Source organism: Neisseria sp. HMSC075C10 (assembly GCF_001815615.1).
GTDB classification, from domain to species: domain Bacteria; phylum Pseudomonadota; class Gammaproteobacteria; order Burkholderiales; family Neisseriaceae; genus Neisseria; species Neisseria subflava_A.
Map to the genome: position 1 here is coordinate 1 of NZ_KV821269.1, position 57,671 is coordinate 57,671.

The 57,671-nt window shown below is 50.8% G+C and carries 52 protein-coding genes, 2 tRNA genes and 1 riboswitch (1 of these 55 running past the window's edge); of the genes, 26 read left to right on the plus strand and 28 right to left on the minus strand.

The window, feature by feature from the left end; all coding sequences use genetic code 11:
- Nucleotides 1-108: 108 nt before the first annotated feature.
- From HMPREF3047_RS08865 to nqrM, 16 genes are all read left to right on the plus strand, one after another.
- Entirely contained in the window at nt 109-405 is a 297-nt protein-coding gene (locus HMPREF3047_RS08865; RefSeq protein ID WP_003680870.1) for a helix-turn-helix domain-containing protein, read from the plus strand.
- A gap of 19 nt (nt 406-424) precedes the next feature.
- Entirely contained in the window at nt 425-2,983 is a 2,559-nt protein-coding gene (glnD, locus tag HMPREF3047_RS08870) for a [protein-PII] uridylyltransferase (protein ID WP_070713479.1), read from the plus strand.
- 790 nt (nt 2,984-3,773) lie between these two features.
- Nucleotides 3,774-4,205, plus strand: coding sequence for a pilin (locus HMPREF3047_RS08875; protein WP_070713483.1), 432 nt, complete (start codon nt 3,774-3,776; stop codon nt 4,203-4,205).
- A gap of 93 nt (nt 4,206-4,298) precedes the next feature.
- Complete coding sequence (locus HMPREF3047_RS08880; protein ID WP_070713485.1) at nt 4,299-4,772, plus strand: pilin; 474 nt, start codon at nt 4,299-4,301, stop codon at nt 4,770-4,772.
- A 401-nt stretch (nt 4,773-5,173) separates the two neighbouring features.
- Complete coding sequence (locus tag HMPREF3047_RS08885; protein WP_003684427.1) at nt 5,174-5,656, plus strand: Lrp/AsnC family transcriptional regulator; 483 nt, start codon at nt 5,174-5,176, stop codon at nt 5,654-5,656.
- Between the two features lie 117 nt (nt 5,657-5,773).
- Nucleotides 5,774-6,370, plus strand: coding sequence for a DUF1415 domain-containing protein (locus HMPREF3047_RS08890; RefSeq protein WP_070713493.1), 597 nt, complete (start codon nt 5,774-5,776; stop codon nt 6,368-6,370).
- A 14-nt stretch (nt 6,371-6,384) separates the two neighbouring features.
- Entirely contained in the window at nt 6,385-6,744 is a 360-nt protein-coding gene (locus tag HMPREF3047_RS08895) for a YbaN family protein (protein WP_070632654.1), read from the plus strand.
- Between the two features lie 443 nt (nt 6,745-7,187).
- Nucleotides 7,188-8,606, plus strand: a complete 1,419-nt coding sequence (locus HMPREF3047_RS08900; protein WP_070713495.1) for a sodium:proton antiporter — start codon at nt 7,188-7,190, stop codon at nt 8,604-8,606.
- Between the two features lie 337 nt (nt 8,607-8,943).
- Nucleotides 8,944-10,287 carry a Na(+)-translocating NADH-quinone reductase subunit A gene (locus HMPREF3047_RS08905; protein WP_070615826.1) on the plus strand — a complete coding sequence of 448 codons (1,344 nt, stop codon included), beginning with the start codon at nt 8,944-8,946 and terminating at the stop codon, nt 10,285-10,287.
- Nucleotides 10,288-10,289: 2 nt separating this feature from the next.
- The gene (locus HMPREF3047_RS08910) at nt 10,290-11,522 is read left to right on the plus strand and encodes an NADH:ubiquinone reductase (Na(+)-transporting) subunit B (protein ID WP_070713498.1); all 1,233 of its coding nucleotides are present in this window, start codon (nt 10,290-10,292) and stop codon (nt 11,520-11,522) included.
- Complete coding sequence (locus tag HMPREF3047_RS08915) at nt 11,515-12,291, plus strand: Na(+)-translocating NADH-quinone reductase subunit C (RefSeq protein ID WP_070713499.1); 777 nt, start codon at nt 11,515-11,517, stop codon at nt 12,289-12,291. Before HMPREF3047_RS08910 ends, HMPREF3047_RS08915 begins: the two co-directional genes overlap by 8 nt.
- A complete protein-coding gene (locus HMPREF3047_RS08920; protein ID WP_070713501.1) occupies nt 12,291-12,917 on the plus strand; it encodes an NADH:ubiquinone reductase (Na(+)-transporting) subunit D in 627 nt (208 codons plus the stop codon). The genes HMPREF3047_RS08915 and HMPREF3047_RS08920 overlap by 1 nt, the downstream gene beginning before the upstream one ends.
- 3 nt (nt 12,918-12,920) lie before the next feature.
- A complete protein-coding gene (nqrE, locus tag HMPREF3047_RS08925; RefSeq protein WP_003684365.1) occupies nt 12,921-13,514 on the plus strand; it encodes an NADH:ubiquinone reductase (Na(+)-transporting) subunit E in 594 nt (197 codons plus the stop codon).
- Nucleotides 13,515-13,527: 13 nt separating this feature from the next.
- Nucleotides 13,528-14,745: an NADH:ubiquinone reductase (Na(+)-transporting) subunit F gene (gene nqrF / locus HMPREF3047_RS08930; RefSeq protein ID WP_004519569.1), complete on the plus strand. Its 1,218-nt coding sequence runs from the start codon at nt 13,528-13,530 to the stop codon at nt 14,743-14,745.
- A 132-nt stretch (nt 14,746-14,877) separates the two neighbouring features.
- Nucleotides 14,878-15,945 (plus strand): FAD:protein FMN transferase, encoded by a 1,068-nt coding sequence (locus tag HMPREF3047_RS08935; RefSeq protein WP_083297198.1) that lies wholly within the window; start codon nt 14,878-14,880, stop codon nt 15,943-15,945.
- A 17-nt stretch (nt 15,946-15,962) separates the two neighbouring features.
- The gene (nqrM, locus tag HMPREF3047_RS08940; RefSeq protein ID WP_003680888.1) at nt 15,963-16,184 is read left to right on the plus strand and encodes a (Na+)-NQR maturation NqrM; all 222 of its coding nucleotides are present in this window, start codon (nt 15,963-15,965) and stop codon (nt 16,182-16,184) included.
- Nucleotides 16,185-16,408: 224 nt separating this feature from the next.
- Here the strand turns inward: nqrM and rpmG are convergent, their stop codons facing one another.
- The 6 genes from rpmG to HMPREF3047_RS08975 all read right to left on the minus strand — a co-directional run bounded on the left by rpmG (nt 16,409) and on the right by HMPREF3047_RS08975 (nt 20,655).
- Nucleotides 16,409-16,564, minus strand: a complete 156-nt coding sequence (gene rpmG, locus HMPREF3047_RS08945; RefSeq protein WP_003684373.1) for a 50S ribosomal protein L33 — start codon at nt 16,562-16,564, stop codon at nt 16,409-16,411.
- A gap of 30 nt (nt 16,565-16,594) precedes the next feature.
- Nucleotides 16,595-16,828: a 50S ribosomal protein L28 gene (gene rpmB / locus HMPREF3047_RS08950; protein WP_002216391.1), complete on the minus strand. Its 234-nt coding sequence runs from the start codon at nt 16,826-16,828 to the stop codon at nt 16,595-16,597.
- A 250-nt stretch (nt 16,829-17,078) separates the two neighbouring features.
- The gene (gene brnQ / locus HMPREF3047_RS08960) at nt 17,079-18,407 is read right to left on the minus strand and encodes a branched-chain amino acid transport system II carrier protein (RefSeq protein WP_070713505.1); all 1,329 of its coding nucleotides are present in this window, start codon (nt 18,405-18,407) and stop codon (nt 17,079-17,081) included.
- A 1-nt stretch (nt 18,408) separates the two neighbouring features.
- The gene (locus HMPREF3047_RS08965; protein WP_070713506.1) at nt 18,409-19,305 is read right to left on the minus strand and encodes a segregation and condensation protein A; all 897 of its coding nucleotides are present in this window, start codon (nt 19,303-19,305) and stop codon (nt 18,409-18,411) included.
- 92 nt (nt 19,306-19,397) lie between these two features.
- Nucleotides 19,398-19,865, minus strand: a complete 468-nt coding sequence (locus tag HMPREF3047_RS08970; protein ID WP_070713509.1) for a hypothetical protein — start codon at nt 19,863-19,865, stop codon at nt 19,398-19,400.
- Between the two features lie 13 nt (nt 19,866-19,878).
- Entirely contained in the window at nt 19,879-20,655 is a 777-nt protein-coding gene (locus HMPREF3047_RS08975; protein ID WP_070713512.1) for a tRNA threonylcarbamoyladenosine dehydratase, read from the minus strand.
- A 186-nt stretch (nt 20,656-20,841) separates the two neighbouring features.
- Here HMPREF3047_RS08975 and HMPREF3047_RS08980 point away from each other — a divergent pair, with 186 nt between their 5' ends.
- Nucleotides 20,842-21,306 carry a universal stress protein gene (locus tag HMPREF3047_RS08980; RefSeq protein WP_003680896.1) on the plus strand — a complete coding sequence of 155 codons (465 nt, stop codon included), beginning with the start codon at nt 20,842-20,844 and terminating at the stop codon, nt 21,304-21,306.
- Between the two features lie 77 nt (nt 21,307-21,383).
- Here HMPREF3047_RS08980 and hemL read toward each other — a convergent pair whose 3' ends face one another.
- Nucleotides 21,384-22,667, minus strand: coding sequence for a glutamate-1-semialdehyde 2,1-aminomutase (gene hemL, locus HMPREF3047_RS08985; RefSeq protein ID WP_070713517.1), 1,284 nt, complete (start codon nt 22,665-22,667; stop codon nt 21,384-21,386).
- Between the two features lie 198 nt (nt 22,668-22,865).
- Here hemL and HMPREF3047_RS08990 point away from each other — a divergent pair, with 198 nt between their 5' ends.
- The 3 genes from HMPREF3047_RS08990 to HMPREF3047_RS09000 all read left to right on the plus strand — a co-directional run bounded on the left by HMPREF3047_RS08990 (nt 22,866) and on the right by HMPREF3047_RS09000 (nt 26,192).
- Complete coding sequence (locus tag HMPREF3047_RS08990) at nt 22,866-23,261, plus strand: hypothetical protein (protein ID WP_004519559.1); 396 nt, start codon at nt 22,866-22,868, stop codon at nt 23,259-23,261.
- 71 nt (nt 23,262-23,332) lie between these two features.
- On the plus strand, nt 23,333-24,655 hold the full coding sequence (gene miaB / locus HMPREF3047_RS08995; RefSeq protein WP_049333914.1) for a tRNA (N6-isopentenyl adenosine(37)-C2)-methylthiotransferase MiaB: 1,323 nt from the start codon (nt 23,333-23,335) through the stop codon (nt 24,653-24,655).
- A 226-nt stretch (nt 24,656-24,881) separates the two neighbouring features.
- On the plus strand, nt 24,882-26,192 hold the full coding sequence (locus HMPREF3047_RS09000; protein ID WP_070713519.1) for an NCS2 family permease: 1,311 nt from the start codon (nt 24,882-24,884) through the stop codon (nt 26,190-26,192).
- A gap of 83 nt (nt 26,193-26,275) precedes the next feature.
- Here the strand turns inward: HMPREF3047_RS09000 and HMPREF3047_RS09005 are convergent, their stop codons facing one another.
- The 15 genes from HMPREF3047_RS09005 to gcvT all read right to left on the minus strand — a co-directional run bounded on the left by HMPREF3047_RS09005 (nt 26,276) and on the right by gcvT (nt 41,810).
- Nucleotides 26,276-26,833: a hypothetical protein gene (locus HMPREF3047_RS09005; RefSeq protein ID WP_070713883.1), complete on the minus strand. Its 558-nt coding sequence runs from the start codon at nt 26,831-26,833 to the stop codon at nt 26,276-26,278.
- 393 nt (nt 26,834-27,226) lie between these two features.
- A tRNA-Glu gene (locus tag HMPREF3047_RS09010) sits at nt 27,227-27,301 on the minus strand.
- A gap of 12 nt (nt 27,302-27,313) precedes the next feature.
- Nucleotides 27,314-27,390 (minus strand) — tRNA-Arg (locus tag HMPREF3047_RS09015).
- A gap of 132 nt (nt 27,391-27,522) precedes the next feature.
- Entirely contained in the window at nt 27,523-28,881 is a 1,359-nt protein-coding gene (locus HMPREF3047_RS09020; RefSeq protein WP_070713522.1) for a deoxyguanosinetriphosphate triphosphohydrolase, read from the minus strand.
- Between the two features lie 56 nt (nt 28,882-28,937).
- Entirely contained in the window at nt 28,938-30,197 is a 1,260-nt protein-coding gene (rho, locus tag HMPREF3047_RS09025) for a transcription termination factor Rho (RefSeq protein ID WP_003748836.1), read from the minus strand.
- Between the two features lie 244 nt (nt 30,198-30,441).
- Nucleotides 30,442-31,344 carry a DMT family transporter gene (locus HMPREF3047_RS09030; protein ID WP_070713526.1) on the minus strand — a complete coding sequence of 301 codons (903 nt, stop codon included), beginning with the start codon at nt 31,342-31,344 and terminating at the stop codon, nt 30,442-30,444.
- A gap of 82 nt (nt 31,345-31,426) precedes the next feature.
- A complete protein-coding gene (locus HMPREF3047_RS09035; protein WP_070713528.1) occupies nt 31,427-33,115 on the minus strand; it encodes a glutamine--tRNA ligase/YqeY domain fusion protein in 1,689 nt (562 codons plus the stop codon).
- A 105-nt stretch (nt 33,116-33,220) separates the two neighbouring features.
- The gene (locus HMPREF3047_RS09040) at nt 33,221-34,000 is read right to left on the minus strand and encodes a DeoR/GlpR family DNA-binding transcription regulator (protein ID WP_004519551.1); all 780 of its coding nucleotides are present in this window, start codon (nt 33,998-34,000) and stop codon (nt 33,221-33,223) included.
- 72 nt (nt 34,001-34,072) lie between these two features.
- Nucleotides 34,073-34,786, minus strand: coding sequence for a GntR family transcriptional regulator (locus HMPREF3047_RS09045; protein ID WP_049348122.1), 714 nt, complete (start codon nt 34,784-34,786; stop codon nt 34,073-34,075).
- Between the two features lie 259 nt (nt 34,787-35,045).
- Nucleotides 35,046-35,465: an OsmC family protein gene (locus HMPREF3047_RS09050; protein ID WP_003679886.1), complete on the minus strand. Its 420-nt coding sequence runs from the start codon at nt 35,463-35,465 to the stop codon at nt 35,046-35,048.
- A 111-nt stretch (nt 35,466-35,576) separates the two neighbouring features.
- A complete protein-coding gene (thiD, locus tag HMPREF3047_RS09055; protein ID WP_070584798.1) occupies nt 35,577-36,386 on the minus strand; it encodes a bifunctional hydroxymethylpyrimidine kinase/phosphomethylpyrimidine kinase in 810 nt (269 codons plus the stop codon).
- A 224-nt stretch (nt 36,387-36,610) separates the two neighbouring features.
- Entirely contained in the window at nt 36,611-39,463 is a 2,853-nt protein-coding gene (gene gcvP / locus HMPREF3047_RS09060) for an aminomethyl-transferring glycine dehydrogenase (RefSeq protein WP_070713530.1), read from the minus strand.
- A gap of 55 nt (nt 39,464-39,518) precedes the next feature.
- On the minus strand, nt 39,519-40,070 hold the full coding sequence (locus tag HMPREF3047_RS09065; protein ID WP_070713533.1) for a DNA-3-methyladenine glycosylase I: 552 nt from the start codon (nt 40,068-40,070) through the stop codon (nt 39,519-39,521).
- 107 nt (nt 40,071-40,177) lie between these two features.
- Nucleotides 40,178-40,576: a glycine cleavage system protein GcvH gene (gcvH, locus tag HMPREF3047_RS09070; protein WP_070713536.1), complete on the minus strand. Its 399-nt coding sequence runs from the start codon at nt 40,574-40,576 to the stop codon at nt 40,178-40,180.
- Between the two features lie 133 nt (nt 40,577-40,709).
- Nucleotides 40,710-41,810, minus strand: a complete 1,101-nt coding sequence (gene gcvT / locus HMPREF3047_RS09075; RefSeq protein WP_070713541.1) for a glycine cleavage system aminomethyltransferase GcvT — start codon at nt 41,808-41,810, stop codon at nt 40,710-40,712.
- Nucleotides 41,811-42,020: 210 nt separating this feature from the next.
- Nucleotides 42,021-42,118, minus strand: a riboswitch (glycine riboswitch).
- Nucleotides 42,119-42,324: 206 nt separating this feature from the next.
- On the opposite strand from gcvT, the gene ubiB reads away from it, so the two are divergent.
- Nucleotides 42,325-43,836 (plus strand): ubiquinone biosynthesis regulatory protein kinase UbiB, encoded by a 1,512-nt coding sequence (gene ubiB, locus HMPREF3047_RS09080; protein WP_070713545.1) that lies wholly within the window; start codon nt 42,325-42,327, stop codon nt 43,834-43,836.
- A gap of 74 nt (nt 43,837-43,910) precedes the next feature.
- On the opposite strand, the gene HMPREF3047_RS09085 is transcribed toward ubiB, so the two are convergent.
- From HMPREF3047_RS09085 to HMPREF3047_RS09110, 6 genes are all read right to left on the minus strand, one after another.
- Entirely contained in the window at nt 43,911-45,281 is a 1,371-nt protein-coding gene (locus HMPREF3047_RS09085; protein ID WP_070713547.1) for a chloride channel protein, read from the minus strand.
- A 77-nt stretch (nt 45,282-45,358) separates the two neighbouring features.
- Nucleotides 45,359-46,579, minus strand: coding sequence for a bifunctional glutamate N-acetyltransferase/amino-acid acetyltransferase ArgJ (gene argJ / locus HMPREF3047_RS09090; RefSeq protein ID WP_070713552.1), 1,221 nt, complete (start codon nt 46,577-46,579; stop codon nt 45,359-45,361).
- A gap of 43 nt (nt 46,580-46,622) precedes the next feature.
- Entirely contained in the window at nt 46,623-47,315 is a 693-nt protein-coding gene (locus tag HMPREF3047_RS09095) for an LrgB family protein (RefSeq protein WP_141756572.1), read from the minus strand.
- Between the two features lie 5 nt (nt 47,316-47,320).
- Nucleotides 47,321-47,665, minus strand: a complete 345-nt coding sequence (locus tag HMPREF3047_RS09100; RefSeq protein WP_070713557.1) for a CidA/LrgA family protein — start codon at nt 47,663-47,665, stop codon at nt 47,321-47,323.
- 183 nt (nt 47,666-47,848) lie between these two features.
- Complete coding sequence (locus HMPREF3047_RS09105; RefSeq protein WP_210399764.1) at nt 47,849-48,595, minus strand: HesA/MoeB/ThiF family protein; 747 nt, start codon at nt 48,593-48,595, stop codon at nt 47,849-47,851.
- A gap of 49 nt (nt 48,596-48,644) precedes the next feature.
- On the minus strand, nt 48,645-49,109 hold the full coding sequence (locus tag HMPREF3047_RS09110; protein WP_070646624.1) for a cyclic pyranopterin monophosphate synthase MoaC: 465 nt from the start codon (nt 49,107-49,109) through the stop codon (nt 48,645-48,647).
- Between the two features lie 187 nt (nt 49,110-49,296).
- Between HMPREF3047_RS09110 and ppc the strand changes: the two genes are divergently transcribed.
- The 5 genes from ppc to tyrS form a co-directional block, all read left to right on the plus strand.
- The gene (gene ppc / locus HMPREF3047_RS09115) at nt 49,297-51,999 is read left to right on the plus strand and encodes a phosphoenolpyruvate carboxylase (RefSeq protein ID WP_070713564.1); all 2,703 of its coding nucleotides are present in this window, start codon (nt 49,297-49,299) and stop codon (nt 51,997-51,999) included.
- A gap of 353 nt (nt 52,000-52,352) precedes the next feature.
- On the plus strand, nt 52,353-52,742 hold the full coding sequence (locus HMPREF3047_RS09120) for a hypothetical protein (RefSeq protein ID WP_070713569.1): 390 nt from the start codon (nt 52,353-52,355) through the stop codon (nt 52,740-52,742).
- A gap of 124 nt (nt 52,743-52,866) precedes the next feature.
- A complete protein-coding gene (ychF, locus tag HMPREF3047_RS09125; RefSeq protein WP_049330669.1) occupies nt 52,867-53,958 on the plus strand; it encodes a redox-regulated ATPase YchF in 1,092 nt (363 codons plus the stop codon).
- 484 nt (nt 53,959-54,442) lie between these two features.
- The gene (locus HMPREF3047_RS09130; protein ID WP_070713572.1) at nt 54,443-56,302 is read left to right on the plus strand and encodes an acyltransferase family protein; all 1,860 of its coding nucleotides are present in this window, start codon (nt 54,443-54,445) and stop codon (nt 56,300-56,302) included.
- Between the two features lie 75 nt (nt 56,303-56,377).
- Nucleotides 56,378-57,671, plus strand: the 5' portion of a protein-coding gene (gene tyrS / locus HMPREF3047_RS09135; RefSeq protein WP_070713573.1) for a tyrosine--tRNA ligase. 2 nt of this gene lie beyond the right edge of the window; only the first 1,294 of its 1,296 coding nucleotides appear in the window; its start codon is at nt 56,378-56,380; the stop codon is cut by the window's right edge — 1 of its three bases falls inside, at nt 57,671.

Sequence of the window (57,671 nt, forward strand, 5' to 3'; positions counted from 1 at the left end):
TTTTGCAAAGGTCTCAGGCCGTCTGAAAACTTTCAGACGGCCTTTCCTTTCCCCTCACAAAAATAGTATAAAATCTCCTTATCGTTCAAACCACAAACTCAAAATACCATGGTCAACAAACTCACTCCCCCTCCAAGCCTGCCCGATCCGCAAGACCTCCGTGCCGTTATCGCTTACAACATGCGCCTCTACCGCGTTAATCACGGCTGGTCGCAAGAAGAACTGGCGCGCCAATGCGGACTTGACCGCACCTACGTCTCCGCCGTCGAGCGCAAACGCTGGAACATCGCCCTTTCCAACATCGAAAAAATCGCATCCGCACTCAAAATCGCCCCTTACAAACTCCTTCTTCCGCCGCAAGAGATGCTCCGCCAAATGACCGAGCCTGCCGACACCCAAGCCTAGTTCACAGCCAGATATCATTATGACCGCCGCCCAACAAGCCATCCAAACCTACCAGCAGCAAAAAGCAGCAGCAGAAACCGCCTACCGCCAAAACAACCGCCCTACCGTTTACTTCCGCGACCATATCGCCGCTGCCGAAACCCTGCTGCAAACCCTCTGGCAAATCCACTTTCCCGACAGCGACGACATCAGTCTCATTGCCATCGGCGGCTTCGGGCGTTGCGAACTCTACCCCCATTCTGACTGGGACTTAGCGATTATTTCCTCGGCCCCATTTTCAGACGGCCTGCAACAACAAACCGCCCAATTTATCCAAACCCTTTGGGACGCACGCCTCAATCCCGCCATCAAAAGCGGCAGCATAGAAGAAATACTCCAAAGTACCCAAAACGACATTACCGGCGAAACCGCCTTTCTTGAAGCACGCCACCTACAAGGCAATGCCGACCTTACCGCCCAACTTCTAAACAAACTCAACACACGTCGCGACACAGCCGCCTTTATCGAAGCCAAACTCCTCGAAATGGAGCAACGCCATACCAAATCCCAAGGCACAGGCGCACAACTCGAACCCAACATCAAAACCTGCCCCGGCGGCCTGCGCGACATCCATACCCTTATCTGGACAGCCAAAGCACAAGGCATAGACAGCAACCCCACTGCCCTCGTTACCGCAGGCGTCCTCACACGCACTGAAGCCGGCATGCTGGCTCATGGCTACCGCCGTCTCGCCAACATCCGCATTCACCTCCACCTTACCGCCGACCGCCCCGAAGACAGACTGCTTTTCGACTACCAGTCCCAAGTCGCCGAAAGCTTAGGCTATCCCCAACCCGACATCCGCGGCAGAAGCGAAGCCCTGATGCACACCTTCTACCGAGCCACCAAAGCCATCAAACAACTCAACGGCATCCTTATTCCGGTTCTCAAAAACCATCAAACCTCCAGCCATCCCCAACATATCCACCCCATCGACAGCCACTACAAACGCATCGGCCACCAAATTGCCACCAACGACCTTGCCCTGTTCGAACAAAATCCCGAACACATCTTCACCATTATTCAAACCATGCAGGAGCAAAACATCACCACCATCGAGCCGCAAACCCTGCGCGCATGGTGGGCGGCCACACGAAAAATCAACACCCGTTTTACCCAAAATCCAGAAAACCGCCGCCGCTTTATCCAATTCTTCAAACACGGCACCGGCCTTACCCAAACCCTCCGTTTTCTCAACCTCTACGGCGTACTTGGCCGCTATCTCCCCGCATGGGAAAAAATCACCGGCCTGCTCCAACACGACCTCTTCCATATTTACCCCGTAGACGACCACATCCTGACCGTCGTCCGCAATATGCGCCGTCTCGCCATCGAAACCCATAGCCACGAAATGCCCGAGGCCAGCGCCATCATGCAGGCCTACCCACGACCACATGTCCTCTACACCGCCGCCCTGTTGCACGACATCGCCAAAGGCCGTGGCGGCGATCACGCCAAAGAAGGCATCAAAGACGCACAACAATTCGCCGCCAACCACTACTACACCGAAGAAGAAAGCCACCTCCTCGCATGGCTGGTTGAAAACCACCTGCTCATGTCCACCGTTGCCCAAAAAGAAGACATCCAAGATCCCCATGTCCTCCAAGCCTTCTGCCGCCGTATTCCTACACGCGAATACCTCGACGCACTCTACCTGCTTACCATTGCCGACATCCGCGGCACCAACCCCAAACTTTGGAACACATGGCGCGCCAGCCTGCTCCAAACCCTCTACCACAGCACCGCCGCCGTTTTAAACAGCAAACACCACGATCCCGAACGCCTCCCCAACCGACGCGAACAAGCCTCGACCGATCAGCTCACGCATGCGGCCGTTCCCCTCAAAAACCAACAAAAACTCCGCCGCATCCTCGGCAGCGCATACTACGTCCGCCATCAAACGCGGGAAATCCTCTGGCACACCGCAAACCTCGCCTACGACACCCAAAGTCCGGCCGTCCGCAGCCGCATCCTTCCCCAAAGCAACAGCCTTCAAGTCATGGTGTTCATGCCCAATGGCGACCGCCTCTTCGCACGCCTCTGCCGCATTTTCAGCAGCCACCGCTTCGACATCCAAGCCGCCCGTGCCTTTATTACCGAGCACGACTACATCCTTGACACCTTTATTCTCCAACTTCCCGACAATCTCCCGCCCGAAGAATATCCCGACCGCCAAAGCGCACTCGAAGCCGAACTCAACAGCTTCATCCACGGCAATACCACCGTCCAAAAACAAAGCGGCCGCCCGCACATCAGCCGCCGCATCCGCCACATCCCCATTCCACCTACCGTAATCATCACCCCCGAAGAAGATTATCCCGGCTGGCACACCATAGACATCACCGCCGTCAACCGCCCCCACCTCCTCGCCGACATCGCCGAGACCTTCTTCGCACACAACATCAGCCTGCGCTACGCCAAAATCACCACCTTGGATCAGCGTATTGAGGATAGCTTCATCACCTACAGCCCATCCCTACAAGACCCGCAAATCCAAAACACCCTAAAGCAGGCATTGGTCGAAGTCTTAACCCCATAAAGGCCGTCTGAACATCTTAAAAACATAGGGTGAGCATTTTTTGCTCACCCTAATCACACCCAAAAATATAAACATCCTGAATATACTCTTTTAAAACACTCAAGAAATCCAAAACTTTAAAATTCAAAACAGACCATTGCTCTGACATAAAACTACATTCTAAAATCATAATCCAAATGAATATAATTCTAATAACAAATTTTCATCCACCTATTATACCAAACCCTCGTTAAAAATCCTTCCTTCCAAATCTTTTCCTCATCCATATTCAAACAAAATACGTATACAAAATAAAACCTATAAAAAACAAAAAAATAAAATCACAAAATATTAAACCTACCGATTAATCCAAAAAATCACCGCCCATCTAAACCAATTAACATATTATTGAACAAGCTTAATTTCTGACAAAAAACGTCACACACCCAAACTTGCCTCCTTTCCCTGTCACAAAAAACACAAAACTGACAAAAAACGTCAACCACCCAAATTCCCTAAAATCCTGAAACTTTCAAACAAAACCTCATAAAACTTAAAAATTAAAAAATAAACCAAATAAAAACAATGAATAAAAAATAAAAAATAAAATTTTTAATCAATTTTGCGCACTTGGCACACAGACTGCTTGTAACAACACATCCGATAAGGCCCAAGCCTCAAAGCAGCAAGCCCGACGGAAGCTGTATATTCCTTCTTACTTATGGTTTACTCATAATACATAGTGCCAAGCACATTACGGACTTTTTACTTAAACACAATTATTCACACTTTCAAACTGGAGTTTTAAACAATGAAAGCAATCCAAAAAGGTTTTACCCTGATCGAATTGATGATCGTCATCGCCATCTTGGGCATCTTGGCCGTAATCGCTCTGCCTGCATACCAAGACTACACCATCCGCGCCAAAGTATCTGAAGGCTTGAGCTTAGCCGAGCCTGCAAAATTGGCTGTAGCAGAAACTGCTTCTGCTTTGGGTGGCCTGAAAGCAATTACTGCCACCAATACTGGTTACACTTTCCCACAAAAAGGTACTAGCTATGTTAAGAGCATTGCTATTACACCAGGCTCTGGCATAATCACAGTTACTACTCAAAATACAGGTGCGACTAAACAGCCTGTACTGACTCTGACTCCTGCTCAAGCAAACTCTGAGTCTCCAATTACTTGGACATGTAAATTTAAAGACAGCGAAGCTAAACACGTTCCTGCTAACTGCCGCTAATATTGGTATTGCAGCCTGAATAAAAGCAAATCCCATAACGCGGTTATGGGATTTGCTTTATAAAAATAAAAAACTTAAAAACGATACGCTCAAATGAATACCCCATTTCAAGCCCAAAAAGGTTTTACCCTGATTGAGCTGATGATAGTTATCGCCATCCTCGGTATTCTGGTTGTTGTCGCCATACCCACTTATCAAAACTATACCGGTAGGGCGCAAGCCTCCGAAGCACTATACCTTGCCGATGACCTGAAAACCGAAATCAGCATCGCTTCTGCAGTAAATAACCGCCTGCCAAATGCAGAGGATGTCAGCAAACAAGGCACAATCGGTGTTACCGCTCAACGCATCGGCGGCACATACATCCAAAACGGTGGTGTAACGGTAGAAGCAGATACAGGCAAAATCAGTATTCCTTTCGATAAAGGGCAAAACAAAGGAAAAGTCCTGACCCTGACCCCTTATCGAAATAATAACGATTCGACTTGGTTGCTCAACTGGCAATGCGGCGGAACGCTGGATCCGATGATGGTTCCCGCCATGTGCCGTGACAACTCACACGGATAAGAACCAAGCATATACCCTAAGAAAAACACAAAAATACATTGCAAAGAAAACACCCAAACAAAGCCAAATACAAACGCGGAAAGCGAACAAACCAAAAGAACAAAACTCTCCAAAACAAGGTCCTTAAGAGCCTGAATGATCACATTACGAAAATAAATGCCGTCTGAAATCGTTTTCAGACGGCCTCTTTATATCCAATCCTAATATGACATAAAACTTTGATCTTGATTAGTTTCAGACGGCCTTCATCTTTTCACAACTACATAAAACAAATTCGCAACACCCCTGATAAGACAATTTGTCGCACATCTGAACTCAATATATAATTTAACCATGCAAGTCTTTATTTTTAAGCATTTTTCATTTTCAAAACATACATTATCTACGCTGGGAGAACCATCATGCCTCATCTAAACTTGGACAAAACGGATTTAAAGATTCTGCAGGTTTTGCAGGAAAATGGGCGGTTGAGCAATGTTGAGCTTTCTGAAAAGGTGGCGCTCTCCCCTTCTCCCTGCCTGCGCCGTCTCAAACAGCTTGAAGATGCGGGCATTATTCAAAAATACGCCGCCCAGCTTTCTCCCGTATCTTTGGGCTTGGGTTTGCAGGCTTTTATCCGTGTATCGATTAGCAAGGCAAAAGATGCACGCGAGGATTTTTCCGAATCTGTCCGCGCTTGGCCGGAAGTATTGAGCTGCTTTGCTTTAACAGGCGAAACCGACTATCTGCTCCATGCCTTTTTTACCGATATGAACGCGTTTTCCCATTTTGTTTTGGACACGCTGCTTTCGCACCACGGCGTGCAAGATGCGCAATCAAGTTTTGTGTTGAAAGAAATTAAAAACACGACTGCTCTGCCTTTGGTTCATTTGGTTCAGGATTGATGATTTGAAACTGATAAAGGCCGTCTGTTGTTCAGACGGCCTTTTAAATTCCAATGGTTTGCTTTCACGTCCATACACTTGTATACTTTTTAAGAATAATTCACATAAGCTTTTACTATGACAGACACCACCCATCTCGATATCGATACTGTTTCAGAACATACCAAACAATGGCTGGAAAAAGCCGTTATCGGGCTGAATCTCTGCCCGTTTGCCAAAGCGCCGCACGTTAAAAACCTGGTTCGCATCGTTGTCAGCGAAGCCCATCATTTGGACGGTTTCCTTGAAGACTTAGATCGTGAATTGCAGCTTCTGGGCAATACGCCCGCTTCGGAATTGGAAACCACTTTACTGGTTCATCCAACGCTGTTCCCTGATTTTGAAACCTTCAACCAAATGCTGGAAATTGCGGATGATGCGGTTGTAGAAAACGAATTGGAAGGTATTATCCAAATTGCGCCGTTCCATCCCGATTTTCAATTTGAAGGCACGGAAGCCGACGACATCAGCAACTACACCAACCGCTCGCCCTATCCGACCTTACATCTTATTCGTGAAGACAGTATTGCCAAAGCGGCTGAAGCATTTCCCAATGCCTCGGCAATTTTCGACCGCAATATCGCGCTGCTGGAAAAAATGGGACATGAGGGCTGGGATAAATTAGACATTCCGCGTTGTCCATTTCCGCATCACAAGCCGTCTGAAAACAAATAATTGGTGACGGGAATATGGTTCGCTATTTATTGATTTTTTGCGGCGCATTGTCTCTTGTCTTGGGCATTATCGGCATTTTCCTGCCATTACTGCCGACTACGCCTTTCATTTTATTGACCGCCGCCTGCTGGGCAAAGGCTTCGCCGCGCTTTCACAATTGGCTGTATCATCACCGCCATTTCGGCCCCATCATACAAAACTGGGAAAACAACGGCGCCGTGCCACGCAAGGCAAAGTTCTTCGCTATCGGCATGATGGCCCTTTCTTGCCTGTTTATGTTTTGGCAATTTCCAGAACGCTGGTGGATTGGTGCCGTATCATCAGTCTTCTGTAGCTGCGTGGCGGTGTGGATGTGGTTACGGCCGGAAGCATAAAATAAAACAGGTGGGCATTTTCGCTTACCTGTTTCTTTATTTTCATACCCAATTTATCCATCAAAACAATCAGTAAGAACCCAAACACCCTATTCGACCCTCATTTTTCAGACGGCCTCCATTTATTTAATCAAATGTAAATTTTAGCTAAAATTAATTCAAAGCATTTTTTCGATAGTATTATTTTCGATATTTTAAATTACTGTTTAAAAAACATTTTTTTACTACTTCCAACTACGCTCATCGCTTTTATTTCTTTATTTGCATCAACATTTCTTTTGATTCCAACATTCTAAACCATCCCTTAACACTTGCTTTGCGTTATACTTTCCCCTGACACCACCGCGCAGTTCGTCTGGATATTTTCAGACGGCCTGAATATTTCACCGCCGTGCTTTCTCAACGAAGTTCCTCACGGCGCAACAGAATAAAAAGGAAATACTATGCGCTCTCTCTCATTTTTACTGCTTCTTGCCGCCTTTCCTGCTGCGGCATCCGATTTTGACGGCTCATCCGCAAGCCTGCTTTGGGGTCTGCCGTTTGCACTGATTCTCTTGTCCATTGCACTCGGACCTCTGTTCTTCTCCCATACTTGGCACCACCACTTCGGCAAAATTACGGCGTTTTGGACGCTGCTGTTTTTAACGCCGTTTATCGTAACCTTTGGTTTCGGAGCAGGCGTGCATACCGTTGCCCATGCGTTGGTTGAAGAATATATCCCCTTTATCCTGCTGCTTTTGGCGCTCTATACCATTTCAGGCGGTATTTTTGTCAGCGGCGACTTGCATGGTTCGCCTAAATTGAACACAACCCTGTTGGCAGTCGGCACGGCTTTGTCGTCCATCATGGGGACGACAGGCGCGGCGATGTTGATGATTCGTCCGCTTTTGAAAGCCAACCATAAACGCCACTACCGCGTTCACATCGTGATTTTCTTCATTTTCTTGGTGGCGAATATCGGCGGCGGTCTGACTCCTTTAGGCGATCCTCCGCTGTTCTTAGGATTCCTGAAAGGCGTAGATTTCATGTGGACGGTCAAACACATGCTGATGCCTGTATTGATCAGTTCTGTGGTTTTGCTGGCTGTTTTCTACATCATCGACAGCCGACACTTCAAGCGTGAACAAAGCGAACACCTTGCTCCTGCTCCTTCCGATAAAGAAGAAAAAGTCAAAATTTACGGCAAATGGAATTTCCTGTTGCTGGCCGGTGTTGTCGGCGCGGTTTTATTGTCCGGCTTGTGGAAACCAAATCATCCGGGCTTTGAAATCTTGGGCAGCCATTATGCCTTGCAAAACCTGATGCGCGATGGCATTTTGCTGGCTTTGACCGCCGTATCTTGGATTATTACGCCCAAACAGGTCCGCGCAGGCAATGAGTTCAACTTCGAGCCGATTGCCGAAGTGGGCAAACTGTTTTTGGGTATTTTCATTACCATTTCCCCCGTCTTGGCGATTTTGAAAGCTGGTGAAACAGGCGCATTGGCTTCTGTTGTTTCTTTGGTTCACGACGCGGCAGGCAATCCGATTAATGTGATGTATTTCTGGATGAGCGGCATTTTGTCGGCATTCTTGGATAACGCGCCGACTTATTTGGTGTTCTTCAATATGGCCGGTGGCGACGCCCAAGCCTTGATGACAGGCCACCTGTTCCATTCACTGCTGGCAGTATCCATGGGTTCCGTATTTATGGGCGCGCTCACTTATATCGGTAATGCGCCGAACTTCATGGTCAAAGCCATTGCCGAACAACGCGGCGTACCGATGCCTTCCTTCTTCGGCTATATGGCATGGTCGGTGATTGTATTGGTACCGCTGTTTGCCCTGCATACGATGATTTTCTTCGTTTGGCAGCTCTTTTAAACTTAGAGGCCGTCTGAAATTCAGACGGCCTTTTATTTTCAGCTATATCATCAAACATAGCGTTTAAATATCAATCAGTTAAAAATTATTTCTCTTAACACTCGATTACATATTCCTACTTTTTTCCCACTTTTCCCGTAAAAATAAGCGTAAAACTGACATAAAACAGCCTATACCTGATAAAATCTAAAGCTTTGTTGTTTGCGTTTATTCGTTGTTTTTATAGCAAACCTCTGCTTTTTTCAGACGGCCCATCCTTTGTTTCAAAGCATTACATGCCGTCTGAAAAAACAATCCGACATCCGAATCTCAACCCACCAAAAAGTAACGCATCCTTATGATTAAGATAAAAAAAGGCTTAGACCTGCCTATCGCAGGCAGACCGGAGCAAGTCATTTATGACGGCCCGGCCATTACCGAAGTCGCGTTGCTTGGCGAAGAATATGTCGGCATGCGCCCCTCGATGAAAATCAAGGAAGGCGAAGCCGTCAAAAAAGGCCAAGTGCTGTTTGAAGACAAAAAGAATCCGGGCGTAGTATTTACTGCTCCGGCTTCAGGCAAAATCGCCGCTATTCACCGTGGCGAAAAGCGCGTACTTCAGTCAGTCGTGATTGCCGTTGAAGGCAACGACGAAATCGAGTTCGAACGCTACGCACCTGAAGCGCTGGCAAAATTGAGCAGCGAAGAAGTGCGCCGCAACCTGATTCAATCCGGTTTGTGGACTGCGCTGCGTACCCGTCCGTTCAGCAAAATTCCTGCCGTCGATGCCGAGCCGTTCGCCATCTTCGTCAATGCGATGGACACCAATCCGCTGGCTGCCGATCCTACGGTCATCATCAAAGAAGCCGCCGAAGACTTCAAACGCGGCCTGTTGGTATTAAGCCGCCTGACCGAGCGTAAAATCCATGTGTGTAAAGCAGCCGGCGCAGATGTGCCGTCTGAAAACGCTGCCAACATCGAAACACATGAATTTGGCGGTCCGCACCCTGCCGGTTTGAGTGGCACGCACATTCATTTCATCGAGCCAGTCGGTGCGAACAAAACCGTTTGGACCATCAATTATCAAGATGTGATTGCCATTGGCCGTTTGTTTGCAACAGGCCGTCTGAACACCGAGCGCGTGATTGCCTTGGGTGGCTCTCAAGTCAACAAACCACGCCTCTTGCGTACCGTTTTGGGTGCGAAAGTATCGCAAATTACTGCGGGCGAATTGGTTGATGCAGACAACCGCGTGATTTCCGGCTCAGTATTGAACGGCGCGATTGCACAAGGCGCGCACGATTACCTCGGCCGCTACCACAATCAGATTTCCGTTATCGAAGAAGGCCGCAGCAAAGAGCTGTTCGGCTGGGTTGCGCCACAACCGGACAAATACTCCATCACGCGCACAACTCTCGGCCATTTCCTGAAAAACAAACTCTTCAAGTTCAACACAGCCGTCAACGGCGGCGACCGCGCGATGGTACCGATCGGCACTTACGAGCGCGTGATGCCGTTGGATATCCTGCCTACCCTGCTCTTGCGCGATTTAATCGTCGGCGATACCGACAGCGCTCAGGCACTGGGTTGCTTGGAATTGGACGAAGAAGACCTCGCTTTGTGCAGCTTCGTCTGCCCGGGCAAATACGAATACGGCCCGCTGTTGCGCAAGGTGCTGGAAACCATTGAGAAGGAAGGCTGATTATGGGCTTGAAACATTTTCTTGAAAAAATCGAACCGCACTTCCTGCCGGGCGGCAAACATGAAAAATGGTATGCCCTCTACGAAGCTGCGGCGACGATTTTCTATACATCCGGCGCGGTAACGCGCAAAGCGGCCCACGTCCGCGATGCGCTCGACTCCAAGCGCATGATGATTTTGGTGTGGCTGGCTTTGTTCCCTGCCATGTTCTACGGCATGTACAACGTCGGCGCGCAGGCATTCGGTGCGTTAACGCCTGATTTGCTGCAACAAAATATCGCCAACGACTGGCATTACGCCCTTGCCAACGCTTTGGGCATCAATATGTCGTCTGAAGCGGGTGTGTTGGGCAAAATGCTCTTCGGCGCGATTTTCTTCCTGCCGATTTACGCGACTGTATTTGTTGTGGGCGGCTTCTGGGAAGTCTTGTTCGCCACTGTACGCAAACACGAAATCAACGAAGGTTTCTTCGTGACTTCGATTCTGTTTGCTTTGATCGTTCCCCCCACCCTGCCTTTGTGGCAAGCGGCTTTGGGTATTTCTTTCGGCGTTGTGGTTGCGAAAGAAGTATTCGGCGGTACAGGCAAAAACTTCATGAACCCTGCTCTTGCAGGCCGTGCGTTCCTGTTCTTCGCCTACCCTGCCAATATTACCGGCGATACCATTTGGACTGCGGTTGACGGCTATTCCGGTGCCACTGCTTTGGCGCAATGGGCGGCACACGGTGCAGACGGCCTGAAAAACGCTGTAACCGGTCAAAACATCTCTTGGATGGATGCGTTTATCGGTAACGTGCCCGGCTCAATCGGCGAAGTATCCACTTTGGCGCTCTTAATCGGCGGCGCGTTTATCGTGTTCACTCGTATTGCCTCTTGGCGCATTATCGCCGGCGTGATGATCGGTATGATTACCATGTCTTCTCTGTTTAACTTCATCGGTTCAGACACCAACGCCATGTTCTCCATGCCTTGGTACTGGCACTTGGTGGTCGGCGGCTTCGCCATCGGTATGCTGTTTATGGCGACCGACCCTGTTTCCGCTTCCTTTACCAATGTCGGCAAATGGTGGTACGGCGCGCTTATCGGTGTAATGTGCGTATTGATCCGCGTGGTCAACCCTGCTTACCCCGAAGGCATGATGTTGGCGATTTTGTTTGCCAACCTGTTTGCCCCGATTTTCGACTATTTCGTCGCACAAGCGAACATCAAACGCAGAAAGGCGCGCAGCAATGGCTAAGAAATTCGATAAAGACAGCTTCAGCGGCACGCTGATTGTGGTATTGGTTGTCAGCCTGATTTGTTCCATCATCGTTGCTGGTGCGGTCGTCGGCTTGAAACCTATCCAAGAGAAACAAAAACTCCAAGACAAACAAGGCTATATCTTAAGCGTAGCCGGTTTGATGGATAAAAACACCGACATCAGCAAAACCTTTGCCGAGCGTATCGAGCAACGTGTCGTGGACTTGGCAACCGGCGAATATGTCGCCGATGCGCCTAAAGACTTCAGCGCACGCATCGCAGGCAAAGACCCTGCCCAAAGCATCCAAATCAAACCCGAAGACGATTTGGCCGGCATCAAAAGCCGTGCCAAATACACCGAGGTTTATCTGGTAAAAGGCGATGACGGCAAAGTCAGCCAAATCATCCTGCCTATGCACGGCAACGGCTTGTGGTCTGTTATGTACGGCTTTGTCGCCATCCAACCCGATGGCAACACCATCAACGGCATCACCTACTACGACCAAGGCGAAACCCCGGGCTTGGGCGGCGAAATCGGCAATCCGTTGTGGCAACAAAAATTCGTCGGCAAAAAACTGTTTGACGAACAAGGCAAACTCGCCCTGCATGTCGGCAAAGGTGCAAGTTCGGACAAAGAACACGGCGTAGATGCCCTCTCCGGCGCATCGCTGACATCTAAAGGCGTGCAAGGTTCGTTCGCCTACTGGTTCGGCGAAAACGGCTATATCCCCTACCTGAACAAATTGAAATCAGCAGGAGCACAATAATGGCTGACATGAAACGCTTGAAATATTTGATGTTTTCACCCTTTATCGACAACAACCCGATTGCCTTGCAGGTTTTAGGGATTTGTTCGGCTTTGGCGGTTACCACCAAGCTTCAGACGGCCATCGTGATGGGTATTTCCGTAGCTTTGGTAACCGGTTTTTCCAGCTTCTTCATTTCTTTGGTACGCAACTATATCCCCAACAGCATCCGTATTATCGTGCAAATGGCGATTGTTGCTTCCTTGGTAACGCTGGTTGACCAACTGCTCCAAGCTTTTGCCTATGAGCTGTCCAAACAGCTGTCCGTATTCGTCGGCCTGATTATTACCAACTGTATCGTGATGGGCCGTGCCGAAGCATTTGCCATGAAAGAGCCTCCTTTGGAGAGCTTGGTTGACGGTATCGGCAACGGTGCAGGTTACGGCCTGATGTTGATCATCATCGCAACCATCCGCGAACTGATCGGCTCAGGCAAGCTCTTTGGCTACACCATTTTCCAAACTGTACAAGATGGCGGCTGGTATCAAACCAACGGCTTGTTCTTGCTCGCCCCTAGCGCGTTCTTCATCATCGGCTTCTTGGTATGGGGTCTGCGCACTTGGAAACCTGAACAGGCGGAGAAATAAGACATGGAACATTACTTAAGCCTCTTTGTAAAATCCGTCTTTCTGGAAAACATGGCACTTTCCTTCTTCTTAGGGATGTGTACATTTTTGGCAGTATCTAAAAAAGTATCCACTGCATTCGGTTTGGGCGTGGCTGTAACTTTCGTACTCGGCCTGTCCGTCCCTGCCAACCAACTTGTTTACTCGCTGTTAAAAGACGGCGCGCTGGTTGAAGGCGTGGATCTGACCTTCCTGAAATTCATCACCTTCATCGGCGTGATTGCCGCTTTGGTGCAAATTTTGGAAATGTTCTTGGACAAATTCGTCCCTGCCCTCTACAACGCATTGGGTATCTATCTGCCTCTGATTACCGTAAACTGCGCGATTTTCGGTGCCGTATCGTTTATGGCGCAACGCGAATACAACTTCGGCGAGTCCGTTGTATACGGTTTCGGTGCAGGTCTGGGCTGGCTTTTGGCTATTGTCGCTTTGGCGGGCATTACCGAAAAAATGAAATATTCGGATGTCCCTAAAGGCCTCAAAGGCTTGGGCATTACCTTTATCGCCGCTGGCCTGATGGCAATGGCGTTTATGTCGTTCTCCGGCATCCAGTTATAAGAAAGGAATCGGCATGGAGATTATTTTAGGTATTGTGATGTTTACCCTCATCGTCTTGGTTTTGGCACTGATGATTCTGTTTGCCAAATCCAAGTTGGTGAGCGAAGGCGACATCACCATCAAAGTCAATAACGAAAAAGAGCTGACGATGCCTGCCGGCGGCAAACTGCTGGGTGCGCTTGCCAGCCAAGGCATCTTCGTTCCTTCCGCCTGCGGTGGCGGCGGCTCATGCGGTCAGTGCCGCGTTGTCGTGAAAAGCGGCGGTGGCGACATTCTGCCAACCGAGTTGTCCCACATCAGCAAACGCGAAGCGCGCGAAGGCTGCCGTCTGTCTTGTCAGGTCAACGTTAAAACCGACATGGACATCGAAGTACCAGAAGAAGTATTCGGCGTGAAAAAATGGGAATGTACCGTCATCTCGAATGACAACAAAGCAACGTTCATTAAAGAACTCAAGCTTGCCATTCCAGAAGGCGAAGAAGTTCCTTTCCGCGCCGGCGGCTACATTCAAATTGAAGCCCCTCCTCACACTGTTGCCTATAAAGACTTCGACATTCCTAAGGAATACCACGAAGACTGGGACAAATACAATCTGTGGCAATACGTTTCCAAAGTGGACGAGCCGATTTTGCGTGCCTACTCCATGGCTTCATATCCAGAAGAAAAAGGCATCATCATGCTGAACGTGCGTATCGCCACGCCGCCTCCGCGCGTACCTGATGCGCCTCCGGGACAAATGTCGTCTTACATCTGGTCGCTTAAACCCGGTGATAAAGTAACGATTTCCGGTCCGTTCGGCGAATTCTTCGCCAAAGACACCGATGCCGAAATGGTATTTATCGGCGGTGGTGCGGGTATGGCTCCGATGCGTTCCCACATTTTCGACCAGCTAAAACGTTTGAACTCCAAACGTAAGATTACCTTCTGGTATGGTGCACGTTCTAAACGCGAGATGTTCTATGTCGAAGACTTCGACCAACTCGCAGCAGAATTCCCGAACTTCACATGGCACGTCGCTCTGTCCGACCCATTGCCTGAAGACAACTGGGACGGTTACACAGGCTTCATTCACAACGTGGTTTACGAAAACCACCTGAAAAACCACGAAGCACCGGAAGACTGCGAATTCTACATGTGCGGCCCTCCAATCATGAACCAGTCCGTGATCAAAATGCTCAAAGACTTGGGCGTGGAAGACGAAAACATCCTTTTGGACGATTTCGGCGGCTAACAGACAAAAAGGAAGAAACTTCGGTTTCTTCCTTTTTTATTGGCAGGCCGTCTGAAAACCATACTTTCAGACGGCCTGAACCTTTCTTTTACGATACAATAAAGGCTTCAAAAAATAATCCGCAAATCCCTTATGCCGTTTCTTTCAAATTCATTTTACCGTCCGATAATCGGTTGTACCGTTGCCATCGTTTCCGCACTCACGCTCTCTGCCTGCCAACCTGAAAAACAACAAACCATTACCCTGCAAGGCGAGACCATGGGCACGACCTATACTGTCAAATATCTTTCAGACGGCCAAGACAAACTCCCCTCCCCCGCCGAAATACAAAAACGCATTGATGATGCGCTTAAAGAAGTCAATCGGCAAATGTCTACCTACCAGACCGATTCCGAAATCAGCCAATTCAACCAGCTGCGCACTGTCAATCAGGCCATGCCCATTTCCCAAGACTTTGCCTATGTAACCGGCGAAGCCTTGCGTTTAAACAACCTGACGCACGGCGCACTAGACGTAACCGTCGGCCCCTTGGTCAACCTTTGGGGATTCGGTCCGCAAAAAGAAATCACGCACGAACCGACTGCACAAGAAATCCAACATGCTTCAGAAATGGTCGGTACGGACAAACTCAAACTTTCCCAAGACGGACAGCAGCCTACACTGGCGAAAACCCATCCCGAAGTCTATTTAGACCTATCCTCCATTGCCAAAGGCTTTGGTGTGGATAAAACCGCCGCCGAACTTGAAAAACTCAATATCGGCAATTATTTGGTAGAAATTGGAGGCGAGTTGCATGGTAAAGGCCGCAATGCGCAAGGCAACCCTTGGCGTATCGGCATCGAGCAACCCAATATCGTTCAAGGCGGCGCCACTCAAATCACCATTCCATTGGACAATAAATCACTGGCCACATCCGGCGACTACCGCATTTTCCATGTCGATAAGTCAGGCCGCCGCCTTTCCCATATCATCAACCCTAAAACCAAACAACCCATCAGCCACAACCTTGCTTCCATCAGCGTAGTCGCTGAAAACGCCACACTTGCAGACGGCCTTTCAACCGGCTTATTCGTCCTCGGAGAAACCGAAGCACTTAAACTTGCTGAGCAAGAAAATCTCGCCGTTTTCCTTATCATCCGGACCCCGCAAGGCGGCTACCATACTAAAATGTCCAGCGCATTCAAGAAATTACTAAACTAACCTTCAGGAATACACACATGAAAACCCTCCTCCTTACTTTCGGCATTTTTATCATTGTCATCCTCGGCATGGCAGTCGGCTATATCTTCTCCAAACGCACCATCAAAGGCAGCTGCGGCGGCATTTCCTCTCTCGGCATGAAGAAAATGTGCGATTGCGACACGCCATGCGATACCTTGCAAAAAGAGCTGGATAAAAAACAACATTCCGACAACCAAGGCATCAAAGTCGATCATTAAGTCATTGTTGAATGTTTATTAGTGATTTAAGACTGCTTATCCCCTATCAGGCCGTCTGAAAAATAAAAGAGCGTAATCCCAATGGATACACGCTCTTTGTATTTTGCCTCTTCCAAAGCAATCCAAAAATATCTTGCATACACATTTGAAACAAGCCTCCCAAACCAATCGAGAAAAAAGAAAAGCTCCTGAAAAACAGGAGCTTTTTCTTGGAAGAAACCGGATTATTTCAATTTAGTTTCTTTGTAAATAACGTGTTTACGGGCTACTGGGTCAAATTTTTTGATTTCCAGTTTGCCAGGCATAGTACGTTTGTTTTTAGTAGTTGTGTAGAAGTGACCAGTACCAGCACTGGACTCCAGTTTGATTTTATCGCGCATTGCAGTAATCCTTAATTAATGGTGTTTAAATTAAGCTTCGCCGCGAGCACGCAAATCAGCCAATACGACATCAATGCCTACTTTATCGATGGTGCGCAATGCAGCGTTAGAAACGCGCAGGCGAACCCAGCGGTTTTCACTTTCTACCCAGAAACGACGTGATTGCAAGTTAGGCAAAAAACGACGTTTGGTTTTGTTGTTGGCGTGTGATACGTTATTGCCAGACATCGGGCGCTTACCGGTCACTTTGCAAACTCGTGCCATGGTTAGTCTCCAAACTTCTAAAATAGTAAAACGCGATTTATACCACGAAATCCGCCTTCAGTTCAAGTCGTTTGCTGAAAAAACGGGATTTGTGGAAATAAATCTTCTCAATATGTTGCATCTGCGAAACGGTATTCCGCAAAGCCTTAACTTTTCAATTATAACGGATTTCTTTAAAAAAATCATCTGTCGTTTGCGTGGTCGGCGAAATAAACAGGCCGTCTGAACATTTCAGACGGCCTGTTTATCATCATGCTTTTTTCTTCAACGCCGCATTCAAAATGCAGCCGAGTATAAAGCAGGCTAAAGAGGGAACAACCCACCCTAAACCGATATTGTAAAACGGCAATGCGCGCTCGATGGCAGCCGCGGTTTCGGCATCAAATCCAAACGCGGCCTTATAGGCATCGAGCAAGCCGACCATAAGGGCCGCCATCATGGTGCAGAAATAGACAATACGGCCGCCGCCAAACAGTTTATCTGTCAAGGCCAACAAAATGATGACGATGGTCAGCGGATACAACAGCATCAACATAGGGATGGAAAACTGCAAAATCGCTGACAGGCCTTTGTTGGCCAACAGGATAGACACCACCGTATTCAGTATCACAAAGATTTTATAAGAAATACCCGGGTAAAGACGGTTGAAATATTCGGCGCATGAAGTAATCAAGCCAACCGCCGTACTCAGACAGGCAAGCAACACCATGACACCAAGCAACACAATACCGGCCGTACCGAAATAGTGCTGTGCGGTTTTAGACAAAACCGACGCGCCGTTTTCCTGCAAGCCGATACCGGCCACACCTGTCGCGCCCATATAGCCGATAAACAGGTAAACCACTGCCAAACAAGAAGCCGCCAACACACCGGAAATCGTCGTGGTCTTCAGTAAGTCCGCGCGGTTGTCCACGCCCATGGCGCGAACGGCATCGATGACGATAATGGCAAACACCAGCGAAGCCAGCGCGTCCATGGTGCCGTAGCCTTCCAAAATGCCTTTAACCAACGGATGAGTGGCAAAATCGCCTTGCGCCGCCTGCGGCATGCCCATCGGATTAATGGCGGCATAGCCGACCAATATCGCGATTGATAACAACAAAACAGGCGTGAGGATTTTACCGATACGGTCAACCAGCTTCCCCGGAGAAATCGACAGCCAATAAGTCATGCCGAAAAACACCAGGCTGAATACGGCTAATGCAATGTTTTTCCAAGATTCATCAATGAATGGGGAAATCGCGGTTTCAAAAGACACTGTCGCCGTACGCGGCATTGCAAACAGAGGGCCGATTGCCAGATAAAGTGCGGTGGCAAAAGTCACGCCGTACCAAGGCGCAACGCGGGAAGCCAATGCCTCCACATCGCGCGAGCCGGAATAGCCGACGGCAATCACGCCCAATAATGGCAAACCCGCCCCGGTCAGCAGAAAGCCGAACATGGCCGAAAGCCAGTTTTCACCGGCCTGCTGTCCCAAAAAAGCAGGAAAAATCAGGTTCCCCGCCCCAAAAAACAGGGCAAACAGCATTAAGCCCACCGCCCATAAAGAAGCTTTGTTATGACTTGTCGTCGAATTCATTTTAGTTCTCTTTTTTCAAATTTTCGTTATCGGTTTCATCGGCTTCAAGGCCGTCTGAAAACATTTTGGCTTCGTTTGTTTCCAAACCGTCTTTCAGGCTGATTTCGATTTCACCATAATTTTCAGGCTGCACGATACGCACCAAGCCTTCTTTAGCCAATTCCAGCAATGCAATAAAATTGACCACCACATATGTCGCGCCCTGATCCGGCTTAAACAAATCGCTGAACTTGCTGATACCGCTTTCGTTCAAGCGACGCAAAATCGCCGTCATCTGCGCGCGCACGGAAATGGTTTCCCGCACCACTTCATGACTGCGCGTATGCTTGGCGCGCGACAAAATACCCAACCAAGCCTGCGTCAAATCGGCAACATACACTTCCGGCAACTTCGCTTCGACCGCGATTTCCAGCGGCAGATAAGCCCAAGCAAAATCACGTCCGGCACGCGGCAACGCATCCAACCCCTGAGCCGCCAGTTTCATCTGTTCGTAAGCCAACAGACGGCGCACCAACTCGGCACGCGGATCCGCCTCTTCATCCTCAACTTCTTCGGGACGCGGCAACAGCAGGCGCGATTTAATTTCAATCAACATCGCCGCCATCAGCAGGTATTCTGCCGCCAAATCAAACTGATATGCTTCCATTTGGGCAATATAGTGCAGATACTGCTCGGTAATCTTCACCATCGGAATATCGAGGACATCGATATTCTGCTTGCGGATGAGGTACAGCAACAAATCCAACGGCCCTTGGAAGCTGCTCAATACCACCTTCAACGCATCAGGCGGAATAAACAAATCCTGCGGCACATCAGTGACAGGCTGACCGAACACCCACGCAACGGTATGTTCAGACGGCGTTGCTGCAGTGGAAGAGATAAGGTGTTCTGAAGGCATGGTTAAAGAGTCTTTTTCTTTTTAAGTTTAGTAAGAAGTTTCATCAACAAAAGGCCGTCTGAAACGGGGACAACCCGTTTTTAATATAAAAATCAGCGTTTTTTACGATTGATTTGCAAAGAAACAATGGCGATGGCAAAGGTCTGGGCCAAGGCCATGCCCAACAGCGGCAGACTGGCGAAAACCGTACCCGTCAGTACTGAGCCGATATCGCGGGACAATACAAAACCATCCCTCGCAAGCATCGCCACTATCAAAGCCAACAGCAGCAAACTTTCGCAGCCGACCAAAAACCAAATCATTTTAACCGAACGGCGTTTGCGCCATTTCATGATCCCGGCGTGTAAAAGGCTGAATATCACGACGGACAGAAACGGATAAAGAAAAGTGGTGAATGGGCGGTCATAACCGCTTTGCACACACAAATAATCGCCCGGCAGCGTATTGCATTCCATCACATCGAGAAACATCGGATCGACGGCATACATCAACACGCCGAACCATACCGCATAAATCAGACTGGCGATAAAGTAGGCTTTAAAAAATCGGCTCTTCACCATCTTCCCCTACCCCTCACTTCCGCCCTGCGATATGCTCCACCGCAGCCTGCGCGCAATACAGCCCAAACGAAGCCGTTACCAGCATACTCGCCCCATAGCCCGCGCAGGACAAACCTTGCGGCGCGGCATCGGTCGAACACGCTTCGCCGGATTGCGGCGGCGTAATATTCTCGGTTGAATAAACGCAAGGCACGCGCATTTTTTCTTTGGTATCGCGGCTGAAGCCGTAGCGTTTGCGCAAGGTGTAGCGTAGGTTGGAAAGCAGCGGATCATGGGTAACGCGGCTCAAATCGGCGGTTTGAATCAAAGCCGGATTTTTCTGTCCGCCCGCGCCGCCGCTGATAATAAACGGTTGTTTATGTCGCACGAAATATGCCGCCATCGCCGCTTTGACACGGATTTGGTCAATGGCATCGATGACAAAATCAAAAGGCCGTCTGAAAAGCTCGTCCAGATTGTCTTCGGTAACAAAATCTTCAATTTCCGTTACTTCGCATTGCGGATTGATTTGGGCAATGCGTTCGCGCAAAGCGGTAACTTTTGCCTTACCGAAATCATCGGTCAAAGCGTGCAACTGACGGTTGACATTGGACTCGGCAACGTTGTCCAAATCAATCAGCGTTAAACGACCGATACCGCTCCTCGCCAAAGCCTCTACCGCCCACGAGCCGACGCCGCCGACGCCGACCACGCACACATGCGCACGCGAAAAGCGCGCCAGTGCTTCGTCTCCGTAAAGTCTGGTAATGCCGCCAAAGCGGCGCGAAGAAAGAAAAGCGGCGTCCTGCATAAGTAACCTTGTGATATATCAATAAATTAATGAAAAACGCCACAGGCGATTCGGACAGACATTATACTTGAAAGCAGATGGGCTGTTGTACCCGCCCGAAAGAGTTTATAATCGTTTCACATTCAGACAAGTTCTGATTTCATATTAAACGAAAGTGCCGCTACTCGGCGCAAAAGGAGAATAAATATGTACAAACATCTAGTTGTAGCCGTTGACGGTAGCGAGACCTCCCTCAATGCATTGAAACACGCCGCCGAACTGGCAAGCCTCAACAAAGCCCAACTGACTTTGGTTCACGTTGCCAACCCTGCCGAATACATGGCTTTGGCTCCTGAATTCCTGCAACACGAAAGCTACGAAGCCGCCGCAGTGGCTCAAGGCAACGAAGTTTTGGATTTCGCAGAAAAAACAGCGCGCGAAAGCGGCGTTGAAAATATCGTGAAACACCTGTTGGTTGCCAACAAAGGCGCGCGCGAAATGGCGCAAGACTTGGTTGACTACGCCGACAATAACGGCGCAGACCTGCTGGTACTCGGCACACACGGCCGCACCGGCCTGATGCACCTGCTGATGGGCAGCTTCGCCGAGACCGTAATGCGTCAAAGCCACCTGCCTCTACTGATTATCCGCAGCAAAGCCGAAGAAGCATAATCAAGCATTGATTTAAAATAGCGAAAGGCCGTCTGAATATTTTTCAGACGGCCTTTTTTCACATGACAGCTTTAACTTTATTTCGCCATTTCTTTGAACACTTCGTGTGCCGCAGCAATGGTTTCGTCAATCAGCTCGGGCGTATGCGCGGCGGAAACAAAGCCGGCTTCATAAGCTGACGGGCCGAATGCGACATTGCGGTCGAGCATACCATGGAAGAAATGTTTGAAACCTTCAATATTGGAACGCGCCATGTCGGCATAGTTTTGCGGCGTATGGTTGGCAAAATACAGACCGAACATGCCGCCCACGCTGTCTGCCGTAAATTCAACGCCGTGCGCTTTGGCCGCGTCGGCCATACCGTTGGCGAGGCGTTGGGTCAAGGCAGTCAGGTTTTCATAGAAGCCTTCGCGCTGAATGATTTCCAGCGTTTTCAAACCGGCCGCAACCGCAATCGGATTGCCGGACAAGGTGCCTGCCTGATACACGCCGCCCAACGGGGAAATACATTCCATAATGTCTTTACGGCCGCCGAACGCCGCCAAAGGCATGCCACCGCCGATTACTTTGCCCATGGTGGTCAAATCGGGTTTGATGCCGTGCAAAGATTGCGCGCCGCCCAGCGCCACGCGGAAGCCAGTCATCACTTCGTCGTAAATCAATACGGCACCGTGTTTTTCGGTCAATTCGCGCAAGGCTTTAACAAAGGCTTCAGACGGCCTAACCAGATTCATATTGCCGACAAATGGCTCCAAAATCACACAGGCAATGTCATTGCCGCTTTGTGTAAAGGCTTCTTCCAGTTGGGCGATATTGTTGTATTCGAGTACCAAGGTGTGTTTGGTAAAGTCGGCAGGTACACCGGCGGAAGAAGGATTGCCAAACGTCAGCAGACCGCTGCCTGCTTTAACCAACAGGCTGTCAGAATGGCCGTGGTAGCAGCCTTCAAACTTGATGATTTTGTCACGGCCGGTAAAACCGCGTGCCAGACGGATAGCGGTCATCGTCGCTTCCGTACCGGAGCTGACAAGGCGCAGCTGCTCGACCGACGGCATGATTTTGGCGATTTCTTCGGCAATGACAATTTCGCCTTCAGTCGGCGCACCAAACGACAAACCGCCCAATGCCGCTTCGCGCACGGCTTCAATGACTTCAGGGTGGGCATGGCCGACAATCGCAGGGCCCCAAGAGCCGACATAGTCGGTATAACGCGTGCCGTTTTCGTCCCAAACATACGCGCCTTCTGCCTTTTTGATAAAGCGTGGCACACCGCCGACGCTGCCGAATGCGCGCACAGGAGAGTTCACGCCGCCGGGAATAATGGCTTTGGCGCGGTTGAACAAGCTTTCATTACGGTTCATGGTCAATTCTTTCGTAAGAGGTCATCTGAAAATCAAATCGGTGCCATTTTAACACCAAATCCTTTTCAGACGGCCCAAGCTTCAAAATAAGAATCGGGCGCAAAATCAAAATTATTCTTTAAAAACAAACACTCTATCCACATTTTTCCTGCTTGTGCTATAATCCGCGACCTATTGAAACAATAAAAGAAAAGCATCATGTTACGCGGATTCATACTCAGCCTCGCCCTTTTGGCGTCCTCCCTCGTCCATGCACAACGCAGCCTGCCCGACGATATGGACGTGGCCGTTTTAAAGACTGTCGATCTGCCTTATCTGAAAGTCAGCAAAGGCGGTTTTTCTTGGACGCGCCTGCTGACCTTGGGCATTGTGGACGGCAATGCGGCCAAACTGCAAATCACGCGCTTTACCAAAATCCACGATGAAAACGACCGTTTTATCCCCATGGGCCGCCTGCTGAATCAAACCGGCAAAGCCGTCGCGTTCAAATACAACGAAGAAAGCCGCCTCGTCCGCGAAATCTGGATTCTGACCGATGCCGAGGCCGACAGGTTTGCCGCACACGCCAAAGCGCAAAAACAGGCGGAAGAATAACTTTCAGACGGCCCGGGTATTCAAAGGCCGTCTGAACCCTTTTACAACAAGCAAGTCAATCAAAACAAACCATGAAAAAAGTATTTATCCGCACCTTCGGGTGCCAAATGAACGAGTACGACAGCGAAAAAATGCTGTCCGTCCTCGCCGAAGAACACGGCGGCATCGAGCAGGTTACCCAACCTGACGACGCCGACATCATCTTGTTCAACACCTGCTCCGTGCGTGAAAAAGCACAAGAGAAAGTCTTCTCCGACTTAGGCCGCGTACGTCCGCTCAAAGAGAAAAACCCAAACGTAATCATCGGTGTTGCCGGCTGCGTTGCCTCTCAAGAAGGTGAAAACATCGTCAAACGCGCTCCGTATGTGGACGTGGTTTTCGGTCCGCAAACACTACACCGCCTGCCCAAACTCATCGTCGATAAAGAAACCACCGGCCTGTCTCAAATCGACATTTCCTTCCCCGAAATCGAGAAATTCGACCACCTGCCGCCTGCGCGCGTAGAAGGTGGTTCGGCATTCATTTCCATTATGGAAGGCTGTTCCAAATACTGCTCTTACTGCGTCGTCCCTTACACCCGCGGCGAAGAATTCTCCCGCCCGCTCAACGACGTATTGACCGAGATTGCCGGTTTGGCACAACAAGGCGTTAAAGAAATCAACCTCTTAGGCCAAAACGTCAATGCCTATCGCGGCGAAATGGAAAACGGCGAAATCTGCGACTTTGCCACCTTATTACGCATCGTCCACGAAATCCCGGGCATCGAACGCCTGCGCTTTACCACCAGCCATCCGCGCGAATTTACCGATGCGATTATCGAGTGCTACCGCGACCTGCCCAAGCTGGTTTCCCACCTGCACCTGCCGATTCAAAGCGGTTCCGACCGCGTATTGAGCGCAATGAAACGCGGTTACACCGCCTTGGAATACAAATCCATCATCCGCAAGCTGCGCGCCATCCGTCCTGATTTGTGCCTCAGCTCCGACTTTATCGTCGGCTTCCCGGGCGAGACCGAGCGTGAGTTCGAGCAAACCTTGAAACTGGTCAAAGACATCGCCTTCGACTTGAGCTTCGTCTTTATTTACAGTCCGCGCCCCGGTACGCCTGCCGCCAACCTGCACGACGACACGCCGCACGAAGAAAAAGTGCGCCGCCTCGAAGCTTTGAACGAAGTCATCGAAGCCGAAACCGCACGCATCAACCAAACCATGATCGGCACGGTTCAACGCTGCTTGGTCGAAGGCATTTCCAAAAAAGACCCTGACCAACTGCAAGCCCGTACCGCCAACAACCGCGTGGTCAACTTTACCGGCACACCCGACATGATCAACCAAATGATCGATTTGGAAATCACCGAAGCCTACACCTTCTCCCTGAAAGGCAAACCGGTATAAGCACACACAAACAAAGGCCGTCTGAAACTGTTCAGACGGCCTTTATCTTGGTTCGGCCCGGCATTATCTGATTCATGTATTTTTATTACCCGAACAAAAGTCTTTTCAGTATAATACCGCCCGAAAATTCCCTTATCTGTTGAGAAGTTAAGGCCAAAATCCGGGCTTCCGGCAGTTAAACCCGCTGATTCCGTCCTTGAACGGCTTTCCCAAAGGAATATCTCGAATGAGTTCTTCAAATCAAAGCGTTTTGGAAAGATTATTCAACCTCAACGCCAATCAGACCAACGTCCGCACGGAAATTATGGCCGGTGTGACAACCTTCCTCGCCATGTGCTACATCATCATCGTTAATCCCCTGATTTTGGGCGAAACCGGCATGGATATGGGCGCAGTATTTGTGGCTACCTGTATCGCCTCCGCCATCGGCTGTTTCGTGATGGGCTTTGTCGGCAACTACCCGATCGCCCTCGCGCCGGGCATGGGTTTGAACGCCTACTTTACCTTTGCCGTCGTCAAAGGCATGGGCGTGGACTGGCGTGTGGCTTTGGGTGCCGTTTTCATCTCCGGCATCATTTTTATCCTGTTCAGCTTCTTTAAAGTGCGTGAAATGCTGGTCAACGCCCTGCCTATGGGCTTGAAAATGTCGATTGCCGCAGGTATCGGCCTCTTCTTGGCATTGATTGCACTCAAAGGCGCGGGCGTGATTGTGGCCAATCCTGCCACATTGGTCGGCTTGGGCGACATCCACCAACCTACCGCCCTGCTGGCGATGGCAGGCTTTGTCATGGTGGTTGCACTCGGCCATTTCCGCGTTAAAGGCTCCATCATCATTACCATTCTGACGCTGACCGCCGTCTCCACCATCTTGGGCTTGAGCGAGTTCAAAGGCGTGGTCGGCGAAGTTCCGAGCATTGCGCCAACCTTCATGCAGATGGACTTCAAAGGCTTGTTCACCGTCAGCATGGTCAGCGTGATTTTTGTATTCTTCCTGGTTGACCTGTTTGACTCTACCGGCACATTGGTCGGCGTTTCGCACCGCGCAGGCCTGTTGCAAGAGGGCAAATTGCCGCGTTTGAAACGCGCCCTGCTTGCTGACTCAACCGCCATTATCGCAGGCGCCGCCCTGGGTACTTCTTCTACCACCCCTTACGTTGAAAGCGCGGCAGGTGTTTCTGCCGGCGGCCGCACCGGCCTGACTGCCGTTACCGTCGGCGTCCTGATGCTGGCCTGCCTGATTTTCTCGCCGCTGGTTCAAAGCATTCCAGCATTCGCTACCGCTCCCGCCCTGCTCTATGTTGGCGCGCAAATGTTGCGCAGCGCGCGCGAAATCGATTGGGACGACATGACCGAAGCCGCACCGGCATTCCTGACCATCGTCTTCATGCCGTTTACCTACTCGATTGCCGACGGTATTGCGTTTGGCTTTATCAGCTACGCACTCATCAAACTCTTGTGCAACCGCACCCAAGACGTACCGCCTATGGTATGGATTGTCGCCGTATTGTGGGCATTGAAATTCTGGTTCTTAGGTTAAACCATTCAAACGAACAGGCCGTCTGAAAACTTTTCAGACGGCCTGTTTTATTTTACCCAGCGTTTAAAGCTGTCGGTAAAAAATTATTTTTTTGCTTTTTTAGCGGCTGGTTTAGCAGCAGCTTTCGCGCCTTTGTCCAATGCGCAGAAGCGGGTAACGATTTGATCAACCACTTCTTGTTTGCCGTTTACTTCGGTAGTACCGCGGATAGTCAGCATGTTGCCGTCAACTTTGTCTACGTTGGCTGCAGTGGCAGCTTCAGCAACCCAAGCAACATTACCGCCCCAGAATGCGTTTACATCTTTGCTGCTGTCAGTGATACGGAACAGGTTTTCAGTTAGTTGACCTTTGTATTTTACTTGTGCAGCAACAACTTCGTTGCCTTTGAAGCCGTACATTACGCTCAAAGGCTCTTTGCCGTCTTTACCGCATTTGTAGTGAACTTCTTTTTTACCGTCGATAGAGTCTACTTTCAAAGTATTAGGCACTGGAGCTTGAGCTTGTTGAGCCTGAGCTTGAGTTTGCTGTTGCGCAGTAGGCGCAGCTTTAGCTTCAGGTTTGGCTTTAGAACCGCTGCTGCATGCAGTCAGGGCAACAGCCGCCAAAACGGCAGGAACGATTAACTTAACATTCATATTCATAATTGACTCCCAAATGGTTTCAATAAAAAACCGGCAAACGCCGGCTGACATTTACACATTAACAGAGATATTCCGTCTTGTCTTTATCTCAGACGGCATTTTTTAAGAAAAGTTTAAATGTATATTTTTATCTTCTAAAATCAATAAATTATAAATATGAAATCATGTAAATTCAGGTTTGGGAATTTTTAAGATGAATACTGTTGTCAATAAATCGGGGGGCGGCAATGGTAAAATGAGATTGAAAAGCGCATTTAGACGACAAAAGTCTGAGCAATTTATTTTATACACTTCTGTCTCTTGAGTTGCCGTGAGTTTCAGACAGCCTTAGAACACAAATAAGAAATGCAATAAAAAAACGCAATCTAAAACAGATTGCGTTTTTTTGAAAACTGGCACGCCCACGGGGAATCGAACCCCGGTTACCGCCGTGAAAGGGCGATGTCCTAACCGCTAGACGATGGGCGCGGATAAATCTTGTGGCGCACCCGGAGCGATTCGAACGCCCGACCCTCTGGTTCGTAGCCAGATACTCTATCCAACTGAGCTACGGGTGCATCATCATCACTTCGCTAGTGCGTTGTGAATCAAGAAGACCGAATAATATAGGCTTTCCTAAAACCTGTCTACCCTTTTCACGGATATTTTTTATATTTTTATTTAACTATTTGAAATTAAATAATATAAAATTAACGTAAAATCCCTACTCCTGACAAATCCTGCGCCATTTTGGCGGCGGAATTATCGGTCATGCCGCCGACAAAATCCAAAATCTTCATATAGGCCTGATACAGACTGTCTTCAGGAAGAATCGGATTGTGCTTTTTCAATAATTCCAACACCAAAGACTGGCGTGTTGCCAGCTGTTTTTCAGCAATCAGGGCATAAGCGGCAGGGACGAGTAAATCCAAGATGGAGCCTAAACATGGGAACGTGGCGATCTCGGTCAAGAGCTTGGTGTGATGGCGGAAAATCCGTGTTTGCGCCAATTCTTTCGCTTTTGCCAAAGTGTTTTGCACTTGCGGGCTACACAGAGCAAGCAAGTCTTTGCCTTTGAATGTTCCATCCAACAAGTCAGACTGATGCAGCATAAAGGTTTGCGCGACATCATCAATTGCCTTGCCGATCGCAATGCCGCGCAACATGGCGCAACGCTGACGACTGGAGCTGGCGTGCCACGCGCTTTCGGCAAAGGTCAGCTCGGACAAAATACTTTCTACTTCCGTATCCGTGAGCAAATCCAATTCGACGGCATCTTCCAAGTCCAGCAAGGCATAGCAAATATCGTCGGCGGCCTCCATCAAATAAGACAAAGGATGACGCGCCCAGCTGTCTGCTCCTGCGGAAACCAGCCCCAATTCGTCGGCAACTTGACGGATAAACGGCAACTCGGTTTGATAAATATTGAATTTTTTTCTGCCGTTCGGATGTTGCGTTGTCCACGGATACTTCAGTAATGCGCCGATGGCTGCAGCAGTCAGGCGCATTCCGCCCGCCTCGGGATACATTTCAAGGCTGGCGACGATACGCAGGCTATGCGCATTGCCTTCATAGGTTTGAATGTCGTTGCGTTCCGCTTCGTTTAATGTGTTCAGATAAATTTGATGTTCAGGCCGTCTAAACCAATCGCGCAAAGCATCTTCGCCGGTATGGCCAAACGGCGGATTGCCCAAATCATGTGCCAAACAGGCAACCTGCACCACAGCACCAATATCGCTGGGCGTATTGCCCTGCGGCAGAAAACCGCCGTTGTGCAACATCACGCCCACGCGGTTGCCCAAGCTCCTGCCCACGCTGGCAACTTCAACGCTGTGCGTCAAGCGGTTGTGCGTTAAGTCGTGCTGCGCCAACGGATGCACCTGTGTTTTACGGCCAAGGCGGCGGAAGGCTCCGGAAAAAACAACCCGGTCGTAGTCGATGTGAAAATCCGTACGCAAGGCATCTGCACCTTCCTGAGTCGAAGGGGTAACGGTCGGCACGATTTCGCCGTTTTTGGTACGGAAGCGTTGGGTGGACAATAAGTTTTGCCAATTCATTCGGATGGTCATAAAGATTCCTCAAGCAAAGTAAAGGCCGTCTGAAACATGTTCAGACGGCCTTATGCTTATTTACCGCGCATCAATTCAAAGAAATCGTCATTGTTTTTAGAGTCTTTGAGTTTGCCCACCAAAAACTCGGTCGCTTCGATTTCGTCCATAGGATGCAGGAATTTGCGCAAGAGCCACATACGTTGCAACTGATCGTTCGGCACCAGCAATTCTTCGCGGCGCGTACCGGATTTATTGATGCTGATAGCCGGGAACAGGCGTTTTTCTGCCATTCGGCGGTCAAGGTGCAATTCCATATTGCCCGTACCTTTGAACTCTTCGTAAATCACGTCGTCCATGCGGCTGCCGGTTTCAACAAGCGCCGTCGCAATAATAGTGAGCGAACCGCCCTCTTCCACATTACGCGCCGCACCGAAAAAGCGTTTCGGACGGTGCAAGGCGTTAGCATCGACACCGCCGGTCAGAATTTTGCCCGAAGTCGGCACAACGGTATTGTAGGCGCGCGCCAAACGGGTAATCGAATCCAACAGAATCACCACATCTTTTTTATGTTCGACCATGCGTTTGGCTTTTTCAATCACCATCTCGGCCACTTGTACATGGCGTTGCGCAGGCTCGTCAAACGTAGAGGAAACGACTTCGCCGCGTACAGAACGGCTCATTTCGGTCACTTCTTCCGGACGCTCGTCAATCAACAGGACAATCAGCTCGACATCGGGATAATTGGCGGTAATGGCATGGGCAATGTTTTGCAACATTACGGTTTTACCGGTTTTAGGCGGCGCCACCAACAATGCACGTTGGCCTTTACCGATTGGGGAAACCAAGTCGATGGCGCGGCCGGTCAGATTCTCTTCGGCTTTGATGTCTCGCTCAAGCTTGAATTGTTCGGTTGGGAATAAAGGCGTAAGGTTTTCAAAGAGGATTTTGTGTTTGCAGACTTCGGGCGGATCGCCGTTGATGGTATCGAGGCGGACAAGCGCGAAATAGCGCTCGTTGTCTTTAGGTACGCGCACACTGCCTTCGATGGTGTCACCGGTATGCAGATTGAAGCGGCGGATTTGCGTGGGCGAAACATAAATATCGTCAGGACCGGCAAGGTAAGAAGTATCTGCGCTGCGCAGGAAACCGAAGCCGTCGGGCAGGATTTCGAGTGTGCCGGAACAGGTAAAGCTGACATTTTGCTTCATCATCTGGCGGACGATGGCAAAAACGAGGTCTTGTTTGCGGAAACGGTTGGCGTTTTCAATGCCATGTTCTTCTGCCATTTCCAAGAGTTTGGAAATGTGGAGGGTTTGGAGTTCTGAAACGTGCATAGTATTGATATATTTTGAATGGTATCAGAGAGATGGCACAAAGGCCGTCTGAAAGTATGAAATCGTGCCGCAGGATACGGTAGATTTTTGAGAAAGTTGAATTTTAGGCAGTTGGAGGCAGGGTGTCAAATTTTTAAATCGAACGCTGAGCCGAGACCATAATCTTACCATACAATAAGATTATGGCCGGCAACAGCTTGGCAATCGCAACCCTATCGCCAAAAATCCGAGTATTTACCCAACTTCAGACGGCCCTCTGCCCGTACCGCATCAGCGTCATGCCGCCGACCGCTGCCGCACAACCCGCAACCAGCGAAATATGCAGCGGTTCGCCCAAAAACCACGCCGAAGACAGCACACCGAAAATCGGCACAAGCGTAATATACGCCGCCGCGCTGCCTGCACCCAAAGTCTTTACGCCTTCGAAATACCACGCATAGGCCAATACCGTCGCACCGATGACCAGCCACGCCAAGGCTGTCCAACCGCGCCCATCCATTGCCGCTATCGCCTCAAACGGCATTCCGTCCGTCCACAACGCCACCACCGACAACATCAACGCACCAATGAACGAAGTTGCCGTCGTTACCGTCAGCGCATCTATGCCGCGTAAAACCGCACGTCCAATTAAGGTATAAGCCGCCCAACAGACCACGCAGCCGAAAATCAGCCACTCCCCCGCCTTGATGCCGCCCGATAATACCGTCAACGGCTGCCCTTGCGTTACCACCATAATGGCACCGCCGACCGCCAGCAGCATACCCGCCAAAATCTTCGCATTTAAACGCTCGCCGAAAAACCAAGTTGCCAACAGCAACGTTAACACGGGGTTCACCGCCACGACCACCGCCGCCTTACCCGCCGGCATAGTCTGCAAACCCAGCATAAAAAACACCGCATAGCCGCACACCCCGACGGAAGCGGCCACCGTCAAACCCAGCCATTGCCGTGCCGACAAAGCCGCCAAAGTCGCAAACCTGCTGCGCGCAAACAACCAGCCCAACAACAAAATCGAAGCCAAGACAAACCGAACCGCCCCGCCCGTCAACGGCGGCAGCGACTGCCCCAGCATCCGCCCCATCGGCCAGGACGCACCCCACAACACCGCCATTCCCAGCAGTTTCAAATGTACAGAATAACGTTCCATCTCATCCCTTTATCGACAAAGGCCGTCTGAAAACCGGATTTCACGTTTTCAGACGGCCTTCAATTTAACGACTGCAAACAGATTACTTAGGCTGCCAAGAATCTTTCAGCGTAACCGTGCGGTTAAACACCGGCATATCTTTGCTGTGGTCTTTGCGGTCGGTCACAAAATAGCCGATGCGTTCAAACTGCCAACGGCTCTCCGCCGGCAAATCTTTTGCGACAGGTTCGGCGTAGGCGGTGATTTCCTTGATGGATTCTGGATTGAGGAAATCGGTAAACGGCAGATAGTTGCCGTCTTCGCCGCGCACGGCATCGGGACGCTCGACGGTAAAGAGGCGGTCGTACAGGCGGACTTTAATTTCGGCTGCGTGTTCGGCAGACACCCAGTGAATCACGCCTTTAACTTTGCGGCCTTCGGGATTTTTGCCCAAGGTATCGTGGTCGATACTGCATTTGAGTTCAACCACATTGCCCGCTGCGTCTTTTACTACTTCATCGCATTTGATGACATAGCCATGGCGCAAACGCACTTCGCCGCCGGGAATCAGGCGTTTGAAGCCTTTAGGCGGATTTTCGGCAAAGTCGTCGGCTTCGATGTAAATGGTTTGTGAAATAGGTACTTCGCGATCGCCCATTTCCTCGTGGTTCGGATGGAATGCGGCACGGCGGCTTTGGGTTTTACCGGCTTCAAAGTTGGTCAGGGTCACTTTGAGCGGGTTCAAAACCGCCATCATGCGTGGCGCAGAGTTTTCCAACTCTTCACGAATCGCACCTTCCAACACGCTCATGTCAACGATGTTTTCAGATTTGGAAATACCGGCGCGTTTGGCAAACAGGCGCAAGCCTTCGGGCGTGTAGCCGCGGCGGCGCATACCGGAAATGGTCGGCATACGCGGATCATCCCAACCGGCAACGTGGCCGTCTGAAACCAGTTGGTTCAGCTTGCGTTTGGACGTGATGGAATACAGAAGCTCCAAACGGGAAAATTCGTATTGGCGTGGACGTGTGGCGTGCGGCGCAGGAATGTTGTCCAACACCCAGTCGTACAACGGACGGTGTGCTTCAAATTCGAGTGTACACAAGGAATGCGTGATGCCCTCGATAGCATCGGAAATGCAGTGCGTGTAGTCGTACATCGGGTAGATGCACCATTTGTCACCGGTGTTGTGGTGATGGGCGCGGCGGATGCGGTAGATGACGGGGTCGCGCATATTGATGTTGCCGGATGCCATGTCGATTTTCAGGCGCAGGGTTTTGCTGCCGTCGGGGAACTCGCCGTTTTTCATGCGTGTAAACAGGTCGAGATTCTCTTCGACGCTGCGGTCGCGGTAAGGGCTGTTTTTGCCTGCTTCGGTCAGCGTACCGCGGTATTCGCGCATTTCTTCGGGCGTCAAATCATCGACATAGGCCTTGCCGTCTTTGATTAAACCGACGGCGTAATCGTAAAGCTGGTCAAAATAATTGGAAGCAAAACGCGGTTCGCCCGCCCAATGAAAACCGAGCCACTCAACGTCTTCTTTGATGGCGTTGACGTATTCGTCGTTTTCTTTTTCGGGGTTGGTGTCATCGAAACGCAGGTTGCACAAGCCGTCATAAATATACGCCAAACCGAAGTTCAAGCAGATGGATTTGGCGTGGCCGATGTGCAGGTAGCCGTTCGGCTCGGGTGGGAAACGGGTTTGGATGGCTGTATGTTTACCGCTTTTGAGGTCTTCTTCGATAATGGTGCGGATAAAGTGGTTGTCCGCGAATTGGTCTTTATTCAACATAATATTTCTTTGATGGAAAGATGATTTTCTGTTTTCAGACGGCCTGGGCATTCAATCAGGCCGTCTGAAAGGAATGGAATGATGGCTCAATTGTACCCGACTTGGCTACTTTGATACAGGGTCGGCAACCTGCCACGCCACGCCGCGCTCGTTTAGGGTTTTCTGCATGGCGGCGGATGGTGTGCGGTCGGTAAATAGCTTATCGAATGCGCCGATATCGCCCAGTCTGACCAGGGCATTGCTGTTGAACTTGCTGTGGTCGACGCCGAGATAGCGCACGCGGGCATTGTTCACCATCGCCTGCATCACGCTGACTTCCTTGTAATCGTCATCCAAAAGCGAGCCGTCGTTTTCTATGCCGTGGGTACTCATGATGGCATAGTCGACTTTGAATTGGTTGATGAAATCGACGGTCGCCACACCCGTAATACCGCCGTCCAACGGACGGACCACACCGGAAGCGATGATGACCGTGTAGTCGGTACGCGCCGCAGTGATGGAGGCGGCGTAGATGTTGTTGGTGATAATCCGCAGGTTTTTACGCTGTCTGACCAACTCGGCGGCGACGGCTTCCATGGTGGTGCCGATGCTGATAAAGAGCGAGGCATTGTCGGGAATGGTGGAAGCAATCAGCCGGGCAATGGCGTTTTTTTCCTGCTGCTGATGGTTGCGCCGCTCCTGCCCTGCCGTTACGACTGAAACGTCGCCCAAAGACGCGCCGCCGTGATAGCGTTTGAGCTGTCCGGTTTCGCTCAATTCCTGCACATCGCGGCGTATGGTTTGCGGCGTCACATCCAAATTCGCCGCCAGCTCTTCCACCGTCATAAAGTTATGTTCGCGGACAAGGGTGAGGATATGTTCGTGTCTTTGGATTTTGGGTTTCATGGCGTTTTACTTTGCAGGGATAAACCAATGGCCGTCTGAATATTTCAGACGGCCTTTTTATTGTCAAACCGATTACATTTCGAGTTTCTGTTCCAAGCGTTCGATGCACGCGCTCAAGTGGCGGCGCATGACTTTGGTCACACGGTTGCGCTTGCCGGCCACCAATAAATCGAGGATTTCGCGGTGTTCATGGTGCGAATTGGAATTGATGGTGCGCTTTTCTTTGCGAAGCGGATCGGAAACGGCCACAATCAGTGAAGAACGCGCGCACAAGGTATTCATGATTTCAAACAGGACGTCGTTGTCCAGCAGCCGCGCCAATTCGACATGGAAGGCATTGGACAGGCGGTTCCAACCCACGCGGTCGCCGCTTTCGGAGGCTGCGGCCTCTTGCTCAATCATGGCGTAAAGCGGTTGCAGGCGCGTTTCCAAATCAGGCATATCGATGAGGACGCTCAAAATCATGCTTTCCATTTCGATACGCGTGTTGAACACGTCTTTCATTTCTTTCAAGTCCGGCACATGGACAAATGCGCCGCGGTTGGGCTGCAAATCGACGATTTTATCGTGCGCCAAAAGCGATAATGCGCCACGCACGGTATTGCGCGAGCAAACCATTTGCCGGCACAGCTCGGACTCGGTCAATTTTTTGCCCGGCAGCAGCAGATGGTCGGTAATCCCGTCCAAAATCAATGCGTACACGCGGAAGAGTTCGGAATCGTGACGCTCTTCCAAAATAAGCGATGAAGTTGCAGGCGCAACGTTGGTATTATTTTCGTAATCCATAATGTTTCCCCAGTATCCGTATTAAGGCACAAGCGTTTACAAACCTGCAGCTTTCGGGGGTGTTTAAAATATAATTAAAAATTGTTGACAATGTTAAACGAAACTTGCACAATGAGGTCAACAAGCCAAGTTATAAAGGCTGATAGAGAGAGAGAAAAAGGAATAAAAAGCAAGCAGATATATTCATGTTAATGCGTGAATATATCTGCTTTTTTTGTGGGCAGCCGTTTCACGCTCCGACACCCCCCCTGAAACCGCCCTATTCTGTTTCGACGATCTCGAAGCTGTGGCTCATTTTTGCCGCTTTGCCCAGCATAATCGATGCGGAGCAATATTTTTCGGCAGACATCTGTACAGCGCGTTCAATCGCGCTTTCTTGCAAATCCCGACCATACACTTTGAAATGGATATGGATTTCGGTAAACACGCGCGGCGCGGTGTCGGCGCGTTTGGCAGTCACTTCGGCACGGCAGTCGGTGATTTTTTGGCGTTGTTTCTCGGCAATCATCACTACATCGATGCTAGAACAGCCTGCTACACCCAACAACAGCATTTCCATCGGGCTGGGGCCGCGTTTGACTTCGCCTTCAGCCGCCGCGCCTTCCATCACAACGCTGTGTCCGTTTGCCGTTGTTCCGACGAAGCACATTCCGTCTATCCATTTTGAAGTAACTTGCATGGTGTCTTTTTTATCCGTAAAAGCATTAATCCGATATTGTAAACAATTTCAAGTGATAAACCTAGTCAGGCCATCTGAAAAATACAATCAATTACAATTGGTCTGAACGCATTATTCGTCCCGATACGCCCAGTGGTTGACCGGTCCGTGCCCTGCCCCGATGCCCAAAGGATGGGAAATGGCGGCGGTAATATAGTTTTTTGCCGTTTGAACCGCCTCGGGCACGCTAAACCCTTTTGCCAACTCGGCAGTAATGCAGGCAGAAAACGTGCAGCCCGTGCCATGCGTATGCGGCGTCGGGAAACGTTTGCTGTTCAGCTCGATGGTTTCGTATGGCGTAAACAGCCAGTCGGTGCAATATTCGCTTTGACTGTCGGCAAGATGGCCGCCTTTAATCACCACATTTTTCACGCCCCAATCCTGAAGAATTTTGGCGGCGCGTTCCGCATCTTGGCGGTTTTCAATATTGATACCCGTCAAAGCCTGCGCTTCGGGCAGATTGGGGGTCAATACGTCCGTATGTGGCAGCAGCAGGCGCTTCATGGCTTCGACGGCTGAATTTTCCAACAACGGCGCACCGCCTTTGGCAATCATGACCGGATCCAACACGCGTTTGCCGAAGTCGCATTCGGCGGTTTGTTCCACCACGCATTCGATGATTTCCGCCGTACCCAGCATGCCGATTTTATAGGCGCGGATTTGGAAATCTTCCTGAATCGCGGCAATTTGTGCGGCAATCATGTCGGTCGGTATCGGATGCACTGCCGATACGCCCAAAGTATTTTGTGCGGTAACCGCGGTCAGTACGCTGGTACCGAACACGCCGCGCATCTGAAATGTCTTCAAATCCGCCTGTATACCCGCGCCGCCGCCGGAATCTGAGCCGGCAATCGTCAGCGTTTGAATAAAAAGTTCGTCCATCATATCCTCCTGTTTTCAGACGGCCTTTTGCTTATCGTTATGGGAAGCTGTTTTGGTTTTCTCCGCAAACAAAGGCATGCGCCGTTTATCTTTCCGAAAGTCTTATTTGTTGTTTTACCCAAAACAAACGTACGTTCTCGGGCGGAATATCTTAACAAACAAAAGGCCATCTGAAAACTATTTTCATTTTCAGACGGCCTGTTCAATTTTAAACCTATTCAGGCTTATTCTTCGTATGCGTCAATCGGCAAGCAGGAGCAAACCAGATTGCGGTCGCCATACACTTCATCTACCCGTTTAACGCTCGGCCAGAATTTGTGTTCGCGGACGAACGGCAATGGGAAGACGGCTTCTTCGCGGGAGTACGGATGCGCCCATTCGCCGGTTACGTCGGATGCGGTATGCGGAGCGTTCACCAGCGGATTATCCTCTTTCGGCCATTCGCCGCGCTCGACTTTCAGCACTTCCTGTTTAATTTGTTTCAGGGCGGCGATGAAGCGGTCGAGTTCGGCTTTGCTTTCGCTCTCAGTCGGTTCGATCATCAGCGTGCCGGCAACAGGGAAGGAAACCGTCGGCGCGTGGAAGCCGTAGTCCATCAGGCGTTTGGCGATGTCGGTTTCAGTGATGCCGCTTTCGGCTTTGAGTGGACGCAAATCAACGATACATTCGTGCGCGACGCGGCCGTTTTTGCCTGTATACAGAATCGGATAGTCTTCGCTCAGACGTTTGGCAACGTAGTTGGCATTGAGCAATGCCCAGCGTGTTGCCTGTTCCATGCCTTGTTTGCCCATCATGGTCAGGTACATCCAAGTAATCGGCAGGATGGACGCAGAACCGAAGGCCGCAGCAGCAACGGCGGTTTGGTCGGCACTGGCGCTGTGGGTGTCGGTCAAAGCGTGTCCCGGTGCAAACGGGGCAAGGTGGGCTTTCAAACCGATAGGGCCGACGCCCGGACCGCCGCCGCCGTGAGGGATACAGAAGGTTTTGTGCAGGTTCATGTGCAACACGTCCGCGCCGACTTCGGCAGGCTGCATGATGCCGATTTGGGCGTTGAGGTTGGCGCCGTCCATGTAAACCTGTCCGCCGTTTTCATGGATGATGCGGCAGATGTCGCGGATGCCTTCTTCGTACACGCCGTGGGTGGACGGGTAAGTAATCATGATGGCGGACAAAGCGTCGCGGTATTGCTCGGCTTTGGCTTTCAAATCGTCGATGTTGACGTTGCCGTGTTCGTCGGTATCGACAACGACGACTTTCAAACCCAGCATAGCGGCAGTCGCAGGGTTGGTGCCGTGGGCGGATTTAGGAATCAGGCAGATGTTGCGGTGTCCCTCGCCGTTGGCTTCTTGATAGCGGCGGATGGACAGCATGCCGCTGTATTCGCCCTGCGCGCCGGAGTTGGGCTGGAAGGAAATCGCGTCAAAGCCGGTGATGGCTTTCAGGCTGTTTTCCATATCGGCGAGCAATTCGCGGTAGCCGGCGGTTTGCGCTTCGGGAGCGTAAGGGTGGATATCGGAGAACTCAGCCCAAGTAATCGGCAACATTTCCGCAGTCGCATTGAGTTTCATGGTGCAGCTACCGAGAGAAATCATGCTGCGGTTCATCGCCAAGTCGCGGTCTTCGAGTTTTTTCAGATAGCGCAGCATTTCGTGTTCGGTGTGGTAACTGTTGAACACAGGATGTTGCAGAATGTCGTCTTGACGCAGCAATTCGGCGTTCAGACGGCCTTTGACATCATCGGCAAATGTGAACGTATCCTTGCCGGTAAACGCGCGGTACAAATCGACCAAATCTTCGTATGCCGACGTTTCATGGAATGCAGCCGCAACTTGAGTATCGTTGACGCGGCGCAAGTTGTAACCCGATTCCAAAGCAGCGGCAAACACTTGGTCTGCTTTCTCTTTGCTGCCAAAATCAACGGTAACGGTATCGAAGAAGACTTTGTGAACCACATTCAGGCCGTCTGAAACCAGCGCATCGGCAAAGGCAGAAGCCAGCGCATGAATGCGGTTGGCAATACGTTTCACGCCTTCAGGGCCGTGGTAAACGGCATACATACCGGCCAAGTTCGCCAGCAATGCTTGTGCCGTACAAATATTGGATGTCGCTTTTTCGCGGCGGATGTGTTGCTCGCGGGTGGACAAAGCCATGCGCAAGGCAGGTTTGCCCGATGCGTCTTTGGATACGCCGATGATACGGCCCGGGGCAGAACGTTTGAACTCGTCTTTAAACGCGAAATAAGCAGCGTGCGGACCACCGAAGCCCATCGGCACACCGAAGCGTTGGGTATTGCCCAAGGCAATATCCGCACCCAACTCGGCAGGAGATTTCAGCAAAACCAAGCTCATGATATCAGCGGCAACGGCCACGATCGTGCCTTTTGCTTTCAGACGGCCGATAACGTCCTGCAAGTCTTGCACGTCGCCGTCTTTACCGACGTATTGGAACAGCGCGCCGAAGTATTCGCCATCGTCGGCTTGGGCAAAATCACCGACCACCAGTTCAAAGCCGAAATATTTGGCGCGGGTTTTCATCACGTCCAAAGTTTGCGGATACACGCGCGCATCCACAAAGAAACGCTCGGATTTCACTTTGCCCACGCGGTGCGCCATCGCCATCGCTTCGGCCGCGGCAGTTGCCTCGTCCAACAAAGACGCGCCTGCCACAGGGAAACCGGTCAAATCGATACACACTTGTTGGAAGTTTAACAACGCTTCCAAACGACCCTGCGCGATTTCCGCCTGATATGGGGTGTAGGCGGTATACCAGCCTGGATTTTCCAACACGTTGCGCAAAATCACATTCGGCACGCGGGTCGGGTAATAGCCCAAACCGATATAGGACTTGTTGATCACGTTTTTCGACGCAATGCCTTTCAATTTCGCCAACGCGTCCGCCTCGGTCAAAGCCTCGGGCAAATCGAGTTCGGACGGCATACAGATGCTTTGCGGCACGGTATTGCCGACAAAATCGTCCATGCTCTTCTCGCCGAGCGCTTCCAAAAGCGCAGCCTCGTCGCCAAAGCTCAAATGGCGCGCGGCAAATTCGTTCGGGTTGAACAATTCAGATAGTTTCATTTCTACTCCTTCGGTGTTATCGATATCAACACTGTTTTTTCTTGCAGATGTTGTTTCAGACGGCCTCCGCCCATTTTGGACGACATGCCAATATTTCCCTATAAACCGGACAGGTTTCCACATGCGCGCCGGGCAGGTAGCCTGTACTCATCAGAAATTCGCCGACGATTTCGCCGCCGACAAATTTGAAATGTTTTTTAAACAGCTTCACCCATTCAGCCTTGTCGAGCGGATGGTTCGCATCCAGCCAGTTTTTGAATGAGCCGTATTCTTGCTGTATTTGTTTGATTTGTCGCGCGTTATAGATGGCTGCGTTGATTTTCAGGCGGTTGCGGACGATGCCTGCATCGGCAAGCAACCGCTCAATTTCGGCTTCGTCAAATGCGGCGACCGTATCGATGTCGAAACCTTTAAATGCCGTCTGAAATGCCCGTTGCTTCTTCAGCATCAGCGTCCAGCTCAATCCTGCCTGATTGATTTCCAACACCAGCCGCTCAAACAATTCATTGTCGTCCTCAATCGGAAAACCGTATTGCGTGTCGTGATAATGTTTGTTGGGGTTGTCCGTATCGTCGGGAAGCGTGGCGACAAATTCGCAGTAATTCATGTTTGCTGAGGAAAAATTGAAACAAAGGCCGTCTGAAAGCATTTTTCAGACGACCTAAGACCTGCAATATCAAACAGGCGCAAAACCTGTTTGGATGTTTGCAAAAATCAAGCTACTTCGCCTGCGTATTGTTCGGCAGTCAGCAGACCGTCGTAATCGGCAGGGTTGGCAGGTTCGATTTTGAAGAACCAGCCTGCGCCGTAAGGGTCGCTGTTGGCAGTTTCCGGAGCGCTTGGCAAATCTTCGTTGACGGCAACGATTTCACCTGCAATCGGCGCGTATACGTCAGATGCGGCTTTTACAGACTCAACCACACCGGCTTGCTCTTCGGCGGCAAGGTTTGCGCCGACTTCTGGCAGCTCGACAAACACGATGTCGCCCAACAGCTCTTGCGCGTGATGGGTAATGCCGACGGTGATGGTACCGTCTTCTTCAAGGCGCAGCCATTCGTGGCTGGCAACGTATTTCAGTTCTGCTGGGATGTTGCTCATGGTTTGATACTCCATTGATAGGGGGTTATTTTCAGACGGCATCTTCATAGATGCCTTGTTCAATGCTTTCTACAAACGTCCGTACCGGACGACAATTAAAACCTGCTTTCAGAAGGCCCTTAACAAATAAAGGCCGTCTGAACCGATATTAATCAAACTGTTTTTGACCGTTGCGGACGAACGGCAGCTTCAGTACGCGTACGTCCACTTCTTTGCCGCGCATCAGCACTTTGGCGGTATCGCCGTCAAAATCTTTCGGTACACGTGCGATGGCGATGGATTGTTTCAGGCTTGGAGAGAATACGCCGCTGGTGGTTTCACCTTGGCCTTTGTCGGTCAACACTTCCATATGCGCACGCAGGATGCCGCCTTTGTCGAGCAGCAAACCGACCTGTTTCACGGCAACGCCTTTTTCTTTCAATGCCAGCAAGGCGGCTTTGCCGACGAAATCGCGGCTTTCGTCTTTCAAATCAACGGTCCAACCCATGCCTGCTTCGAGCGGGCTGGTATTGTCATCCATATCGTTGCCGTAGAGGTTCATACCGGCTTCCATGCGCAGGGTGTCGCGTGCGCCGAGACCGCAAGGCTGTACGCCTGCTGCTTGCAGGGCTTTGAAGAATGCGCCTGCTTCAGTACCCGGCAAAATCACTTCGACACCGTCTTCGCCGGTGTAGCCTGTACGGGCGACAAACCAGTCGTTGCCCAAGTCTGCACCTTGGAACGGTTTGAGGCCGTGAATCACGTCCGCCCATTCAGGTTTGACGGTCAGGAGTTTTTCGATGGCTTTCGGGCCTTGTACGGCAAGCATGCCGAGGTCGTAGCGCGGATTGAAGGCAACGCCGAACTCTTGTCCGACTTTGTGGAATTGCGCCGTATCTTTTTCGCGGGTCGCGCCGTTGGACACGATGCGGTATTGGGTTTCGGCTTCATTGGTGCGGTAAACGATCAAGTCGTCAATCACGCCGCCGTTGTCGTTGAGCAAAGCAGAATAAAGGGCTTTGCCGACAAAAGCGAGTTTGGCGACATCGTTGGCAATCAATTTGCGGAAAAAGGCTTTGGCATTTGCGCCTGCTACGTCGGTAACGAGCATATGGGATACGTCAAACATACCGGCGTCGGTGCGCACGGCTTCGTGTTCGGCGATTTGTGAACCATAATGGATGGGCAGCTCCCAGCCGGCAAAATCTACCAGCTTCGCGCCTGCATCTTGATGGGCTTGATGAAATGGGGTGGTTTTCAGAGCAGTCATTCTCAAGTTTCTCCGGATTTTTTGTTCAGATGCCGCCCGCGCACCTGTGCGCGGATGACCCTATCTGTCCTTGGACCTGAGATTTTCGGCCGTATCCGCATGACGGCAAACCAGTCTGCTCACTGCTTTGCGCGGTTGTCTGAATGGTGGTTCAGACGGCCTTCTCCCCTTCGGTGGACGTTATTCTAACGCCGCTCTCCAGATTGTTTGTTTCAATGTGCAGTCCCTGATACCTGAGCGATTTAAGGGTGTCTGCGCCTTCGGTGGTTACATTGTAGTTGGGTGTAACACTCTCCTGCACATTTCCCGATTATGTCTTGAATCGGCGGTTTGGGCAAGTAGCCGATGAATATTTATGATGTGAATATCCGTCTTTTTATTGGAGCGGCAAAACTTGAGCCTTTATCAAATTGTTAGCTATGCGGCAAATGTTTTTGCAAAAGTCTCAGGCCGTCTGAAGCCCTTACCCGTTTTTCCTATATAATTCTGTTTTTTCGATTTATCTGCGTCCATCATGAACCGCCTCAAACGCATCAAAACCATCCTCTGCACGCTCTACCGCTACCGCCTCGCCGAGCTGATTGCCTCGCTGGTCCGTCCGGGTTGGGCACGGACTTTCCTCAATATGCTGCCGCAGTCATCCAAGTTCAAACACGATACGCCTGCCGTGCGCCTGCGTTTGGCTTTGGAAAGCCTGGGGCCGATTTTCATCAAATTCGGACAGGTATTGTCCACGCGCCCCGATTTGATTCCGCATGATTACGCGGTCGAACTGGCAAGGCTGCAAGACAAAGTGCCACCGTTTGACGCACAGCTTTCACGCTCGCAAATCGAAAAATCGCTGGGCCAATCCATCGACACTTTATACGCGGAATTTGAAACCGAGCCCGTCGCCAGCGCGTCCATCGCCCAGGTACACAAAGCCCGCCTGCATTCGGGCGAACAGGTCGCAGTGAAAGTCTTGCGCCCCAACCTTTTGCCCGTTATCGAACAGGATTTGTCGCTGATGCGCTTTGGCGCAGGCTGGGTGGAGCGTTTGTTTTCAGACGGCAAGCGTTTGAAGCCGCGCGAAGTGGTGGCCGAATTCGACAAATACCTGCACGACGAATTGGACTTGATGCGCGAAGCTGCCAATGCCAGCCAGCTCGGTCGCAATTTCCAAAACAGCGATATGCTGATTGTGCCGAAGGTATTTTACGACTACTGCACCAGCGACGTACTGACCATCGAATGGATGGACGGCACGCCGGTATCCGATATCGCCAAACTCAAAGCCGACGGCATCGATTTGCACAAACTTGCCGATTACGGCGTGGAAATCTTCTTCACGCAAGTTTTCCGCGACGGCTTTTTCCATGCGGATATGCACCCCGGCAACATTCTGGTCGCCGCCGACAACCGCTACATCGCCCTCGATTTCGGCATTGTCGGCACGCTGACCGATTACGACAAACGCTATCTCGCCATCAACTTCCTCGCCTTTTTCAACCGCGATTACCACCGCGTCGCCACCGCCCACATCGAATCAGGTTGGGTACCTGCCGACACGCGCGCGGAAGAGTTGGAAGCCGCCGTTCGAGCCGTGTGCGAGCCTGTGTTCAACAAACCGATTTCGCAAATTTCTTTCGGCTTGGTGCTGATGCGCCTGTTTGAAGTCAGCCGCCGCTTCAATGTCGAAATCCAGCCGCAACTTGTGTTGCTGCAAAAAACGCTGCTCAACATCGAAGGCTTGGGACGCCAGCTTGATCCCGATTTGGACTTGTGGAAAACCGCCAAACCGTTTTTGGTGCGCTGGATGAACGAACAGGTCGGCCCCAAAGCACTTTGGCGCAACCTCAAAAACGAAGCCCCCGACTGGGCGCAAATCATCCCTTCCCTGCCGCGCAAAATCAATGCGCTGGTTGATGAAAACCGCCAGCAGGAAATGCGCGATGCCTATGTGCACTTGGTCAAAGTGCAACAACGCCAAAGCCTGTGGCTGGGTATGATTGCAATTGTTTTGCTGCTGATTTTGCTATTTAAATAAACTGTAATACAGCTTTAAACGACATAATAAAGGCCGTCTGAAATCGATTTTCAGACGGCCTTTTATATACCAACCTATTCTTTTTTTTCGTGCTGAACATGTCCGCTTTCGGCTTCGATATGCCGTCTGAAGCGCAAACCTGCGGCATGATAAAACGGATGCGGCGAGAATTGGCGCGAGACTTGCGAAGCGAAGATGCACGTCAGCAACATCCAAAACAGCAAATTCTGTCCGCCCGTCATTTCCATTACCACCACGGCGGCGGTTAACGGCGATTGGGTCGCGGCGGCAAGGAATGCGGCCATGCAGAGCAAAACCGCGACATTAGATGCGTCGCCCAGTTGCGCAAAAGAAGCCATGTGTTCGCCTATCATCGCGCCGATGGTTAACGACGGCGTGAAGATGCCGCCGGGAATGCCTGCCCAGTAGCTGAACACGGTTGCCGCCCATTTTGCGGCGGCTAAGCCGAACGGCGCTTCATACGCGCCTTTGAGTGCGGCTGCGGCTTCGTGATAGCCCGTGCCATAGGTTTTGCCTTGATAAAACGTACCGAGCAGCGCCAGCAAAATGCCCATTACAAAGGCGACCACCAACAAATGACGGCGGATGAAACTGCGCCAGCGCACCGGTGCGAATGCCGCCGCACCGCGATACAAAAAGCTGCCGAACAATCCGCCTGCCACGCCGCAGACGATGCCCGACACTGCGGCCCACATCAGCATGTTTGGCAGCTCGTGTCCTTGAAACCCTGAAAAATACGGGTTGTTGCCCTGTATCGCCACTTGAATGAAACCGGCCGCCAACACGCCCATCAAGATTTGGCGTTCCCAACGCAAAATCACGCCGCGCCCCAATTCTTCGATGGCAAACACCACGCCGGCCAAAGGCGCGTTAAACGCCGCTGCCAAACCGCCGGCCGCGCCTGCGGCAATCAAATCGTTTTCCTGCATGCCCCTAAACGCCAGCCCGTGCTTTTTACACCACGCGCCCCAAGCGTTCATGACCGCCGCGCCTACTTGTACAGACGGCCCTTCCCTGCCGATCGACGCACCCAAAATCATGCCCAAAAACGTCAGCGGAATCTTAAAAAAGGTTTCGCCCAGACGAATCAGACGGGTTTTCTGCGCGCCATACGGCAAAGACAACGAAGCGATGACCTGCGGAATACCGCTGCCGGAAGTGTACGGCGCAAATTTGCGCGTAAACCACGCCAAAAGCGGCAAGCCCAGCGGCAAAGCCACCCATGCGAACCACGGATATTTGCCCGCCAGTAAAGCATTCCATTCCAAAGCCAAATCCGCCAAACGCGCAAACAGCAAAGCCGTCAGGGCAACCAGTGCCGAGCCTGCCAGCAAAAACAGAAAGGCAATGCTCTTTTTGGACAGGCGTTTGGTTTGGCGGATTTTGTGGGCGAGGCGCGCCGCCCAAGTCTGTGGAAATTTCATAATAGGCACACAGCAAATATGTTCAGACGGCCTTGATGCTTTTCTCAAAGGCCGTCTGAATACAAGGATAAAGGTTTTTAAGAACGGTAATCCGCGTTAATCGACACATATTCGTGCGACAAATCGCAGGTATAAACAACCGCCTCCGTATCGCCGCGTTGCAAATCGATGCGGACGGTGATTTCCGGACGGTTCATCACGGCTTGCCCTGCCTCTTCGGTATAGCTTTCCGCACGGCCGCCGTTTTCGGCCACCAACACGTCATCCAGCCACATTTTCAAAGCATCGACATCCAAGTCTTCAATACCGGCATAGCCGACGGCGGCCAACAGACGGCCCAAGTTCGGGTCGGAGGCAAAGAACGCGGTTTTCACCAAAGGTGAATGGGCAACGGCATAAGCCACCTTGCGCGCCTCTTCACGGGTTTTCGCGTTTTGCACTTCAATCGTGATGAACTTGGTCGCACCCTCGCCATCACGGACAATCGCCTGCGCCAATTCCAAAGCCAGCGAACCGAGCAAGGCTTTGAGCTGCGCATAGCGCGGATCGGCGGTATTGTCGATTTCGCTCTGACCGCAACGGCCTGTCGCCATAATGACGAAACTGTCGTTGGTGCTGGTATCGCCGTCCACGGTAATCGTATTGAAACTTTCGTCTGCGATTTCTTGCGTCATCAGCTGCAAAATCGGCTGGGACACTTTGGCATCGGTGGCAATAAACGACAACATGGTCGCCATGTTCGGATGAATCATGCCCGAACCTTTGGCGATGCCGGTGGCGCGGACTGTGTGTTTTTCGCCGACCAGGCCTGTGCGTGAAGCGGCTTTAGGCACAGTGTCCGTCGTCATGATGGCACGCGCCGCGTCCGACCAGAATGCAGGGCGCACTTGCGGCAAAGCGGCCACGATTTTATCCACAGGCAGCGGCTCCAAAATCACGCCGGTCGAAAACGGCATCACCTGATTGGATTGGCAGCCGACCTGTTCCGCCACGGCCGCGCACACCTTAATCGCTTCCAGACGGCCTTGTGCGCCGGTACCTGCATTGGCATTGCCCGTATTGACGACTAAGGCACACACGCCGTCTTGGTCAAACAGGTGCGATTTGGCGATATGCACCGGCGCGGCGCAGAAACGGTTTTGCGTAAACACCGCGCCCACCGTATGTCCGCCGCCCAACACCATCAGCGTCAAATCGTCGCGGTTTTGCTGCTTGATGCCGGCACGACCCGTAAACAGACGAATGCCGTCGATTTCCAACAATTCGTCTGCACGTTTTTCAGTCAAATTTACAGCCATATCATTTTCTCCTGTTTTACACTGTTTTCAGACGGCCTAAACGCTATACGCCCAATAAGGGAATCAAAATAGGCACCAATACCGCCGTCAATACGCCGTTGAGCGTCAAGCCCAAGCCGGCATAGGCGGCCATACGGCGGCCGTATTCCAAAGACGCCGCAATCCCCATCGCATGCGAGGCCGTACCCAAAGACATCCCCACTGAAGAAGGCATATACAACGTCCCTTTCAACACTTTATATCCGGCCATCTGTCCAAAAAGCCCGGCAATAATCACCGTTGCCGCCGTAATCGCCGGAATACCGCCGACCGATGCCGTGATTTCAATCGCAATCGGGTTGGTTACCGATTTGGAAGCCAACGACAAAACCACATCGTGCGAAGCGCCCAGCCATTTGGCAAAATACACGCCCGTAACAATGCCTGTCACGCTGCCCGCCAACTGCGACAGCACCACCGGCAACCACTGGCTGCGGATACGGTCCCAATTTCGATAAAGCGGCACCGCCAGCAACACGACTGCCGGTTTCAGCCAAAAATCAATAAATTGCGAAGCAGAATGGTACAGCTCGTAATCAATGGAAAATACCTTCAAATACCCCATCAACACCAGCGTACTGATCAATACCGGATTACACAGCACATTCCCCGTGCGCGCCCGAATCTGCACCGCCAAAGCATACACGGCCAAAGTCAGGAACAGCATGACCGAGGGCATACGCAACAGCCCGTCTATATTCATCACATCCACCTCCTGACCCACTCATGCACTTTGCCGGTCACCAACAATACGCACACCGTACTGCCGATCGTGGCCGTCAAAATCGAAAACCAGTCGTTTGCAATCACATCCAAATAGCTGATGACGGCCACGCAAGGCGGCACCAAAAACAAAGTCAGGTTCGCCATCAAAATGTCCGCCAGCTCTTCTACCCAAGACAATTTGACCCAGCCGGCCTGCAGCGCGGCAAACAGCAAACCCATGCCGACAATGCTGCCCGGCAGCTTCAACCCCAAAATCCAAACGGCCGCCTCGCCCAAAGTCAGGCAACCCAATACCACCAATAAGGCACGAATAATATTCATTAAGCCGGTTTCTCCCTATCTTTTTCAGACGGCCTCAAAAAATTTATTAATCATTGAATCATATCGTGCCACAGGCCGTCTGAAAAGGGAAGAAACGCCTTCTTTCAAGTTTAATGAAAGATAAGCATGATTGCTCCGGCGGATTGGCTTCGGAGCAGTGAAACCCTTGCCCTGCTTTTGTCTTTAACGGCCGCCGCAAAGCGGACATTCGGGATTGCGTCTCACCCCGTATTGCCGCCATTGTCCGCTCAATGCGTTGTAGGTGGAAAGTTTGCCGTGCGACGGCGTACCGATACCGAGCAGCACTTTAAGCGCTTCGGCGGCTTGGGTCGTTCCGACAACACCGACCAAGGGCGAAAAAACGCCGAACAATGCACAAGCGCCGTCGTCAGCTTGTTCGCCGTCGAACAGGCAGGCATAACAAGGCGTATCGGGAAGGTCGGGGCGGTACACGGCGATTTGTCCGTCAAAGCGGACGGCCGCGGCGGAAACCAAAGGCGTGCGCGCGGCAACGGCGGCGCGGTTGACCGCCTGGCGCGTGGGATAATTGTCGGAACAATCAAGGATGATGTCGGCGGCGTTTGCCAATTCGACAAGCTTGGCCTCATCGAGAAATTCGGCCATGGCGACAATGTGTGTTTGGCTGTTGATCTGTTTCAGACGGCCTTGCATGACCAAAGCCTTGTTTTTGCCGATGTCGGCTTCGGTAAACGTGATTTGGCGTTGAAGGTTCGTCTCGTCGATGGTATCGGCATCGGCAATCGTCAGGCGGCCGATCCCGGCGGCGGCAAGATACGGCAAGGCCGCCGCACCCAGCCCGCCGCAACCGACAACGAGCGCATGGGCGGCCAAGAGTTTTTCTTGGCCTTCGATACCGATTTCATCCAACAGGATATGGCGGCTGAACCGCAAAAGTTGTTGATCGTTCATCATAACAATAAGGCCGTCTGAAACCGAATATTCAGACGGCCTGAGTGGTTTAGAAATTGATATTTTCGTAGGCGTTGTCAAACAGGAAAGGGCGGCCTTCGCTGCTGGTTTCGGATTCGAGGCGGATACCGCTGAGCATCATATTGCGGTCAACGTCTTTCATCATGTCGTAAACGCTCAAGAGTGCCAAATTGAGGCCAGTCAGGGCTTCGGTGGCAATGCTGCCGTTGCTGTGCGCTTGGACGGTCAATGTGGCCTTCAAGCAGGCCAGCTCAACGTTAATATCGAAATCAACCTGCACGCCGATGATGCGGCCGGGCAGGTGCAGCGGAATCAGGTTGCCGCTTTGTTTGATGTTTTGAATGGCGGCAACGCGGGCGATGGTCAGGATACTTGCCTTTTCGGTTGCATTCTCTATCAACACCCGTACCGCCTGCTGGCTCATGTTGATGGTGCCGACGGCGACGGCGGTGTGTTGCTCAGGAAAATCGGGCTGGTTGGGGAATTCGATCATGGGGTTCTCGCCTCTGTTTTGACAGTTAATATTTTACGGCATTTTACAGACACCGGCCACGTGGCGGATACGGACGGCTGTTTTCCGGTTTGAAATGTATCGGACGGCAGCATTGGCAGTTTACAAAAATTTGCTATACAATGGATTCGGGACAAACCCAAATTAACATTTAAATAAGAGAAAAATCATGCAACTGCATATCTTAAACAATCCCAAAGATGCCGCTCTGGCGGCGGATGCGGAATTTTTAAAACAGTCTCTTTTCAATCTGCTGCATGAGGAAGCGTCGCCTTTGGTGGTCGAAACCGTTAAGTTATTATCGACTTCAGACGACAGCGCCGCCTTGATTGAAAAGGTGTTGCCGCAATTGGACGAACAACAAACCCACGATTTAACCTTGGCCTGCGGCCTGTTCGCGCAGATTTTGAACATCGCCGAAGACGTGCACCACGAACGCCGCCGCCAAATCCACGAAGATGCCGGCCACAGCGCAGCAGAAGGCAGCCTGACGGAAACCGTGCGCAAGCTCAAAGCCGGAAAAGTCAACGGCAAAGCGTTGCAACAACAACTGGACAATACAGTCGTTACCGCCGTTTTGACCGCGCACCCGACCGAAGTGCAACGCCAAACCGTCTTGAGCTTCAACCGCCGCATCCGCGCGCTGCTGCCGCAACGCGAACGCTGCACCAATCCTGATGCGCTGGCTCAGTTACGCCGAGAAATCGACACCGTGCTTTTGGGCTTGTGGCAGACCAGCGAAACGCGCCGCCACAAACTCAGCGTCAACGACGAGATCAACAACGGTGTATCCATCTTCCCAATGAGCTTCTTTGAAGCCCTGCCCAAACTCTACCGCACAATGGAACGTGATTTTCAGACGGCCTATCCCGGCGTCCGCGTTCCGAATATCCTTAAAATCGGCGGCTGGATCGGCGGCGACCGCGACGGCAACCCGTTTGTTTCTGCCGAAACCTTGCGTTTTGCGTTCAGACGGCATGCCGACGCAGTGTTCCGTTTCTATCGTGGCGAACTCGACAAACTCTACCGCGAATTGCCGCTCTCCATCCGCCGCGTCAAAGTCAACGACGACGTGATGGCACTGGCCGCCCTCTCACCTGACGAAGAAATCGCCCGCACCGAAGAACCCTACCGCCGCGCCATCGCCTACATCATGGCACGCGCCATGGGCAAGGCACGCTCACTAGGTTTGGGCATGGGCTGCAAATTCGGCTTCCTCGAGCCTTATGCCACGGTCGAAGAGTTCCTCACCGACCTGAAAAAACTGCAACGCTCGCTCCATGAAAACGGCAGCCAACTGCTGGCAGAAGGCCGTCTGTCCGACATTATCCGCAGCGTATCCGTGTTCGGCTTCCACATGATGCCGCTCGACCTGCGCCAACACGCAGGCAAACACGCCGATGTGGTTGCCGAGCTTTTCCAACACGCAGGCTTGGAAGACTACAACAGCCTGAACGAAGAGCAAAAACAAACCGCCCTGTTGCGCGAATTGAGCCATCAACGTCCGCTGTACAGCCCGTTCATCACATACAGCGACCATACCCGCCACGAACTGGCAATTTTCAACGAAGCGCGCAAAATCAAAGACGAATTTGGCGAAGATGCCGTTACACAAAGCATTATTTCCAACTGCGAACAACCCAGCGACCTGCTCGCCTTGGCATTGCTGCTGAAAGAAAGCGGCCTGTTGGTGGTGGAAAACGGCAAACCGCACAGCCGCATCAATATCGTGCCTCTGTTTGAAACCATCGAAGCGCTCGAAAACGCCTGTCCGGTCATGGAAACCATGTTCCGCCTCGACTGGTATGACGCCCTGCTCGAAAGCCGCGGCAATATCCAAGAAATCATGCTCGGCTACTCCGACTCCAACAAAGACGGCGGCTACGTTACCAGCTCATGGTGTCTGTATCAGGCAGAGTTGGGCTTGGTCGAACTCTTCAAAAAATACGATGTCCGCATGCGCCTGTTCCACGGTCGCGGCGGCAGCGTAGGTCGCGGCGGCGGCCCTTCTTACCAAGCCATCTTGGCGCAACCCGCAGGCAGCGTTGCCGGACAAATCCGCATTACCGAGCAAGGCGAAGTCATTACCGCCAAATACGCCGACCCGGGCAATGCCCAACGCAACTTGGAAACCTTGGTTGCCGCGACGTTGGAAGCCAGCATCCTGCCGGATAAAAAAGACCCTGATGCCAAACTGATGCAGGACTTGTCGGACGTATCGTTCAAATACTACCGCGAACTGATTACCCACCCCGACTTCATCGACTACTTCCTGCAAACCAGCCCGATTCAGGAAATTGCCACCCTCAACCTCGGCAGCCGCCCCGCCAGCCGCAAAACCTTGGCGCGGATTCAGGACTTGCGCGCGATTCCGTGGGTATTCTCATGGATGCAAAACCGCCTCATGCTGCCGGCTTGGTACGGTTTCGGCAGCGCAGTGGAAACCTTGTGCGAAGGCAAACCCGAAACGCTCGCTGCCCTGCGCGAACACGCCCAAAGCAACCCATTCTTCCAAGCCATGCTCTCCAATATGGAGCAAGTGATGGCGAAAACCGACATCACTTTGGCGGAAAACTATGCCGGCTTGAGCGAATCACCCGACAAAGCAAAAGTCATCTTCGGCATGATCAAGGAAGAATACCAACGCAGCCGCAAAGCACTGCTCGACCTGTTGCAAACCGAAGAGCTCCTGCGCGACAACCGCAGCCTCGCCCGTTCGCTTGCCTTGAGGATTCCATACCTGAACGCCCTCAATGGCCTGCAAGTCGCCATGCTCAAACGCCTGCGCAAAGAGCCCGATAATCCGCACGCACTGCTGATGGTTCACCTGACCATCAACGGCGTGGCGCAAGGTTTGCGTAATACCGGTTAAGTCAGTACGGAAAAAAGGCCGTCTGAAACAGTTTTTCAGACGGCCTTTAAACTAACTGCGAACCGCGGCAAAGTATTTACCCACAAACTCCATACTGTTTCTCAACCTGCTTGCCACTCTGACCCTATTCATTTAACTTACCCTGTATTTCAGACTATTTGGAGAAATAGCAGATAACCCTCTGCTAAATCAATATGTTCACTTAAGTATGGCAACTGCTTCAGCATGGTGGATGGTCGACCTACTGACATACCTTACTGCGGCACCATCGCATATCGCCGCACAATACGCTTTCAGACAACCCTGAGGCCGTCTGAAAAACAAAAACATCTCACACCAAGGCAACTATCATTATGTTTGACATTGTATTTATCTTGTTATTCGGCAGGCTTCAGCCCCACAAAACACCCGATTCATCCGACACGCCCGTCCCTTTTGGGCATTCGGCGGCAGGCTCGGCTTTAATTTATTTATGCATACGCATAGGGGCAATCATCCTTCATGATTCGATTTCCGGAGCCATTGACAGCCTCCCCCTCATTCTGTTTCAAACAATCTGCATGTTCGGCTGTCTGGTTTTGTATTTTAAAATGTTGCGTACCGCATCCGACCCGAAATACCGTCAGATGATTTATTGGGTACTGGGCATTCTTTTGGGTTTGATCTTAAGCCTCCTGTCCGAAAAATTGTTTTATTTAACGGCTTTATTCATTTACTCATTCTTCGGAAGAACAATAAGCTGAATGCCTGCCCCTCTTTTTTCAGACGGCCTTTTATTATAAGAACACACCAACATTGCGGCTGTTTTGAGTACCTTCACAATATGCTATAATCCGCCGTTAAACTTTTATCTTTTCAGGAAAAACCATGAGCTTAAAATGCGGCATCGTCGGTTTGCCCAACGTCGGCAAATCCACCCTCTTTAACGCGCTGACCCAATCGGGTATCGAAGCGGCAAACTATCCTTTCTGTACCATCGAACCCAACGTCGGCATCGTTGAAGTCCCCGATCCGCGTATGGCCGAATTGGCAAAAATCGTCAATCCGCAAAAAATGCAGCCTGCCATCGTCGAATTTGTCGACATCGCCGGTTTGGTTGCAGGCGCGAGCAAAGGCGAAGGCTTGGGCAACCAGTTCCTCGCCAACATCCGCGAGACTGACGCGATTGTTAACGTTGTACGTTGCTTTGACGATGACAACATCGTCCACGTTGCAGGCAAAGTTGATCCGATTGCCGACATCGAAACCATCGGCACCGAGTTGGCACTGGCTGACTTGGCCAGCGTCGAAAAAGCCATTGTCCGCGAAGAAAAACGCGCCCGCTCAGGCGACAAAGACGCGCAAAAACTGGTCGATCTGTGCAAAAAACTGCTGCCGCATTTGGACGAAGGCAAGCCTGTACGCTCCTTCGGTTTGGACGCAGAAGAACTCGCCATGCTCAAACCGCTGTTCTTGCTGACTGCTAAACCTGCCATGTACGTCGGCAACGTTTCCGAAGACGGTTTTGAAAACAACCCGCACCTCGACCGTCTGAAAGAATTAGCTGCAAAAGAAAACGCACCGGTTGTGGCTGTATGCGCCGCGATGGAAAGCGAAATCGCCGAATTGGAAGACGACGAAAAAGCCGAATTCCTCGCTGAAATGGGCTTGGAAGAACCGGGCCTGAACCGCCTCATTCGTGCCGGCTACGACCTCTTGGGCCTGCAAACCTACTTCACCGCCGGCGTCAAAGAGGTCCGCGCTTGGACCATCCACAAAGGCGACACTGCGCCACAAGCCGCCGGCGTGATTCACACCGACTTTGAACGCGGCTTCATCCGTGCCCAAGTTATCTCCTACGAAGATTTCATCGCTTTAGGCGGCGAAGCCAAAGCCAAAGAAGCCGGTAAAATGCGTGTGGAAGGCAAAGAATACGTCGTACAAGACGGCGATGTGATGCACTTCCTCTTTAACGTATAAACCCAGCGTCCCGCTTTTTCAGACGGCCTTTTCTAAGATTAAGGCCGTCTGAATTTATTTTCAGACGGCCTCATGTCTTGAAATATCAACAAAACAAGACATTATCTCCATAATAAATGCGGGTATAGCCCGTAATTTTTCTTGCTTAAAATCTCTCGTTTCTTACCTACGCCTCACCTAAAAATAACGCAAGGTTACATCATCAATAACAATACCATTGATATGACAATAAACAATTAAACAATACCACATCGTATTGATTCATTATAAAAACAACATATTAAATATTATGTTGAAACTATCAACTGTATCCCTACTCTAATCTATTACTATTCAAACGCATATCATCAGCAATCATTCTAAGAAGGCAAACAAACTGCCCAGTACTGACAAACGATGGCCGACCTCCGAAATGCCCCCACTCTCGGCAGGAGTCACTTTTCAGACGACGCCATTAAAATAAACTAATTAAAATCAAAATATTATGAGCAAAGTTTTATCTTACCGCCCAGATATTGATACATTGCGTGCCGTTGCTGTTCTATCCGTTGTTGTTTTCCATATTGAAAAAAACTGGCTGCCCGGCGGCTTTCTTGGTGTTGATATCTTTTTTGTCATTTCCGGCTTTCTGATCACGATGATTATCCATCGTGAAATGAGCAGCGGGATTTTCTCGTTCAAAAAATTTTACATCCGCCGTATCAAGCGGATACTGCCCGCATTTTTTACCGTATTGACGGTAACGCTGATATGCGGCTTTCTTTTATTCACCAAAGATGATTTCTTCCTTTTATGGAGGACAGCCCTGTCCACCTTGGGGTTCATCTCCAATATCTTTTTTGCAAAGGGTCAGGGCTATTTCGATCCCATACAAGAAGAAAAACCTTTGCTTCACATATGGTCTTTATCGGTCGAAGAACAGTATTATTTCGTCTTCCCGATATTGCTGTTACTGGTTGTCCGCAAAAGCTGGCGCACTCAGTTTGCCTTCCTCATCAGTCTATGCGTATTCAGCATTTTGGCTTCTTTTATGCCGACTGCACTGGATAAATATTACCTTCCTCATCTGCGCGCATGCGAAATGCTGATCGGCTCATTGACGGCCGTGTGGATGCAATACCGGCAACAACAAGGGCTGGATACCGGCAAACAATATGCGGCGGCAGGCGCATTACTTTCCGTATGCGTACTGTTTGCCTGCCTGTTTACCTATACGGAAAAAACCGCCTATTTCCCGGGTCCTGCCGCCATCATTCCTTGTTTGGCCGCCGCCGCATTCATTTATTTCAATCAATTTGAACACCGGCTGAAACAATTTTTCCAATGGAAGATTACCGTCGGCATAGGCTTGATTTCCTATTCGCTGTATCTGTGGCATTGGCCTGTATTGGCTTTTATGAGATACATCGGTGCAAACAATCTGCCTTCGTATTCGACTGCGGCCGCGATTGTCTTAATGTTTGCACTCTCCCTGCTTTCTTATTATTTTGTCGAGAAGCCGTTTAAAAACTGGAAAGGCTCTTTTGCACAATCTGTGACATGGGTTTATGCCGTCCCCATGCTTGTTTTGGCCATTACGCCTTTTCTTGCCATGAAGCTCCCGTTTATGCAGCAATACGACCGTATGGGATTGGCACGTTCCTACACTTCTTGTCACAACAATACCGACAAACAGTGTATTTGGGGCGATACAGACAAACAGCCGGAATTACTGATTCTAGGCGATTCGCATGCCGACCAATATAAAACGTTTTTTGATACCGTCGGCAAAAAAGAAAAATGGTCGGCAACGATGGTTTCTGCGGACAGTTGCGCCTATGTAGAAGATTATGCCGCACCCGTATTCAAGAAAAACGCCTCCTGCCGTGCCGTTTATCAGTATGCCAAAGAGCATCTGCCCCAATACTCAAAAGTGCTTTTGGCCATGCGCTGGGGTAGCCAAATGCCTGAAAACAGCAACTCCCTTGCTTACGATGCCGATTTTTTCAAAAAATTCGACCTCATGTTGCAAAAACTTTCTTCGGAAAAACAAGCGGTTTACCTGATGATAGACAACCCTAATCTGTCATACAACGGCTTGCGCGCCTATATTCTGTCTTACCGCATACCGAGATTTAGTCAAAATCTTGCCATTGATGAAACAGTCACTTCAAAAGGAAATGAACGCATCAAAAATTTGGCAGAAAAATATGCCAATGTGCACATTATCGATGCCACTGCCTATATTCCGGAGAACTTCAAAATCAACGGATTGCCGGTTTATTCCGATAGAGACCACATCAACCCTTACGGCGGCAGAGAACTGGCCAAGCGTTTTTCTGAAAAACATACGCTTCTTCAGTAAGCCATAGCCATTCATCCGATGAAATTTGTTACAATTAGCGGTTTGTAAAACTGCTAATTTTTTTGGAAGATATCAATGAGCGTCATCAAAGACCTACAATCGCGTGGCTTAATCGCGCAAACTACCGACATCGAAGCCTTAGACGCTTTGCTAAACGAACAAAAAATTTCCCTCTATTGCGGTTTTGACCCGACAGCCGACAGCCTGCACATCGGCCACTTGCTACCAGTATTGGCATTGCGCCGTTTCCAACAAGCCGGCCATACGCCGATTGCTTTGGTGGGTGGCGCGACCGGCATGATCGGCGACCCAAGCTTCAAAGCCGCCGAACGCAGCTTGAATTCTGCCGAAACTGTTGCCGGCTGGGTAGAAAGCATCCGCAACCAACTGACCCCTTTCTTAAGCTTTGACGGCGATAACGCCGCCATTATGGCCAACAACGCCGACTGGTTCGGCAGCATGAACTGCCTCGACTTCCTGCGCGACATCGGCAAGCATTTCTCCGTCAATGCCATGCTGAACAAGGAATCCGTCAAACAGCGTATCGAGCGCGACGATGTGGGCATTTCCTTTACCGAATTCGCCTACTCCCTGCTGCAAGGCTACGACTTTGCCGAATTGAACAAACGTCATGGCGCAGTTTTGGAAATCGGCGGTTCCGACCAATGGGGCAACATCACTGCCGGTATCGACTTGACCCGCCGCCTGCACCAAAAACAAGTATTCGGCCTGACCCTGCCTTTGGTAACCAAATCAGACGGCACCAAATTCGGCAAAACCGAAGGCGGCGCGGTATGGTTGAACGCGAAGAAAACTTCTCCGTATCAGTTCTACCAATTCTGGCTGAAAGTGGCCGATGCCGATGTGTATAAATTCCTGAAATACTTTACCTTCCTGTCCATCGAAGAAATCGATGCCATCGAAGCCAAAGACAAAGCCAGCGGCACCAAGCCAGAAGCGCAACGCATCCTCGCCGAAGAAATGACCCGTCTGATTCACGGCGAAGAGGCCCTTGCCGCCGCCCAACGTATTTCAGAAAGCCTGTTTGCCGAAGACCAAAGCCATCTCACCGAAAGCGACTTCGAGCAGCTGGCACTCGACGGCCTGCCGACTTTTGAAGTTTCCGAGAGCCTCAACGTGGTTGAGACTTTGGTAAAAACCGGTTTGGCGTCTTCCAACAAAGAAGCGCGCGGTTTTGTTAACAGCAAAGCGGTTTTGCTCAACGGCAAACCTGCTGAAGCCAACAATCCGAACCATGCCGCTGAAAAACCTGACGATGCCTACATGCTTACCGACGAACACAAACGTTTCGGCAAATACACCATCGTCCGCCGCGGCAAACGCAACCACGCTTTGTTGGTTTGGAAAT

Excerpts from the sequence above, each read along its gene's own strand:
- ychF (WP_049330669.1), top strand. The coding sequence starts at position 52,867 with ATGAGCTTAAAATGCGGCATCGTCGGTTTGCCCAACGTCGGCAAATCC.
- ubiB (WP_070713545.1), top strand. The coding sequence starts at position 42,325 with ATGAACCGCCTCAAACGCATCAAAACCATCCTCTGCACGCTCTACCGC.
- HMPREF3047_RS08880 (WP_070713485.1), top strand. The coding sequence starts at position 4,299 with ATGAATACCCCATTTCAAGCCCAAAAAGGTTTTACCCTGATTGAGCTG.
- HMPREF3047_RS09085 (WP_070713547.1), bottom strand. The coding sequence starts at position 45,281 with ATGAAATTTCCACAGACTTGGGCGGCGCGCCTCGCCCACAAAATCCGC.
- HMPREF3047_RS09000 (WP_070713519.1), top strand. The coding sequence starts at position 24,882 with ATGAGTTCTTCAAATCAAAGCGTTTTGGAAAGATTATTCAACCTCAAC.
- HMPREF3047_RS08885 (WP_003684427.1), top strand. The coding sequence starts at position 5,174 with ATGCCTCATCTAAACTTGGACAAAACGGATTTAAAGATTCTGCAGGTT.
- HMPREF3047_RS09005 (WP_070713883.1), bottom strand. The coding sequence starts at position 26,833 with ATGAATATGAATGTTAAGTTAATCGTTCCTGCCGTTTTGGCGGCTGTT.
- rpmG (WP_003684373.1), bottom strand. The coding sequence starts at position 16,564 with ATGCGCGATAAAATCAAACTGGAGTCCAGTGCTGGTACTGGTCACTTC.
- HMPREF3047_RS09065 (WP_070713533.1), bottom strand. The coding sequence starts at position 40,070 with ATGAATTACTGCGAATTTGTCGCCACGCTTCCCGACGATACGGACAAC.
- HMPREF3047_RS08865 (WP_003680870.1), top strand. The coding sequence starts at position 109 with ATGGTCAACAAACTCACTCCCCCTCCAAGCCTGCCCGATCCGCAAGAC.
- thiD (WP_070584798.1), bottom strand. The coding sequence starts at position 36,386 with ATGGACGAACTTTTTATTCAAACGCTGACGATTGCCGGCTCAGATTCC.
- HMPREF3047_RS09110 (WP_070646624.1), bottom strand. The coding sequence starts at position 49,109 with ATGATCGAATTCCCCAACCAGCCCGATTTTCCTGAGCAACACACCGCC.
- HMPREF3047_RS08975 (WP_070713512.1), bottom strand. The coding sequence starts at position 20,655 with ATGCAGGACGCCGCTTTTCTTTCTTCGCGCCGCTTTGGCGGCATTACC.
- gcvP (WP_070713530.1), bottom strand. The coding sequence starts at position 39,463 with ATGAAACTATCTGAATTGTTCAACCCGAACGAATTTGCCGCGCGCCAT.
- HMPREF3047_RS08990 (WP_004519559.1), top strand. The coding sequence starts at position 22,866 with ATGTTACGCGGATTCATACTCAGCCTCGCCCTTTTGGCGTCCTCCCTC.
- HMPREF3047_RS09105 (WP_210399764.1), bottom strand. The coding sequence starts at position 48,595 with ATGAACGATCAACAACTTTTGCGGTTCAGCCGCCATATCCTGTTGGAT.
- HMPREF3047_RS08905 (WP_070615826.1), top strand. The coding sequence starts at position 8,944 with ATGATTAAGATAAAAAAAGGCTTAGACCTGCCTATCGCAGGCAGACCG.
- HMPREF3047_RS08875 (WP_070713483.1), top strand. The coding sequence starts at position 3,774 with ATGAAAGCAATCCAAAAAGGTTTTACCCTGATCGAATTGATGATCGTC.
- HMPREF3047_RS08920 (WP_070713501.1), top strand. The coding sequence starts at position 12,291 with ATGGCTGACATGAAACGCTTGAAATATTTGATGTTTTCACCCTTTATC.
- miaB (WP_049333914.1), top strand. The coding sequence starts at position 23,333 with ATGAAAAAAGTATTTATCCGCACCTTCGGGTGCCAAATGAACGAGTAC.
- HMPREF3047_RS08970 (WP_070713509.1), bottom strand. The coding sequence starts at position 19,865 with ATGGTGAAGAGCCGATTTTTTAAAGCCTACTTTATCGCCAGTCTGATT.
- HMPREF3047_RS08900 (WP_070713495.1), top strand. The coding sequence starts at position 7,188 with ATGCGCTCTCTCTCATTTTTACTGCTTCTTGCCGCCTTTCCTGCTGCG.
- HMPREF3047_RS08935 (WP_083297198.1), top strand. The coding sequence starts at position 14,878 with ATGCCGTTTCTTTCAAATTCATTTTACCGTCCGATAATCGGTTGTACC.
- HMPREF3047_RS09020 (WP_070713522.1), bottom strand. The coding sequence starts at position 28,881 with ATGACCATCCGAATGAATTGGCAAAACTTATTGTCCACCCAACGCTTC.
- HMPREF3047_RS08980 (WP_003680896.1), top strand. The coding sequence starts at position 20,842 with ATGTACAAACATCTAGTTGTAGCCGTTGACGGTAGCGAGACCTCCCTC.
- nqrM (WP_003680888.1), top strand. The coding sequence starts at position 15,963 with ATGAAAACCCTCCTCCTTACTTTCGGCATTTTTATCATTGTCATCCTC.
- HMPREF3047_RS09045 (WP_049348122.1), bottom strand. The coding sequence starts at position 34,786 with ATGGATTACGAAAATAATACCAACGTTGCGCCTGCAACTTCATCGCTT.
- HMPREF3047_RS09040 (WP_004519551.1), bottom strand. The coding sequence starts at position 34,000 with ATGAAACCCAAAATCCAAAGACACGAACATATCCTCACCCTTGTCCGC.
- nqrE (WP_003684365.1), top strand. The coding sequence starts at position 12,921 with ATGGAACATTACTTAAGCCTCTTTGTAAAATCCGTCTTTCTGGAAAAC.
- HMPREF3047_RS08915 (WP_070713499.1), top strand. The coding sequence starts at position 11,515 with ATGGCTAAGAAATTCGATAAAGACAGCTTCAGCGGCACGCTGATTGTG.
- HMPREF3047_RS09130 (WP_070713572.1), top strand. The coding sequence starts at position 54,443 with ATGAGCAAAGTTTTATCTTACCGCCCAGATATTGATACATTGCGTGCC.
- brnQ (WP_070713505.1), bottom strand. The coding sequence starts at position 18,407 with ATGAATTCGACGACAAGTCATAACAAAGCTTCTTTATGGGCGGTGGGC.
- HMPREF3047_RS09100 (WP_070713557.1), bottom strand. The coding sequence starts at position 47,665 with ATGAATATTATTCGTGCCTTATTGGTGGTATTGGGTTGCCTGACTTTG.
- HMPREF3047_RS09035 (WP_070713528.1), bottom strand. The coding sequence starts at position 33,115 with ATGTTGAATAAAGACCAATTCGCGGACAACCACTTTATCCGCACCATT.
- hemL (WP_070713517.1), bottom strand. The coding sequence starts at position 22,667 with ATGAACCGTAATGAAAGCTTGTTCAACCGCGCCAAAGCCATTATTCCC.
- HMPREF3047_RS08910 (WP_070713498.1), top strand. The coding sequence starts at position 10,290 with ATGGGCTTGAAACATTTTCTTGAAAAAATCGAACCGCACTTCCTGCCG.
- gcvH (WP_070713536.1), bottom strand. The coding sequence starts at position 40,576 with ATGGAGTATCAAACCATGAGCAACATCCCAGCAGAACTGAAATACGTT.
- HMPREF3047_RS08890 (WP_070713493.1), top strand. The coding sequence starts at position 5,774 with ATGACAGACACCACCCATCTCGATATCGATACTGTTTCAGAACATACC.
- ppc (WP_070713564.1), top strand. The coding sequence starts at position 49,297 with ATGCAACTGCATATCTTAAACAATCCCAAAGATGCCGCTCTGGCGGCG.
- glnD (WP_070713479.1), top strand. The coding sequence starts at position 425 with ATGACCGCCGCCCAACAAGCCATCCAAACCTACCAGCAGCAAAAAGCA.
- gcvT (WP_070713541.1), bottom strand. The coding sequence starts at position 41,810 with ATGACTGCTCTGAAAACCACCCCATTTCATCAAGCCCATCAAGATGCA.
- rpmB (WP_002216391.1), bottom strand. The coding sequence starts at position 16,828 with ATGGCACGAGTTTGCAAAGTGACCGGTAAGCGCCCGATGTCTGGCAAT.
- argJ (WP_070713552.1), bottom strand. The coding sequence starts at position 46,579 with ATGGCTGTAAATTTGACTGAAAAACGTGCAGACGAATTGTTGGAAATC.
- HMPREF3047_RS09120 (WP_070713569.1), top strand. The coding sequence starts at position 52,353 with ATGTTTGACATTGTATTTATCTTGTTATTCGGCAGGCTTCAGCCCCAC.
- HMPREF3047_RS09050 (WP_003679886.1), bottom strand. The coding sequence starts at position 35,465 with ATGCAAGTTACTTCAAAATGGATAGACGGAATGTGCTTCGTCGGAACA.
- HMPREF3047_RS09030 (WP_070713526.1), bottom strand. The coding sequence starts at position 31,344 with ATGGAACGTTATTCTGTACATTTGAAACTGCTGGGAATGGCGGTGTTG.
- HMPREF3047_RS08895 (WP_070632654.1), top strand. The coding sequence starts at position 6,385 with ATGGTTCGCTATTTATTGATTTTTTGCGGCGCATTGTCTCTTGTCTTG.
- HMPREF3047_RS08965 (WP_070713506.1), bottom strand. The coding sequence starts at position 19,305 with ATGCCTTCAGAACACCTTATCTCTTCCACTGCAGCAACGCCGTCTGAA.
- nqrF (WP_004519569.1), top strand. The coding sequence starts at position 13,528 with ATGGAGATTATTTTAGGTATTGTGATGTTTACCCTCATCGTCTTGGTT.
- rho (WP_003748836.1), bottom strand. The coding sequence starts at position 30,197 with ATGCACGTTTCAGAACTCCAAACCCTCCACATTTCCAAACTCTTGGAA.